This window comes from Mesorhizobium sp. LCM 4576, from assembly GCF_001854815.1.
GTDB lineage: Bacteria > Pseudomonadota > Alphaproteobacteria > Rhizobiales > Rhizobiaceae > Mesorhizobium > Mesorhizobium plurifarium.
Genome location: NZ_MDDT01000089.1, coordinates 115343 through 173013, shown reverse-complemented (window position 1 = coordinate 173013; position 57671 = coordinate 115343). Strand labels below are relative to the sequence as shown.

Here is a 57671-nt window from a genome sequence, read left to right as displayed (position 1 = left end):
ATCGCTTTCTTCGCCTGGGCGCTTCTCGGTCCGTCGCCGAGCCTGATCTTCGCCATCGTCTCGGCGGTGTCGGTGCTGATCATCGCCTGCCCCTGCGCGCTTGGTCTCGCCACGCCAATGTCGATCATGACGGCGACCGGGCGTGGCGCGCATGCCGGCGTGCTGATCAAGGAAGCGGCGGCGCTCGAACGCTTCGCCGCCGTCGACACGCTGATCGTCGATAAGACCGGCACGCTGACCGAGGGCAAGCCGCGGCTTACCGATGTCGTTGCGGCAGAGGGCATGGAGGACAACGATCTTCTGGGCCTTGCCGCCACGCTCGAAAAGGGCTCGGAGCATCCGCTGGCCGAGGCGATTGTCGAAGGCGCCGCCGCGCGCGGTCTGAAGCTGGCCGACGCCGCCGATTTCGAAGCCGTCACCGGCAAGGGCGTTTCGGGCATGGTGTCGGGCCGGAAGGTCGCGCTCGGAAACGCGGCGATGATGGCGGATCTGGGCGTCGGAACGTCGGCGGCCGGTGCCGAGGCGCTGCAGGCCGACGGCAAGACGGCCATGTTCGTGGCCGTCGACGGCGGCTTCGCCGGCATCGTCGCTGTCGCCGATCCCGTAAAGGCAACGACGGCCGAGGCGATCAGGGCGCTGCATGACACGGGCCTGAAGATCATCATGGCCACCGGCGACAATGAGCGCACGGCAAAAGCCATCGCCGGCAGGCTCGGCATCGACGATATCCGCGCCGGCCTGCTGCCGGACGGCAAGAGCGCTCTGGTGGAAGAGCTGCGCGGCAAAGGCGCTGTCGTCGCCATGGCCGGCGACGGAGTCAACGACGCGCCGGCGCTGGCCGCCGCCGATGTCGGCATCGCCATGGGCACCGGCGCCGACGTCGCCGTCGAAAGCGCCGGCATCACGCTGGTCAAGGGCGATTTGAACGRCATCGTCAGGGCGCGCACGCTTGCTCAGGCGACGATCCGCAACATCCGCCAGAACCTGTTCTTCGCCTTCCTTTACAACGTGCTCGGCGTGCCGGTCGCCGCCGGTGTGCTCTATCCGCTCACCGGCACATTGCTGTCGCCGATGATCGCCGCAGCGGCGATGAGCCTGTCCTCGGTGTCGGTCATCGCCAATGCCTTGCGGCTGAGAACATTGAAACTCTGAGCAAAGCCCCCAGATACGAAATCCAACAAAGGAGACCTTAATGACCCTGGCCAAGAAAATCGTGCTGCTTTTGATGGCGGCGGGAATGCTGCTTGCCGTCTTCCTCGAAAGCGTGCCGGCCTCGTCCGAGGAGATGAAGCACRACATGTCCAAGATGGGGATGGGCGCCCAGAGCCCGGCCACGACGGGGTATGAGGCGGCGATGAAGAAGATGCACAAGGACATGGCGATCAAATACACCGGCAATGCCGATGTCGACTTCGTCCGCGGCATGATCCCGCATCACCAGGGCGCCATCGACATGGCCAAGGTGGTGATCGCCAACGGCAAGGACCCGGAAATCCGCAAGCTCGCCGAAGGCGTGGTCACGGCCCAGGAGGCCGAAATTAAGGAAATGCAGGACTGGCTTGCCAAGCATCCGGCGAAATAGCCACTGCGGGCGGGCAGCCTCAGAAATCCAGGCAGCCACGAGCCTTCGGTCTGGATTTCCGGCCAAGGCTGTGCTGCCATCCGGCATCCTACGGAGAAAGCCATGCCCGCGTCGATCAGAACCCTCAAGCTGCCGTCCGGCGAAGCCGTTCCGGTGCTGGGCCAGGGCACCTGGAAGATGGGCGAGGACCGGCGCCGCCGCGCCGATGAGGTCGCGGCGCTGAAGCTCGGGCTCGATCTCGGCATCACGTTGATCGACACCGCCGAAATGTATGCCAGCGGGGGCGCCGAGGAAGTTGTGGCGGAAGCCATAGCCGGGCGGCGCGACGAGACCTTCCTGGTCTCCAAGGTGCTGCCCTCCAACGCTTCGCGCGCCGGCGTGAAGCGCGCCTGCGAGAGCAGCCTGAAACGGCTCGCCACCGACCGCATCGATCTCTATCTGCTGCATTGGCCGGGCAGCGTGCCACTGTCCGAAACCGTTGAAGCCTTCGAGGCCCTGAAGGCCGAAGGCAAGGTCCGCCACTGGGGCGTCAGCAATTTTGACACGGATGAGATGGAGGATCTCGTCCGTCTGCCGTCCGGCGGCAATGTCCAGACCAATCAGGTGCTCTACAACCTTTCCCGGCGCGGCCCCGAATTCGATCTGGCCCCGTGGTGCGCGGAGCGCGGCATACCGCTGATGGCCTATTCGCCGGTGGAGCAGGGCGCGCTGGCGCGCAACRCCAGGCTCGATGCAATTGCCGCCCGGCACAAGGCGACCGCCGCGCAGATCGCGCTTGCCTGGGTGATGGCGCAGCAAGGCGTCATCGCTATCCCGAAGGCCAGTCGCCAGGAGCATGTGCGCCAAAACGCCGCCGCACTCGACATCAAGCTGACGGCGCAGGATCTCGCCGATCTCGACCGCGCCTTCCCGCCGCCGACGCGCAAGCGCGGGCTGGAGATGATCTAGAGCAATTCCAGGAAAAGTGTGAGCGGTTTTCCGTCCGGAATTGCGTAAAAACAAAGGGATAGGGCGGCTCGCCGTTTCCGTGAAACGGTGAAACGCTCTAGCCGAAAACCTCGATCCGGATTTTGCGACTGAACCGGGAGCAGGCATTGGAACGAATTTCAGCCGGGCCGCATCACACGGCCTATAAGATCGGCGACTTGACCGTCACCTCGCTGCGTGACGGCTATGTCGACATGCCGGTCCGGCGGCTGCGCCAGCCGGGAGACAAGCCCTTCGACGGCGATCTCCCGTCGCAGGTACCGCTCTTCGAAGGYGCGCTCAGATTGTCGGTCAACGCCTTTGCCATCGACGACGGCGAAGACATCACGCTGATCGATACGGGGTCCTCGAACGCCTGGCACCCGACGATGGGCTTTCTGCCGCAGGCACTAAGCGAAGCGCGGATCGTCGTCGATCGGATACGCACGGTCGCCTTCACCCACACCCATCTCGACCATATCCACGGGCTCGTCCTTCCGGATGGYCGCGACGGCTTCCCGCAACTCTCCCGCTTGCTTGWGCCTCGGCCTGAACTCGACATGTTCCGGTCGGTAGCGCGGTTGAGCCGCTTCCATGATCGAGCAGAACCTTCGGACCMCGGGCAGCACCTGAGCGCGAGTATCGAGGCGGTTGCCGCTACCGGCCACGAAATCGGTCACACCGGCTTTCGTGTCACGAGCCGCAGTGAGACATTGCTGGTCTGGGGCGACCTCGTGCATGTGCCATCGCTCCAGTTCGAACGGCCGGAGGTCGCATGGGAATTCGACGCCGACCAGGAGCAGGCGCGGGCAACCCGGCTGCGCATCTTGGGGCTTGCCGCCGACAACGCCTGGTGCGTTGCCGGAGCGCATCTCGATTCGCCGGGCGTCGGCCGGGTTTTCCGAACCGAAGCAGCTTTCCGCTTCCAGCCCCTGTAGCGGCCGGCTCTACGTTTTGGCCAGCAGCCGCATGCGCAGTCGCCGCAATGCCCGTGAAAACACATCAAGGTCGTTGGCGGCGCGGGCAAGCGTGAGCGCGCCCTGGATGGCGGCGACGGCTTCCTCGGCCAGCTCGCTGGCCTCGCCCGGCCGGTGCCCGGATCGGGCAAGCGCATCGGCAAGATGCGTCACCCAGCGGCCGAAATAGTCTCTTATCTGGCCGGCGAAGAGATCGCGCGATTCATCCAGCGCGAAGGCGCCGATCAGGCAAACCCGGCGCCCCGAGCGGAAATAGCTGTCCGTCCCCGCAAGCATCTGTTCGATCCCGGCCAAAGGGTCGGCGCTGTCGCGCAGGGGCGCGAAGACATTTTCCTCGAACCAGCCGTCGATATGGGCAATGACGGCTCCCGCCATCTCCTCCTTGCCGCCGGGAAAGAAGTGGTAGAGGCTTCCCTTGCCAAGCCCCGTCGCCTCGCCGATCAAGGCCAGGCTGGCGCCCTCATAGCCATGCTCGCGGAAGACTTCCGCAATGATCCCCAGCAACTGGTCGCGATCTGGAGCGATTCTGCGCATTCGCGGGTCTTACAGTCCGAGCTCCGAGAGGCCGGGATGGTCATCCGGTCGGCGGCCGAGGGGCCAATGATATTTCCGCTCGCGCTCGGTGATCGGCAGGTCGTTGATGCTTGCCACGCGGCGGCGCATCAGGCCTGCCTCGTCGAACTCCCAGTTCTCGTTGCCGTAGGAACGGAACCAATGCCCGCTGTCATCGCGCCATTCATAGGCGAAGCGCACTGCGATGCGGTTCTCGTTCCAGGTCCAGACCTCCTTGATGAGGCGGTAATCCAACTCGCGCGCCCATTTGYGCTTGAGGAAGCCGACGATCTCGCCGCGGCCTGAGATGAACTCGGCCCGGTTCCGCCAGACGCTGTCCTCGGTATAGGCGAGCGAAACCCGTTCCGGGTCGCGGCTGTTCCAGGCGTCCTCCGCAAGGCGCGCTTTTTGCGCCGCCGTTTCGGCCGTGAAGGGCGGCAATGGCGGACGGCTCATGGAAATCTCCTGTCGGTTCCGATTGTCGATAGCCGACATTGTACCGATCGGTACAATTAGTCAACACAGCTTTTGTTCTTTGCGATGCCTCAGACGACTGGACTTATTGAATCTCGGCTTTCAGTCGTTCAAAGGCGTCCTGGACATATCCTGCCAGCGGATGCCTGGCCTGCTGCTGCTGCCATGTTTCCACGGCTAGGCGCAACGCCACGACCGCCACCAGGGAGACCAGCCGCAGACTGTTGCGTGCCTCGTCCGGCCGCAACTCGGATAAGCCGTCGAAGATGGCTTRCTCGAGCTGCAGGTAGCCCGCATGCGTGCGCGAGCGCAGCGTCTTGCTCTCCCGCATGAGTTTGGCGGTCGCCATCATTTCCGATGCATGGAAACTGCCGGCAAGATTGAGYAATGCGCCGCGGGCGATGTCGATCGCCGATCCGCTCGGCGGCTCGGCAAGGATCATGGCTTTGACCATGCTCGCGTAGTTGCTCAGAGACGCCAGCAGAACCTCGTCCTTGCTCTTGAAATAGTGGAAGAACGTCCGGCGCGAGATGCCGGCGGCTGCGGCGATCTCGTCGAGCGTGGTCGCGTCATAGCCCTTGGCCAGGAAAGCGTTCAGGCCGGCTGCTGCGATGCGGTGGGAGGTTTCTCGCCGCTTCCRCTCGCGCAAGCCTTCTGGTTTTGGCGCATCGTTCATGAGGCGCTCCTGACACGACCTTTCCTCAAATGCGACAAGAAATTTGGCGCACATTCAAGTCCCGTCATCACGCCTCGCCATAATGGCGCCATCAATATTTGCACTGAGTGCAAATATTGATGCTCCCCGACACGACCCACGGGCGCACCCAGACAGAGGCATCCATGGCAGCTTGCTTGCGTTCCCGTCGCGAGGCTCACACCGGTCGTGGTGGCCTGTTCGATCCGAGCGCGTGCCGCGCGGACCACCGCATAGTATGGCCGTTTGTGCTGGTCTTGAGCATGCTTGCGGTCGGCTGCGCGTCCGCGCCGCTTGATCAGGTAGGCTCGCTGCAATCCTATGACGAGTTGAAACCGTCGGACGGTTTGTTGACCCGCTCACTGATGCGGGTGGCCAAGGACGACGTGCTTGCGGCAAAAACCGTCCGGATCATTCCGACGGGCTTTTCGCAACCTGCCGCCGGAACATCGACATTGACACCGGCGCAGCGCGGTCTGATCACGAACGCCGTCGACAGGACCCTTTGCTCCGGCCTGAGCCGGCGCTTTCAAGTGGTCGCCCTGACCGAGCCGGCCGACCTGACCGTCCACGCGATGGTAACACATGTGGCGCCGACGAATGCGCTGGCGGTGGGCGTTTCGAAGGTCGCGTCAACGGCGGTTTCCGTCGCGCTCCCCGAAGTCCGCATTCCGGTCCCGCGCCTGCCGATCGGATTGGGCAGCCTGTCGCTTGAAGCCGAAGCGATTGGTGAAAACGGCAAGCAGGCAGCTGCCATGATCTGGGGACGTGGCGCCAACGCCCTGCTGGATTCCGGCCGGGTAGCCCGGGAGGGCGATGCCTACGACCTTGCGGCGAAATTCGGCCATGATTTCAGCAAGCTCCTTGTCACCGGCACGACGCCTTTCGGCAAGCTGCCGTCGCTTCCGACCAGGGCGGAGCTGCGCGCCATGGCCGGCGGCGGGCCGAAATACCCGGCCTGCAAGGCCTTCGGAAAGTCGCCCGGTCTCGTCGGCTTCGTCGGCGATCGGATTGGCCTGCCGCCGGCCTGGACCGACAAGGGAGCCGCGGTGCGCAACGACTGAGGCGGTGACGCAAATGCAGAAGATGCCGCTCCCCCCGACGGTTTTTCAACAGGGCAGAAGGATGCGCTTCCTTTGGCTGGCTGCGCCCGTCGTCCTGGCGCCGGCCCTGCTTGCGCAGAGTGGGTGGCCGCAAGGCAGCGCCTTTCGAGAAATGCTGGAATTTGCGGGTACCGTGCTGATCCTCATCTGTATCGGCGGCCGYTGCTGGGCGTCGCTCTACGTTGGCGGGCGCAAGAACCGTGAACTCGTCACAACCGGCCCCTACGCCTATACGCGCAACCCGCTCTATTTCTTCTCGGCCCTTGGACTGGCCGGCGTCGGGTTGACATTCGGGTCGCTGATCCTTTCGGCGGCTCTTTTTGTCTTCACCAGCCTGGTCTTTTCCTATGTCGCGATGCGCGAAGCGATGGCGCTGGATGCGATCTTTGGCGAGGCCTATTGGCGCTATCGTCGAAGCGTGCCCGCCTTCTTTCCMCGTCTGCGGCGCGATGATAACGATGTTTCGGGCCCGTCTCCCGTCACGTTCGATTCGACGGCGTTGAGGCGGACCGCCATCGACGGCTCTTACTTCCTTGCAGCGATACTGGCGGTCGAATTGCTCGGCTGGCTTCAGTCGGCAGGGCTGGTGACGCCGATGTTCCGATTGTTCTGATCACCGGCTCGACAGTCCCTTCAGCCGGTAGAGTGCCTCCAGCGCCTCGCGCGGTGTCATCTCGTCGGGATTGATCGCGCCGAGCGCGTCGCCCAGCGCGTCGCTCTTGACCGGCTTCGGCGCTTCGCGTTTCATCGCCACCGAAAACAGCGGCAAATCGTCGACCAGCCGATTGGTCTTGCCCGAAACCTCGCCCTCTTCCAGCTGATGCAGAACCTCCTTGGCGCGGGCGACGACCGCCTCGGGCAGGCCGGCCAGTCGCGCCACCTGCACGCCGTAGGAGCGGTCGGCCGCACCCTTGCCGACCTCGTGCAGGAAGACGACGTCGCCTTCCCATTCCTTGACCCGCATGGTGACGTTGTGAAGCCGCGGCAATTTGCCGGCCAGCGCCGTCATCTCGTGGAAATGCGTGGCGAAGATCGCCCGGCAGCGATTCTTCTCATGCAGATATTCGACGGCCGCYCAGGCGATCGACAGGCCGTCGAAGGTTGCGGTGCCGCGGCCGATCTCGTCGAGGATGACCAGYGCCCGCTCGCCTGCCTGATTAAGGATCGCCGCCGTCTCGACCATCTCGACCATGAAGGTCGAGCGGCCGCGCGCCAGATCATCCGAGGCGCCGACGCGCGAGAACAGCCGGTCGACGACGCCGATATGGGCGCTCTCAGCCGGCACGTAGGAGCCGGTCTGGGCAAGGATCGCGATCAGCGCATTCTGTCTGAGGAACGTCGATTTACCGCCCATATTAGGGCCGGTGAGCAGCCAGATCGCGCCGGCCTTGGTGCCGCCTTCGGGCGACAGGTCGCAATCATTGGCGACGAACGGCCCTTCGCCGGAACGCCTGAGCGCCTGTTCGACCACCGGATGACGCCCGCCGGCAATCTCGAAGGCGAGGCTCGAATCCACCAGCGGCCGGCACCAGCCCTCGCTCTCGGAAAGCAAAGCCAGCGCCGACGAAACATCCAGCGCCGCTAGTGCGTCGGCGCCAGCACGGATCCGTTCGGCCTCGCCCACCACTTCCGCCGTCAGCCGGTCGAAGGCGGCGAGCTCGATGCTCAGCGCCCGGTCGGCGGCGTTGGCGATCTTCGATTCCAGCTCCGCCAGTTCCGTCGTGGTGAAGCGCATGGCGTTGGCCATGGTCTGACGATGGATGAAGCGCGCTTTGGCGGCGTCGCTTCCGGTCATGAGCGAATGGTGGTTGGCGGTAACCTCGATGTAGTAGCCGAGCACATTGTTGTGCCGGATCTTCAGTGAGCGAATGCCGGTTTCCTCGATCAGCGAACGCTCCAGCCCTGCGATCACTTTTCGCGATTCATCGCGCAGCGCCCGCATCTCGTCGAGCTCGGCATTGTAGCCAGACCGCACGAAGCCACCGTCACGCTTGATCAGCGGCAGCTCGTCGTCGAGCGCCTCGCTGAGGTGGCGGGCGAGYGCCTCCGGCAAGGCCTTGATCGCGGCCAGTGCCGCGGCGAGCTCGGCGGGYAGGGCGGCCGCCGCGAACAGTTCGGCGATCGCGCCGGCCGCTTCGAATCCGGCGCGCAGCGCGCCCAGATCGCGCGGACCGCCGCGGTTGAGCGCCAGCCTGGACAGCGCCCGCGGCATGTCGGCGACGCTTTTGAGGCTCGTCCGCAGGCCCTGGCAAAGCCTTGTCTCGGTGCGGAAGAACGACACCGAATCCAGTCGGGCTGCAATCGCCTCTGGATCGGTCAGCGGTGCCATCAGCCGGTCGGCGAGCAAGCGCGCGCCGCCTCCGGTCACGGTGCGGTCGATTGCCTTGAACAGCGAGCCGTCGCGGCTGCCGGACAGCGTGCGCAGCAATTCCAGATTGGCGCGCGTCGCCGGGTCGATGAACAGTGTCGAGCCCTGCTCCTCGCGCTCGGGGCGCGACAGCGGCGGCCGTTCGGCCTTCTGCGTCTTCTCGACATAGGCGATGGCGCCCGAGATCGCCGACAGTTCGGCGCGCGAGAAGGTGCCGAAACTGTCCGGCGTCGCGACCTCGAAGAAGCGCGCGATCCGTCCCGTGGCCGAAGCCGAATCGAACAGCGACGGCGGCTGGGGATTGGCGACCCGGCCGAGAACGTCGAAGACCGGTCGCAAGTCCGGATCGTGGAAAACCGGTTCGGCGACGATCAGCTCGCGCGGATCGACGCGGAAGATGTCGGCAAGCAGCCGCTCGGCGCTCGTCTCGGCAACGCGGAAGGCGCCGGTCGAAATGTCGATCCAGGCCAGCGCAAAGCCGGCCTGGCTGGCCGCGGCGCCGGCCTTGACGCGGCCGAGCGCCATCAGGAAGCTAGATTCCGAGGGCGCAAGCAGCTTGTCCTCGGTGATGGTGCCCGGCGTGACCAGCCGCACCACGTCGCGCCGCACCACCGATTTGGAGCCGCGTTTCTTGGCTTCGGCCGGATCCTCGATCTGCTCGCACACGGCGACGCGAAAGCCTTGCGCTATCAGCTTTTGCAGATAATCGTCCGCGGCATGCACCGGCACGCCGCACATCGGTATGTCGTGACCCTGGTGCTTGCCGCGCTTGGTCAGAACGATGCCCAGYGCCTGGCTTGCCTTCTCCGCATCGTCGAAGAACAGCTCGTAGAAATCGCCCATGCGATAGAACAGCAGCGAATCCGGGTTTGCCGCCTTGATCTCGATGAATTGCTCCATCATCGGCGTGACGCCGCCCGCGGCGGGCGCAGGCGTCRTCGTTTCCTGGATGTCGGTGTCTGTCAGCATGTGCATGTTCATCCCCGGACGCTAGCAGAAGTAGCAGCCCGGTTTAATGCCGGCGGCGCGAAAAGCAGGGGAAGACTGGTGGCGGCCGCCGCGATGGAAACCCGGTTGCRCCGGGCCGGCCGGGCACTCTATGGTTCCCTTGGGGCAAGGCGGCGGGGTCTTTGGTGGATCGCGACAAGCAGGAGACTTTCGACGAAATGGTCGGCCCGGTCGGCTCGACCGCCGAGYGGCTCTGGCTGCTGGCGACGCGGCGCGCCCATCGAACCGCGAACAAACTGAGGGTTTCGGYGCRCAAGCGTTTTCCTTATATCCTGCCGGCGCGCGGCCCTTTGTCGGATCTCGACGGCGGCATCGAGATGTCGGCGCATATATTCAGCCGCGATCCGCTGGTGCTGTATATCCCGGTCGGCGGACCTCGTCCGCTGTATCCATTGGCCGCTATGGGCCGGCGTCTCGGCGCGCGTCGTGTCACCTTCCTGCTGATGCCGATGTGGACGATGGAGAGGCCGGCCGTCGTCGCCCAGATGGGCCGCGACCTTGCCTGGTACGCCAAGCGTTTTCCTCTTCATGAGGTCGTCTTCCTCTGCAACAACGAGGAAGAGCGTCGTCTCATCGCCGCGGTCGGCGGCAATGCCATGTTCTCCAATCACAATCTGATGATATCCGAAGACGTCTTTCGGCCCTTGCCGGACGTGCCGGTCGAGTTCGATGCCGTCTACAACGGCCGCATCTCGCCGATGAAACGCCATTATCTCGCTTTCGAGATCGACCGGCTGGTCCACGTCACCTATTCGATCGGCGAATTGACGCCGCCGGCCGCGCGCGCCTTCATTCGCCGCCTCCAGGCGCAATCGCCACGTCACCGGATCGCCAATCCGCTTGTCGACGGCCTGCCCGGCAGATTGACCTCCGCCGAGGTCAACCATGTCTACAACCAGGCCGCGGTGGGGCTGTGCCTGTCCGCCGTCGAAGGGGCGATGTATTCCAGCATGGAGTATCTGATGGCCGGGCTGCCGATCGTCAGCACGCCCAGCCTCGGCGGGCGCGACGTCTATTTCGATCCAGACTATTGCCTGATCGTCGAGCCTGAGCCTACGGCCATTCGTCGCGCCGTCGAGCGGCTTCGCGATCGCGCCATTCCGCGCGAGGAGATTCGCGGCAGGACGCTGGAAAAGGTTCGCGCGCAGCGCCTGGAACTCACGGCTTTCCTCTCGGCGCTWCTGCGCCGCAAGGGCAGCAGCGCTCCCCCGTTGGAGACATGGCCGTTCTCCGGCACGGAGGGCTTGATGCGCTGGGCCACCGTGCGGGAAATTGCCGCGCTCGTCGGCGAGCCGGACCGGGCTTGATCGCTTGGCCGTTTACAGCGCTGCCGTGTAGCCTTAATCCGAAGACGCATAAACACGCGCCTGCCTCAAGGGTGCGCGAAGGTGAGGAAATCAAAAGCATCATGGCTAGGAAAACCGAAAGCAGCGGCCCCTCCGTCAGYCCCGAGGAGGCGTTGGAGTTCCACGCCATGGGACGGCCCGGCAAGCTGGAGATCGTCGCCACCAAGCCGATGGCGACGCAACGCGATCTGAGCCTCGCCTATTCGCCCGGCGTCGCCGTTCCGGTGCGCGCCATCGCCGAGGATCCGAGCCGCGCCTTCGACTATACGGCGCGCGGCAACATGGTCGCCGTCATCTCCAACGGCACCRCCATCCTCGGCCTCGGCAATCTCGGTGCGCTGGCGTCCAAGCCGGTGATGGAGGGCAAGGYGGTGCTGTTCAAGCGCTTCGCCGATGTCGATTCCATCGACCTCGAAGTGGYGACCGAGGACGCCGACGAGTTCATCAATTGCGTGCGCTTCCTCGGGCCTTCCTTCGGCGGCATCAATCTCGAGGACATCAAGGCGCCGGAATGCTTCATCATCGAGCAGCGGCTGCGCGAGCTGATGGACATTCCCGTCTTCCACGACGATCAGCACGGCACCGCCATCATCTCGGCCGCCGGGCTGATCAACGCGCTGGAGATCACCGGCCGCGACATGAAGACCACGAAGATGGTTTGCAACGGCGCGGGCGCCGCCGGCATCGCTTGCATCGAGTTGATGAAGGCGATGGGCTTTCCGCCCGAAAACGTCATCCTGTGTGACACCAAGGGCGTGGTCTTCCAGGGCCGCACCGAAGGCATGAACCAGTGGAAGTCGGCACATGCGGTCAAGACCGATTTGCGCAGTCTCGCCGAAGCACTGGATGGCGCCGACGTCTTCCTCGGCCTTTCCGCCAAAGGCATGCTCACTCCCGCCATGGTGCAGTCCATGGCGAAGAATCCGATCATCTTCGCTATGGCCAATCCCGACCCGGAGATCACGCCGGAGGAAGTGGCCGAGATCCGCACCGATGCCATCATGGCGACCGGCCGCTCGGACTATCCCAACCAGGTCAACAATGTGCTGGGCTTCCCCTACATCTTCCGCGGCGCGCTGGATGTGCGCGCCACCACCATCAATGACGAGATGAAGATCGCGGCCGCCAGGGCGCTGGCAGAGCTGGCGCGCCAGGACGTGCCGGACGACGTCGCCGCCGCCTACCAGGGCAACCGGCCGAAATTTGGCCCCAACTACATCATCCCGGTGCCGTTCGATCCGCGCCTTATCTCGGCGATTCCGCTGGCGGTGGCGAAGGCGGCGATGGAATCCGGCGTCGCCCGCAAGCCGATCCTCGATCTCGACCGCTACGCGCAGGAACTGTCGGCGCGCCGCGATCCGATMGCCTCGACCCTGCAGCGCATCTACGACCGCGTGCGCCGCCAGCCCAAGCGCATCGTCTTCGCCGAGGGCGAGGAGGAGCAGGTGATGCGCGCCGCCGTCTCCTATGTGAACCAGAAGCTCGGCACCGCGATCCTGCTCGGCCGCGACGATGTCATCAAGGACAATGCCAGGAATGCCGGCATCGACCTGAACAAGCCGGGCCTCGAGATCATCAATGCCAGGCTGTCGCGCCGCAACGGCATCTACACCGACTATCTCTACGAGCGCATGCAGCGGAAGGGCTTCCTGTTCCGCGACTGTCAGCGCCTGATCAACAACGACCGCAACCATTTCGCCGCCTGCATGGTGGCCCTGGGCGACGCCGACGGGATCGTCACTGGCGTCACCCGCAACTATTCCACCGCGCTCGACGATGTGCGCCGTGTCATCGACGCCAAGCCCGGCCACCGCGTCATCGGCGTGTCGATCGTGCTCGCGCGCGGCAGGACGGTGCTGGTCGCCGACACCGCCGTGCACGACATGCCGAATGCGGAACAGATCGCCGACATCGCCGAGGAGGCAGCCGGGTTCGCCCGCCGCATGGGTTATGAGCCGAGGCTCGCCATGCTTGCCTATTCCACCTTCGGCCATCCGCAGGGCGAACGGTCCGAGCGTGTGCAGGAAGCGGTGCGCATCCTCGACAAGCGCCGCGTTGATTTCGAGTATGACGGCGAGATGGCGGCCGACGTGGCGCTGAACCCGCGCGCCATGGCGCAGTACCCGTTCATCCGCCTGACCGGCCCGGCCAATGTGCTGGTGATGCCGGCATTCCACTCAGCCTCGATCTCGACCAAGATGCTGCAGGAACTCGGCGGCTCGACCGTCATCGGCCCGCTGCTGGTCGGCCTCAACAAACCGGTCCAGATCGTGTCCTTGAACGCCAAGGACTCCGACATCGTCAACATGGCGGCGATCGCGGCCTACACGGCGGGGAATTGACGGACAGCAGTTCGACCGTTTCTTTTGCTTGAGCCAAAGAAAAAGGCCCGCGGCAATGCCGCGGGCCTTTCCTTTTGAGATATTTACGCTCGATCAGAAGGTGCGCTGGAAGCGGACGATGCCGCCCCAACTGTTCTTCTTGTCGGCTTTGGTGAAGTTGAAATCGTCGGCCTGGCCGAACTTGCCGTCATGGTAGTAGTCAACTTCGGTCGTGACCGTGAAGCCGGGAACGGGCGTGTAGGCTACGTTTGCCGCGACGGCGAGGTTCTTGGCGTCGTCAGCCGAGACCTGGAGGTTGAAGGCGGTCTTGGGGTCGAATTTGTAGGTGCCGCCGCCCCAGACGGCCCAGTTGCCGCCCCAGGGCTTGTAGAAGCCGCGACCCTTGGCGTGGTCGACGAAGTTGTCGTCGGTGCCGTAGCCGCCCATGATGAACAGCGACAGGTCCTTGGTGACGTTGACGTCCAGGCGGACCTTGCCGGCTACTTCCTCGTAGTTGCTGTCATAGGCCACGACGCCGGTGATAGCGCCCCAGTCGCCCTTGTACTTGAGGCCGCCGACGACATGYGGAACGTAGCTGTCGATCGTGCCGGCGATGAGGACGGCGCCGCTGCTGGTGGTGACGTCGGCACCCTCTTCGAGCGAGACCACGCCCGAGAAGCCGCTGCCGGCGTCGAAATAGTAGCTGACGACGTTGGTGACCTTGATGCCGTACGGGATGATCGTGTCCTGCACGACGTTGCCGGCATAGCCGATGAACTGGTCGTAAGGTGTCTCATCCACACCGACGCGCAGGCCGCCGAGCTGGACCCAGCCGAATTCCAGGTTCACCGCCGACGCGCCATCCTTGAAGTTGAAGCGGGTCTCGGTATAGGTCTTCAACGTGCCGAGCTCGGTCTCCTGGCCGGTCCAGGTCCTCAGTGCGAAACGAGCATTCTTTTTCCAGCTGTTCTGCGGGTCGCCGTCCATGACGTCCTTCGTCTTGCGGCCGTCGAGGGTGCCGGGATCGCCGAAGCCGGCGTCATAGCGGATGTAACCGCCGACGCGCAGGCAGGTCTCGGTGCCGGGGATGTAGAAGTAGCCGGCGCCATAAACGTCGCAGATCTTGACGTATTCGGCCGGTTCCGGCTCGGCGACGGTCACCGCGTCGGCGGCGCGCGCGCCCGAAACTGCGATCAGCGCCGCAGCGGAGCCGAGAAGAAGGCTCTTGATGTTCATTTTCTTGAATCTCCAGTCAAAGGTTCAAGACAGGCCTGACATGCCGTTCGGCTTTTGCCACCCCCGTCCCCATCGTTGAAAAAGTCGCGCACCGGCGCCGCTTCTTCGCCTTGGACATGGCTTAATCGGCCGTCACGTACAACAGAGATTGTGTCTGAAAGGCGGATTTTTGACTCTTAGAAAGGTCTTGTTGCCAAAACATCACGTTATATATTTGTAAAAATGGCACATTTTGCACAATCTATACAATCGAAACACGCGAAAAGGCATCGGAATGTGCAAAATGTGCCAATTATTACAGATTTATGACAATGAGTTTGCCGGCTAAATTTACGATCGGATAACGCGAAAATGCGGCTCCGGCAGAACGGTCAGGACAGGGCGCGTGCGGCGCCGATCACGTCCTCGACCATGTCTTCCCTCAGCATCTCGATGGGGACGCGGCCGTCGAGCTCGGGCGAGGGTCGGCTCAGCCAGAACCAGGCAAGCCTCGGATTGGCGATCGCCGAAAGCACGTCGCCGATCCCCGGAACCGGCCTGCCGTCGATGAACTGGGCCAAGGGGAAGACATGCTTGCGGCCGCCCTTGCGCAGGGCAACGACCTCGCCGCGTCTTTGCCAGCGATGCAGCGTGGAGCGTGGGATGCGCAGCTTCTCTTCCAGATAGGTCGAGCCGGCGACCTCGCCGGCCCAATCCTCGATCAGCATCGATTGAAGCTCCACGGCTCGCTCGGCAATCGGCCGGGCTGCAGGCCTTCCTGTCTCCGATTTTGGCGGTGAGCGCTCGAGGGCGCGGTCGGACATGGCCGAACCGTCGCTTGCGACCTTGTCCGTCATCGCACGAAAGAAGTYGGAGGCAAGGTCGGTCCACTCACCCTTGAAGGAGCTCATGGCAAGGCGCTGTGCTGGCGGCAGGAAGGGGAGGGCGGCAGCCACATGGCCGGCGATCCTGCTTGCTGAAGCCAGCGCCTCGGCGTCCAGCATAACGCCATGCCGCATCAGCGCCTGTTGCACGGCTTCGGCCATAAGGCCTGCCAATGCCTCTTGTGAAATCCCGTCGGACGGGTTCTGGAATCTGCTCATGAATCTGTCTTGCGGCCCGCGCTCCTCCCCAAGCGCCGGCGGTTGCTGAAAATTCTATTGCGAAAAACAGGAAACGCGACGGCATCGGGCCCCACGGCCCGGCAGCTTGCTGGCTTGCATCTTTACACCCCTGGTTTGGCGTGCCGAAATGTCAGTCGCGGAACGCCCCACACTGCCTGTATGAGCGCTCTGTGACAGGCGTGCGACAAGCAAGCTGCGGCGTCGAAGCCGTCGCTACAGCAGCCCGGCCTGCTCGGCCTCGCGGCGCAGGTTCTGGCGTGGGYGCGGGCCGATCTGCTGGATCACCAGCCCGGCGGCCAGCGAGCCGAGGTCGCCGCAATCCTTGAGGCTGCGCCCGGTCGTGTAGCCGTAGAGGAAGCCGGCGGCATAGAGGTCGCCAGCGCCGGTCGTGTCGACCAGTTCCTTGATCTTGGTCGCCTCGATGGTAACGGTTTCGTCGCCGCGCACGATCACCGAGCCTTTTTCGGAACGGGTGACGGCGGCTATCCTGCAATCCTTGCGGATGGCCGCGAGCGCCTCCTCGWAAGAGGCGGTCTGGTAGAGCRACTTGATCTCGTGGCTGTTGGCAAAGACGATGTCGACGGTGCCCGACCGCATCAGCTCGAGGAACTCGTCGCGGTAGCGGTCGACGCAGAAGGAATCCRACAGCGTCATCGACACTTCGCGCCCCGCCGCATGCGCCAGCCTGGCGGTCTGCCGGATCGCTTCCTTGGCGCGCGGCGGATCCCACAGATAGCCCTCGAAATAGGTCACCTTGGCGCCGGCGGCCTTGTCGGCCTCGACGTCTTCCGGGCCAAGCTCGACGCAGGCGCCGAGATAGGTGTTCATCGAGCGCTCGCCGTCGGGCGTGACGAAGATCATCGAGCGCGCGGTCGGCGGTTCGCCCGCGAGCGGCCTGGTGTCGAAGGCAACGCCCTGGGCGTGGATGTCATGGGTGTAGATGCCGCCCAATGCGTCGTTCGACACCTTGCCGAAGAAGGCGGCGCGCCCGCCGAGACTGGCGACCCCGGCCGCCGTGTTGCCGGCGCTGCCGCCGGAAGCCTCGATCGCCGGTCCCATGCGGCTGTAGAGCAATTCGGCGCGCCTGGYGTCGATGAGGTTCATCGCTCCCTTGATGATGCCGTTGGTCTCGAGAAAGGCTTCGTCGCACTGCGCGATGATGTCGACAATGGCATTGCCGATGCAAAGCACGTCATATTCCGGCATCAAAATCTCCGCCAAGGGCCAATCAGGCTTCCGGCCGGCTATCTGGCATGCTGGCCGGGCGCGGGTCTAGCGACTTGGCGCTGCTTTGCCTACCCCGAAAATCGCCATCGTCTTCCGTGACGCCGGCCTCGGCGCCGATTGTTCGCCGGCTGCGGCAGCGTTCGCATCGAACTGGCTCATATCAGCGGCGGCGCTGGCGACTAAGGTTCCGCCGCGATCGAAGCGTCTTTGCGGCGTGGTGAGCTACAAGCGGATCGTTTCCGCAACGGAAGGCAGAAATGTCCGAAAAGACCGAAATGTCCACCGACCTTGCGCTGCTCGGCGTCCTGGCGGTGCTGTGGGGCGCTTCCTACACTTTCATCAAGATCGGCGTCGAGACGATCCCGCCCGTGACCTTCATCGCCGCCCGGACCCTGATCGCCGGGGCCATTCTCCTCACCGTCATCCGCTGGCGCGGCCTTGCCATGCCCGCCGACCCGGCGACGTGGCGCCGGTTCGCCTTCCAGGCCTGCCTCAACAGCGTCGTGCCGTTCACGCTGATCGCCGCCGCCGAGCGCTCGGTCGATGCCGGCCTCGCCACCATCCTCAACTCGACATCGCCGATCTTCACCTTCCTGCTGACGGCATTGATCACGCGCCATGAGCCCGTAACGATGCGCAAGCTGGTCGGCGTCGGCGCCGGCATCGTCGGCATCTGCCTCATCATCGGCACGCAGGCGCTCGGCGGGCTTGGCCATCAATTGTGGGCGCAGCTTGCGATCGTCATCGCGACGGTCTCTTATGCCGGGGCGGCGATCTTCGGCCGCGGCTTCAAGGGCCTCGATCCGATGATACCCGCCGCGGGTTCGATGCTTTGCGGCGCCGTCATCCTTGTTCCGCTGAGCTTGGTCGTGGACCAGCCGTGGACGCTTGCGCCGTCGGCCGCATCGATCCTGGCCCTGCTCGGCCTGTCGGTCTTCTCGACGGCGTTGGCCTTCGTCATCTATTTCCGCCTGATCCACACGCTGGGCTCTGTCGGCACCACTTCGCAGGCCTATCTGCGCGTGCCGATCGGCGTCGGCATCGGCGCCGTCTTCCTCGGCGAAAGCCTCGGGGCCACGGCATGGGTCGGCATGGCCTTCGTCGTCGCCGGCGTCGCGGCCATGACCATTCCGGCACGGCAGGTCAAGCTTGCGCGATAACGCATGTCGCCCAAAAGCGTGACGCTGTTGGGATAACCGACATGCATCGAGACAAAAGCCGAACCGCGTCGACGCGACGCGCTTTGGTTGCCTCCGGGAAGAAGCCCGCCTATCTCGGGGATGACATTTCTCGATAAGGGCCTGGACCTGCCGTGATCCTAGACGCTGCCCGCGCCGCCGCCAGCCGGCTGTTCTCGCCTGAATTCCGCGCCGTCTTCCTGAAGACGCTGGGGCTGACGCTGCTCGCTCTGCTGGCGCTTTGGCTCGGTCTGGAGAGCCTGCTCGAATGGCTGGCCTGGCCATGGCTGCAAACGCTGCTGCCTGGTCTGCCGTCCTGGGCCGGGTGGCTGGGCGGCATCATTGCCGGCATCGTTCTGGCTGTGGGATTGGCCTTGCTCGTCGCGCCGGTGACAGCGATCGTCGCTGGCCTGTTCCTCGACGATATTGCCGAAGTGGTCGAGCGCACCGACTATCCCAACGACCTGCCCGGCCGCGCCATGCCGGCGCTGCAGTCGCTTGTGCTGGCGGTCAAATTCTTCGGCGTGGTGGTCCTCGGCAACATCGTCGCGCTGCTCTTGCTTCTGGTGCCGGGCATCAACATTGCCGCTTTCTTCATCGTCAACGGCTATCTGCTCGGCCGGGAGTTCTTCGAGTTCGCCGCCATGCGCTTCCGGCCCGAGGCCGAGGCCAAGGCGCTGCGCCGCAAACATGCCGGCACGGTGTTCCTGGCCGGACTGGTCATTGCCCTGTTCCTGGCCGTGCCGCTGCTCAACCTTCTGACGCCGCTTTTCGCGGCCGCCATGATGGTGCATCTGCACAAAGCGGTTTCGGCGCGGCTGCCGGTTTAATCGGTGTCGCCGCTGCGGAAGAGCGCCTGCAGCTTGCCGAACGGCATCGCCGCGCGGGTGAAGCCGAAAGTGCCGTCCTGCTGGATTTCGCGCGCTGCCGTCTCCAGCATGCCGTAGGCGAAGTTGGTCAGCCATGGTCCGAGCGAGATGCGCTTGACGCCGGCCATGGCAAGGTCGGCGATGGTGAAACCGGGTCGGGCCATCACATTGACCGGCCGGCTCACCGACGAGCAGATCGTGCGCACCATTTCGACGTCGCCGATGCCCGGCGCATAGAGCACATCCGCGCCGGCCTTCTCGAAGGCCTGCAGCCGCTTGATGGTGTCGTCGAGGTCGGTCTTGCCCCACAGGAAATTCTCGGCCCGCGCGGTGAAGACGAAATCGTGCTTGAGCGCCCGGGCCGCCTCGACCGCGGCCGCGACGCGTTCCACGGCGTGCGAGAAATCGTAGRTCGGGTTGGCGGGGTCGCCGGTGTGGTCCTCGATCGAGCAGCCGGCAAGACCGGCGGCTTCGGCCGCGAAGATGGTCTCGGCGGCCTGCTCGGCGCTGTCACCCTTGCCGCGCTCCAGATCGGCCGAAACCGGCAGGTCGGTCGCCGCCGTCACCTCGCGGCAATGATGGATCATGGCCTCGAAGGTCACGGCGCCGTCCGGCAGGCCGCGCGAGAAGGCGAAGCCGGCGCTGGTCGTCGCCAGCGCCTTGAAGCCGAACGAAGCGAGAAGCTTGGTCGTGCCTATGTCCCAGGGGTTGGGCATGACGAAGGTGGAGGSATGCAGATCGCGAAAAATCTTGCCCTTGTCCATGGCGGATCCTCAATCATGATCGGGGTTGTGAGGGAAATCTATCGCGGTCGCTCGAACCGGGCAAACGAATGCGTCTGGCTCAGAAGCGTTTCTCGTTCTCTGCTGACAAACGCTTGAAGGCGTCCGAGCCCGCCACGTAGCGCGACGTTTGTCTGTTCCAACGGTAGGTGACGGATATGTCTTTTGATGACGCCTTGGGTGGCGCGTCGTCGCAGCTTTCCCCRCTCGGCACCGTTGCGTCGGTAACCGTGACCTTGATGGCCGCATGGGGCTGGCCACCCCCAACGACGTGGAATGCGATATCCTGCTTGCGACTATAAGCGCATAGCCTTTCATCGAACGTGTAGATCATGTCGATCAGCTCGAACTTGTCGTTGCGCACCATGATCAGCGGCGTGATCACATAACCCTGGCTCGAATTGAAATGCGTGCTCATGGTGATCAGCACGTCGTCCCCGGGGCCGACGGGCAGTTTGTTCGGTTCGCGGAAATAGGTGCTGCGATCGACGGCGACATTGACGGCATCGAGCAGCGCCGGCTTGCCGGCCAGATCGTAGAGCGCCAGCACAGYATAGCCTTCGGCACTGTCGGGAGAGTCGCCGAGATCGAACAGCACGGCCAGCCGGTCCTTGCCGCCGGCCTTGATGGCGAGCACGGCGGCGTTGGGCAGGCTCGATGTCTCGGGCGGCGAGCCCCCGCTATCCGGACCCGCAATGTGGCGCATCTCGATCGGCAAGGTGCCGTGGTATAAGCCGTCGGCATTCGACGCCAAGTCGGGGATGACCATCCTGGCGAGATCGAGATAGGTGACGTCTTTCTGGCCCGGGATGGCGCTGCCAAGGTCCGGAAAGCTGACCTCCTCCGCGCCCGCCGAGGCCCACGGCCAGGACAGCAGCACAAGAGCAAGGGCGAGGCGAAGCAAAGTGGGTTTCACGCGTGGGCAGCTTCTTGTCCGACGCTGCAGGCTAGCACGGAAGATTTCGCCGTACAGCATTTCGCCGTACAGCCGAGTGTCCGATCAGCGGATCGGTACCAGCCCTGCCAGTTGGCGCATGTCGTCGAACAGGATGYCGCCGGCCGCCGCCAGGCCGTCGCGGTCGGAGAATGGATCGGCGTGATAGGAGAACACCCGCATGCCGGCGGCGATACCGGCCTTGGTCCCCGCGACGCTGTCCTCGATGACGATGCAGTCGGCCGGCGCGAAGCCCTGCGTCCCTGCCGCGTGGAGAAACAGGTCCGGGAACGGCTTGCCTCGGCTGACCATGGTGGACGAGAACATCGCATGCTCGAACAACGGCAGGAGCCCGRTCTGCCCGAGCGTGATGTGCATTTTCGACACCCGCGCCGAGGAGGCGACGCAATAGTCGATACCGGCCGCGCGGACTGCCTCGACGAACTCACGAACATAGGGGATCGCCTCGACGCCGTGCGAAAAAAGATCCGGCAGGCCGGCATTCCAGCGCTCGACGAAATCGGCGCCGAGCCTGGCCTCGGTCGTCTCTTCGATCTCTTTCTGCACCGAGACCATGCTGCGGCCGGAAAAATGCTTGCGGCAATATTCGAATGTGGTCRCAAAGCCGGCATCGGTCAGCCATTYGGCGAGGCGCCGATTGGCAAGGTTCTCGGTGTCGACCAGAACCCCGTCGCAGTCGAAGATGACCAGCTTGGGTATTGCCATTCAAGCGATGCCGGTCGACCCGAACCCACCGGTACCGCGCGTCGTGCCGCCGGCCAGTGCCCGCTCCTCGACCGTGATCTGGGTCACGGCGGCGAAGACGATCTGGGCGATGCGCATGCCGCGCGTCACCGAGAAATCCTCGTCGCCGAGGTTGACGAGCAGGACTTTCACCTCGCCGCGATAGTCGCTGTCGACGGTGCCGGGCGAGTTGAGGACGGTGAGCCCATGCTTGAAGGCAAGGCCCGAGCGCGGCCGCACCTGGCCTTCCACGCCTTCCGGGATTTCCAGGACAAGCCCGGTCGGCACCAGCGCGCGTTTCCCCGGCAGGATGAGCAGCGGCCGGTCTTCCGGAACGGCGGCGCGCAAATCCATACCGGCGGCGCCCGCGCTCTCATAGGCCGGCAGAGGCAGGCCCTCGCCATGCGGAAGCCTGACGAAACCGACGGTGGGGCCGATGACGGAGGAAGGATGGACAGCCGTGCGCATGAGCCCACTCGTATCGTCGCGAATGCCGATTCGGTCAACTCGGGATCAGAGCCTATCAACGCCTTTCTTTCTGGCGTGACTATGGCATCGCCGCCAATTTTGGCGAGAATGCTCATCGCTTCGTCATCCACGGGCGGTGCATGGAGCGAAGCGACGCGCGTAGACCCGACGATCCATTCCGTGACATGCGAGCRCCGCTCACGGTGCCGAATTTTGCTTCGCTRCAACCTTCGATCAAGGTCCCGGCATGGATTCCAGGGTCTCCGCGACGGAGCTTCGCTCCTGCTTCGCCCTGGAATGACGAAGTTCGTCAGCGCAGTTCCACCGGCACCACGGTCGTCTCCTTGATCTCCTCCATGACGAAGGAGGCCGAAACGTCCGACAGCRCCACCTTGGCGATCAGCCGCTGGTAGAGTCGGTCATAGGCTTTCACGTCGGCGACGCGGGCCCTCAGCACGTAATCGAGGTCGCCCGACATGCGGTAGACGCCGGTGATCTCGGTAAAGCCGGTCACCGCCGCGCGGAATTTCTGCARCCAGTCCGGGTCGTGGTTGGAGGTGCGGACCAGGATGAAGACCGAGAGACCAAGCCCCAGCTTGTCGGCATCGACCAGCGCCACGCGCCCGGTGATGACGCCGTCCTCCTCCAGCCGCTTGACGCGCCGCCAGCAGGCATTGCGCGACAGCGCCACGCGCTCCGACAGCTGGTCGACCGAAAGCGTGCCGTCGCGTTGCAGCTCGGCCAGCAATCTTCGATCGATCTCATCGATTTCCGTCGGCACATTGGGATGAATGTCTCACAAAATAGCAAAAAGCAAGGACGAATTAGGACCGATGCACCCAGCCGTATGACATGGTATCCATCATCGAGACCTAATCCGGCAGGAGGGACCACCATGACGACACGGTTTACGGCACTGTTCACGGCTCACCCGGAGAAGGTCGGCGAGACCTATTTTGGCCACATGGCCTTTGCCGCCTGGTTCTGCTCGCGCCTGTCGATGGCAGCGGCCGCCGCGCTCGTTCACGCTTTCTTGCCGTTTCTGTTCGAAACTACGGCGAGCCGAATCGTTCGTGAGCTCTATGAGCGCACRCACAACAGAGGTTCAAATGCGGTCAAGGAGCCGGCGGCTCTGATGGATCGCGCCTGATAAAGGTGGAGTGCGATGTGCCGGTGGGCGGCCTATCTGGGTGAAGCGGTCTTCCTCGAAGACATCATCACCGCGCCCTGCCACTCGTTGATCGCCCAAAGCCACTGCGCCCAGGAAGCCAAGTCGCCGACCAATGGCGACGGCTTCGGCCTTGCCTGGTATGGCGACCGGTCCGAGCCTGGGCTCTATCGCGACATCTTGCCGGYATGGTCCGACCCCAATCTGAAAAGCCTGTGCCGGCAGATCAAGTCCGGCCTGTTCCTCGCCCATGTGCGCGCTTCGACCGGCGGCGCCACCAGCCGCATGAACTGCCATCCTTTCGTCTCCGGCCGCTGGTCCTTCATGCATAACGGCCAGATCGGCGGCTTCGAAAAGATCCGCCGCGCGCTGGAAAACTCGCTTTCCGATGAAGTCTTCGATCAGCGCGAGGGCACCACCGATTCCGAGCTCTTTTTTCTCCTGATGATCGACCAGGGGTTGGCCGGCGACCCGTTGGGCGCGGTCTCGAGGGCAACCGGCCGCGTCATCGAAGCCTCGCGCCGCGCCGGCATTGAGCCGGCTTTGAAGCTCACCGCGGCCTTTTCGGATGGGCAGGCGCTTCATGCCGTGCGCTACGCCACCGACGGCCATGCGCCAACGCTCTACACCGGCGCCTTCGCGAGGCGCGCCGGTCGTTGCATCGTCTCCGAGCCCTTCGACCGGGACGGCGGCGACTGGCAGGCGATCCCGCCATCGAGCTTCGTCACCATGACAAAGGCCGGCACCGACATCCGCCCGTTCGCGCCGGCAGCGGGGAAGCTGGCAATGGTCGTCGGCTGATGAAAATTCCCGAGCTGCCGCATTCAGGTAGAGATCAGCGAAACGTAAGCGCTGCGTAAGGACGCCCAATCTCCTTCCTGTCATCTGTGACGCTCGACGGGCCGCGAATTCCTTCGCGCGCTCAAAGACGCATCGACAGAGGATCACAGGACAATGTGCAGGTGGGCAGCCTATCTCGGCGACGCGATCTTTCTGGAGGATGTCATCGCCGCACCCTCCCATTCGCTGATCGTTCAAAGCAGCCAGGCGCGGGAGGCGAAATCGCCGACAAATGCCGACGGCTTCGGCGTGGCCTGGTATGGCGACCGCCCGGAACCCGGGCTTTATCGCGATGTTCTGCCGGCCTGGTCCGACACCAATCTCAGGAGCCTTGGACGCCAGGTGAAATCCGGCCTGTTCCTGGCCCATGTGCGCGCCTCGACAGGCGGCCTCACCAGCCGCGCGAACTGCCATCCCTTCGTCTCGGGTCGCTGGTCGTTCATGCACAACGGCCAGATCGGTGGCTTCGAGAAGATCCGTCGGGTGCTGGAGAATTCGCTCTCCGATACGTTGTTCGAACAGCTCGAAGGTACCACGGATTCCGAACTCTTTTTCCGCGTGATGCTCGGCGAAGGCCTGGCGCAGGATCCGCAAGGCGCCGTGTCGCGCGCCACCGGCCGCGTGCTCGAGGCAGCGCGCCGGGCCGGCATTGAGCCGTTCCTGAAACTGACCGCCGCCTTCAGTGACGGAAGGGCGCTTCACGCGGTTCGCTACGCCACCGACGACCAGGCGCCGACGCTCTACACCGCTGCCTTCGCCCGGGGCGTCGGCCGCTGCATCGTCTCGGAACCGTTCGATCGCGACGGCCGGACTTGGCATGAGATTCCGCAGTCGAGCTTCGTGACGATGACCCGCGACACCACCAGCATCCGGCCCTTCGCGCCGGCGACGTCCCGGTGGGCGCTGGCAAGCTGAGGTCTCGGCACGGCGGCTGCCGCCRTCAGCCGGCTACTAAACGAAGCGCGACAGAGCATAAGGCGCGAGCAACGCATCACGCTCGCCGTCGAGGATTTCGCGGGTGGCGAACAGCCCCACGGCCGGCGCCAGCGTGATGCCGGAATGGGTGACGGCGATGTAGAGGCCGCCGACGCCTTCGGCGCGGCTGACGATCGGGAAACCGTCGRCCGGCGTCGGACGGTAGCCGATGGTGTGGAAGTCGAATTCCAGCCCGGCGGCGTCGCGCAGCATTGCTTTCGTCGCGGCGAACAGTTCGCGCGCGGCGGCTTCCGGATGGTCGCCCGGATCGCCGCCGCCGAAATCGGAGCCGGCGATGATGCGTCCCTCRGCCGTCTGGCGCATGTGCAGTCTGTCGGCCARCACCAGGCCGTTGAGCAGCTTCCTCGAAGGGCGCGAGTGCACGATCAGGCCCGGCGGGGTCTCGATCGGCAGCTTGATGTCGGCGGTTGCGGCGATCGCCGGCGCCCCGGCGCCAGCAGCGATCACCACGTCGTCCGCCCCGATGGTTTCGCCCGAAACGACAACGCCCGTGACCTTGCCGTTGACCAGCGCCACCCTGTCGACGGTACCCGTGACGATCCGCGCGCCACGCCGCTCCGCGTCCGCCAGCAGCGCCTTCGTGGTCGCCGCTGGCTCGGCCACGCCTTCCTGGGCAACATAAAGTGCAAAGTCGGGAAGTTCCGCCAGGTTGGGCTCGATACGCGCCGCTTGTTCGCGCCCGACCCGCTCGATGCCGTATCCCCAGGATGAGTGCTCGACCGCGTAGGCCTCGAGCCTGTCCGCGGGCAGGTCCCAGCACAGGCCGCCGCACCAGGCGAGCGGCAGCCCCGGCAGGTCGTTCGCCARCCGTTTCCATTCGGCCATCGCGCGGATGCGTAGCCGGAAATAGGTTTCCGGATTGCCCCAGCTTGCGTTGATCCAGGCAAAGGAATTCGGCGTTGCGACACCGCCGGCACCGCCTGTCGAGACGACCGTCACGCATGCGCCGGCTTTCGTCAGATGCCAGGCGATCGAGGCGCCGATGATACCGGCTCCGATGACGATGACTTGCTTTGCGCTGCTCATGCCGGACCTTTTGGGGGAGGTTTCCACCGTCATGCCATCGCACCGGCCAGACCTCAAGCGAGAAGCGGCTATTCGCCGCCCACCGTGAGCGCCTGCGCGCCGGCAATCAGGTCCTTCAGCTTTTCGCAGCGCCGCATGAGCCGGGAAGAGTCCACTTTCTTCGCGGCCGCCAGCGCTGTGCCGAGCTCTAGTTCCGCGCCGGAACGATCGCCGATCTTGATGAGAAGCGCGGCGAGCGACAGCCTGGCGTCGGCGACATTGATCGGCGAACCGACCTCGTTCCAACGGGAGCATGCGATCTGCAGTTCAYGGGCGGCCTCGGCGAAGCGCTCTTCCAGCATGAAAAGCTCCGCCTTGGCTTCCGCAGTCAGCGCCTGGACAGACGCCATCGGCCAGCGCTGCGGCTGCGTCTCCAATTCGGCAATCACCTCTTTCGCCCGCTCGCGCCGGTTGGTGCACGCCGCCACCTTGGCCAGAGTGGCAAGGACCATGCCCCGCCGCTGCAGGGTCGGCCAGCCGTTGCCCACCAAGGAACGTTCGAGAGCGCTGAAAGYGGCCTCCGCCTGTCCCTGCTCGAGCTGCAGCAGCGCTAGCCCGGGCTGCGGATCCCAGCCCGCCGCATGTGACGCGCGATAGGCCGTTTCGGCCTCCGTGAACTCCCCGGCCGCGAGGTGGATATCACCCAGCACGCGCAAGGCGTCACCGGTTGCCCAGGGCGCGTCGAGGGCGAGCTGGTCGAGTGCCGCGCGCACAAGCGCCTCCGCCTCCTTCAGCGTGCCATGAACGCCGAGCACTTCGGCGCGATGCAGCCGGCACGAGCCCGAAAGGTCTTCCAGCCCATGTCCTCTGCACCAGTCCTCGTAGCCGAGCGTCCATTGATTGGCGCGCGACCAGTCGCCGAAATTCCGGCAGGCCCACAGGATGTTGCAGTAGAGAATGCCGCCGACGATCGGGTCGACGTCGCTGGACAGGCCGAGCGCCGCGGCAAGGTCCTGATCCTCCTGCCCGGCCTTGGTTTCACCGAGACATAGTTTGAAGAAGCCGCGATAGATGAGGCCGAGCGACTCCACCACCGGATCGTCGAGGTGCCTGCCGACCGCGAAGGCCTGCTCGGCCAGCGCAAGCGCCTGTTCCGGCTCGGCTTCCGCGCCCATGATGCGCGCCCCCATCCAGCACCAGAGGCCGTGCTCCCTGCTGTCGGAAGCGGTATCGATCAGCTGCGCGGCGCGCTTGTGCCAGCCTTTGGCGACGGCAAGCTCGCCTCTCTCGAGATGGATCCTGGCAAGGGTGATTGCCGGGGAAGCCGCGCGCAGGCGCTCGCCGGCGACGCCGTAAGCCGTCACCGCGCGCGCCAGGAGCGGGATGGCTTCGGCCGGACGCCCCATGCATTCCAGCGCCAGGCCCCATTCTTCGAGGTCGGGCGTCAGCAGCTCGTCGGCGGCATCCGCTTTTGCGAAGGAAGCCGCTGCCTCGTGCCATTTTCTGCCTGCAACGGCCGCGCGTGCCGACAGGATTGATGAGCCAAGGCTGGAAGGCTTGCCGCCCGCATCGGCGGGCCTGCGTTCCGAAATCGACGGCTGATCGAGGCAAATCCGGTAGCCGAAACGGGGCAGGTTGCGCAGCGCCGCCTCCATGCCGCCCTGTCTAAGGATGCCGCGGGCAAGGCTCGCGACACGCTGCAGCGAAGCTTCGGTCACCGTCACGCCGGGCCACAACGTCTCAAGCAGCTCATCCTTGCTCATGGCCCGGTCTTGGTGCCGCAGCAGGATGGCGAGGAAATCGAAGACCAGGGGCTGCGCCTCGATCTCGCTTCCGGCGAGACGAAGGGCACGGGAATCCTCATTGAGCTCGAAGTCCCCGAAGCTATAAATTCCCATCGGCAGCAATCCCCGTAACGACAATGGGCAAAGGATCAGAAGAAGATAAGGCCGGCGTAAGGACTGTCGGCCGCCTGTTCCGTAAATCTCCGTCTGCCTGGCGGGCCAAGCGAGAGTTTACCCCAGCCGCCCCAGGGATGTCACCGGCACCGATCTGATCGAGTGCCCGGCGGCATTTGAACCTCAGATCAAGGAGATTGCAAAATGCAGAAGTACATCATTGAGCGCGAAATTCCCAAGGTCGGCACCTTCGAGCGCGAGCAACTGCGCGACGCGTCCAAGGCCTCGAACGCCGTTCTGGCCGAGCTCGGCCCGGACATCCAGTGGGTCGAATCCTTCGTGACGGACGACAAGACGTTCTGCGTCTATCTCGCCAAGGACGAGGCGATCATCCAGCGCCATGCGAAGATGAGCGGCTTCCCGGCGACAAAGATCACGCAGGTCAAGCGCCTGTTCGATCCGACGACGGCTTAYGCCGCCGCCTGAAGGGGAGGGATCGATCGTGACGCGCTTTGCGGAAATCGTCCTCGCCGTTGGCGCCTCGGCGCTGCTTTGCGGCACAGCGGTCGCGCATGACATGCCCGATCCGGTGCTCAACCGGTCCCGGGACATGGCGGCCAAATACCTCGACATCAAGGTCGCCAAGGCGGACGGCTACCAGCAGCTGTTCGAATGCACGACCATGACGAGCACGGCACGATGGGCGTCCATTTCATCCATCCCGGCCGGGCCGGYGACGGCAAGCTGGTGCTCGGCGAGCCGGACGTGCTGACCTACGAGCCGGAGGCCGATGGCTCGATGCAACTCGTCGRCATGGAATACATCGTCTTCGAAAAGGACTGGAAGGGTAAAGGCATCCCCGAATTCCTCGGCCGCACCCTGCAGCGTAAGACGACGGTGGGTGTCCACCCGGTGGATCCGTACTACGAGCTCCACGTCTGGCACTGGCGGCACAATCCGGCCGGCATGTTCGCGGACTGGAACCCTTATGTGAGCTGCGAGCACGACCGGTCCTGACAGGCGTGACGGGCAGCATCCTCGGGAGGGCCGTGGCCCTCCCGATCTCTTCGTTTGGATAAAAGGAAAATGATCATGCCAACCCTTCGCATAGAAATGAAGCCTGTCGCCGGTCAGTCCGCTGACGGGCGTTTCTCGGCAACAGCCGTCGAAATATGCCACTCTGGCCTGCGCTTCGTGGCACGGATGGTTCGCATCCGCAGGGACCGCGCCTGGCTGAACGAGTTGCCCGACTATCTGTTGCGCGACATCGGTATCAAACGTTCGGAAATCTCGTCGGTCACCTGGCACGGCCGCAACACCGGTCGCGGCGGTCTGTGGATTTGAAGGCCAGGGTCTTTTGCCGACGGCGCTTTTGTCTGTCGCGCCAGTCGATCCGATCTGCCCGAAACTGTCGACATGCCGGGCTGGCGCTGCTAGAAGCCCGCGCCACAGACAGGATTCCAAAAATTGGCAGAAGACATCGAACAGGCGGTATCGCGCCGCCGCACCTTCGCGATCATCGCCCACCCCGACGCGGGCAAGACGACGCTCACCGAAAAGCTGCTTCTGTTCGGCGGCGCCATCCAGCTCGCCGGCGAGGTCAAGGCCAAGAAGGACCGCATCCAGACCCGGTCCGACTGGATGAAGATCGAGCGCGAGCGCGGCATCTCCGTCGTCACCTCGGTGATGACCTTCGAGTATGAAGGCAACGTCTTCAACCTGCTCGACACGCCCGGCCACGAGGATTTCGCCGACGACACTTACCGCACCCTGTCGGCGGTGGACTCGGCCGTCATGGTCATCGACGCCGCCAAGGGCATCGAGCCGCGCACGCTGAAGCTGTTCGAGGTCTGCCGGCTGCGCGACATCCCGATCATCACCTTCGTCAACAAGATGGACCGCGAGAGCCGCGACCCGTTCGAGATCCTGGACGAGATCGAGCAGAAGCTGGCGCTCGACACGGCGCCCGTCACCTGGCCGATCGGCCGCGGCAGGACGTTTTCCGGCACCTATCACCTGGCGCTCAACGCCGTGCGCAAGGGCGATGAGGAAAAGGAACGCACGCCCGTCAACGGCCCGGATTCCAACCGTGTCGCAGGGCTTTTGCCGGACAATGAGCGCGAAGCCTTCATCGAGGAGCTCGAACTGGCGCGCGAGGCCTGTCGGCCTCTCGATATCGACGCCTTCCGCGAAGGCCATCTGACGCCGGTCTATTTCGGCTCGGCGCTGCGCAATTACGGCGTGCGCGATCTGATCGAGGCGCTCGGYGCCTACGGTCCGCCGCCGCGCGCCCAGGAGGCCGATACCCGCACGGTGGAGGYGACGGAGGAGAAGATGACCTCCTTCGTCTTCAAGATCCAGGCCAACATGGACCCCAACCACCGCGACCGCATCGCCTTCGTGCGCGTCTGCTCGGGCACGCTGGAGCGCGGCATGAAGGCCAAGCTGGTGCGCACTGGCAAGCCGATGTCGCTCTCGGCGCCGCAATTCTTCTTCGCCCGCACCCGCGTCACCGCCGACGAGGCTTTCGCCGGCGACGTCGTCGGCATTCCCAATCACGGCACGCTGCGCATCGGCGACACGCTGACCGAAGGCGAGGAGATACTGTTCCGCGGCGTGCCGAACTTCGCCCCGGAAATCCTGCGCCGCGTGCGCCTCGGCGACGCCATGAAGGCCAAGAAGCTGAAGGAAGCGCTGCACCAGATGGCCGAGGAAGGCGTGGTGCAGCTGTTCTCGCCGGAAGACGGCTCGCCGGCCATTGTCGGCGTCGTCGGCGCGCTCCAGCTCGACGTTCTGAAGGAGCGGCTGAACATCGAATACACGCTGCCGGTGGATTTCGAGATGTCGCGCTTCTCGGTCTGCCGCTGGATCGCGGCCGACGACAAGGCGGAGGTGCAGCGCTTCATCGAAGCGCATCGCGGCGACATCGCCCGCGACCTCGACAACGATCCGGTCTTCCTCGCCCAGCACGCCTTCTCGCTGAACTACGAAGCCGAGCGCTGGAAAGCGATCCGCTTCACTGCGGTGAAGGACTATCAGGTGCGCGACAAGGCGGCGTGATTTGGTGAATGGTGAATAGTGAATAGTGAGTAGTAGCGGGAAAGAGTGGGCTGCTAATCTTCACCATTCACCATTCCCTAATTCTCACCCCCTGGCCGCTTCCTCGATCTTRGCGATGTCGATCTTGCCCATCTGCATCATTGCCGACATCACCCGACCGGCCTTGGCCCTGTCCGGATCCATAAGCAGTCTTGGCAGCTGCTCCGGCACGACCTGCCRCGAGACGCCGAACTTGTCCTTCAGCCARCCGCATGGGCCGGGCTGGCCGCCTTCGCTGAGCCTCTCCCAGAAATGATCGACCTCTTCCTGCGTTTTGCAGTCGATCGACTGCGACATGGCTTCGGTGAAATTGAATTCCGGTCCACCATTGAGCGCCTGGAACGGCACCCCGTCGAGCTCGAACGTGGTCACCAGAACCTTGCCCTCATCCCGATGGCCCTTGGGCCAGCGCATCACGCTCAGCACCTTCGAATTCTTGAAGATGGATGTGTAATGGTTCATTGCTTCCTCGGCCTGGTCGTTGAACCATAGGCAAGTGGTGATCTTTTGCATGTCGCGCTCCTCGGGCTTCATGTTGGCTTTCCTTGTCAAACGGTTCGCCGGCGATTTCGTGCCATTTCGATGCCGTCTGCCTTAAGGACGCTGCAGCGAGACGCGATCCGACAGCGGCAGCAAAATTTTCTGAAGAGCTCAAATTTGCCGAAGCGTGCTGGTGCAGCGCAAAATTGTGGCAAGTCCGGACCATGGCCGCTATAACCGCTGCCGACTAAAATTCGAGCGCCGCCCGCCGCGCGTCGGCGCGGCCAGCCAGCAAGGACAACTCGATGCCCGCCTATCGTTCCCGCACCACCACCCATGGCCGCAACATGGCCGGCGCCCGCGGCCTGTGGCGCGCCACCGGCATGAAGGACTCGGATTTCGGCAAGCCGATCATTGCGGTGGTCAACTCCTTCACCCAGTTCGTGCCGGGCCACGTGCATCTGAAGGATCTCGGCCAGCTCGTCGCGCGCGAGATTGAGAAGGCCGGCGGCGTCGCCAAGGAGTTCAACACCATCGCAGTGGATGATGGCATCGCCATGGGTCACGACGGCATGCTCTATTCGCTGCCGTCGCGGGAGCTGATCGCCGATTCCGTCGAATACATGGTCAATGCGCATTGCGCCGACGCCATGGTCTGCATCTCCAATTGCGACAAGATCACCCCCGGCATGCTGATGGCCAGCTTACGCCTCAATATCCCGACCGTCTTCGTCTCCGGCGGGCCGATGGAGGCCGGCAAGGTGGTGCTGGCTGGCAAGGCGCAGGCGCTTGACCTGGTCGACGCCATGGTCGCCGCCGCCGACGACAAGATCTCCGACGAGGACGTCAAGGTCATCGAGCGTTCGGCCTGCCCGACCTGCGGCTCCTGCTCGGGCATGTTCACCGCCAATTCGATGAACTGCCTGACCGAGGCGCTCGGCCTGTCGCTGCCCGGCAACGGCTCGACCTTGGCCACCCATGCCGATCGCAAGCGCCTGTTCGTCGAGGCCGGCCACCTCGCCGTCGACCTCGCCCAGCGCTATTACGAGCAGGACGACGAAAGCGCACTGCCGCGCAGCATCGCCTCCAAGGGCGCTTTCGAGAACGCCATGGCGCTTGACATTGCCATGGGCGGCTCGACCAACACGGTGCTGCATATCCTTGCCGCCGCGCATGAGGGCGAGGTCGACTTCACCATGGAGGATATCGACCGGCTGTCGCGCAAGGTGCCGGTGCTCTGCAAGGTGGCGCCGGCCAAGTCCGACGTGCATATGGAAGACGTGCACCGCGCCGGCGGCATCATGGCGATCCTCGGCCAGCTCGACCAGGCTGGGCTGATCAACCGCGACCTGCCGACCGTGCATACCGCCACGCTCGGCGAAGCGCTCGACCATTGGGATATCGCCCGCACCTCGGCCGAGAATGTTCGCGAGTTCTTCCGCGCCGCCCCTGGCGGCGTGCCGACCCAGGTCGCCTTCAGCCAGGACCGCCGCTGGGACGAGCTCGACCTTGACCGCGAAAAAGGCGTCATCCGCTCGGCAAAGACGCCGTTCTCCAAGGATGGCGGCCTTGCCGTGCTGAAGGGCAATCTGGCGCTGGACGGCTGCATCGTGAAGACGGCCGGCGTCGATGAATCGATCCTGAAATTCACCGGCCCGGCCCGCGTCTTCGAGAGCCAGGATGCATCCGTCAAGGCGATCCTCGGCAACGAGATCAAGGCCGGCGACATCGTCGTCATCCGCTACGAGGGTCCGCGCGGCGGCCCCGGCATGCAGGAGATGCTCTACCCGACCAGCTATTTGAAGTCGAAGGGTCTCGGCAAAGCCTGCGCGCTGATCACCGACGGCCRCTTCTCTGGCGGCACGTCCGGCCTGTCGATCGGCCATGTCTCGCCGGAAGCCGCCGAGGGCGGCGCGATCGCCCTCGTCCAGGAAGGCGACACGATCGAGATCGACATCCCCAACCGCACCATCCGCCTCGCCATCAGCGATGCCGAGCTCGAGGCGCGCCGGGCGGCGATGAACGCCAAGGGCGCTGACGCCTGGAAGCCGGCCGAAAAGCGCAAGCGCAAGGTAACGACCGCGCTGCGCGCCTACGCCGCCTTCGCCACCAGCGCCGACAAGGGCGCTGTTAGGAAGGTGCCGGAGTAAGCTGGGCTCCCCCTTCTCCCCTTGTGGGAGAAGGTGTCGCCGAAGGCGACGGATGAGGGGTGTTCCAGCTTGGCGGCGCCGCTTATCCGGTCAGAATTCGCCAGCGTCTCACTCCGCTGGAACACCCCTCATCCGTCTCGGCGCTGCGCGCCGATCCACCTTCTCCCACAAGGGGAGAAGGAGAGGCGCCGGCGCTACGGCATCAGCTGATACTCATAAAGCTTCTGATAAAGCCCGCCCTGCTTGAGCAGCGCCTTGTGCGGGCCGCTTTCCAGCACCTTGCCCTTTTCCAGCACCACGATCGTGTCGGCCTGGTGCACCGTCGACAGCCGGTGCGCGATGACGATCGTCGTGYGCCCGGCGGTGAGCTGCTGCAGCGCGTCGCGGAACAGCGCTTCCGACTCGGCATCGAGCGCGCTGGTTGCCTCGTCGAGCAGCAGGATCTCGGCGTTGCGCAGCATGGCGCGCGCGATCGAGATGCGCTGGCGCTGGCCGCCGGAGAGCATCGAGCCGTTTTCGCCGACCTCCGTGTCGTAGCCCTTGGCCATCGCGCTGATGAACTCATGCGCGTTGGCGGCCTTGGCGGCGGCGACCACCTCCTCGTCGGTCGCGCCTTCGCGGCCGAGCCGGATGTTGTGCATGATGGTGCCGGCAAACAGGAACGTGTCCTGGCTGACATAGGCGATCTTCTGCCTGAGCGAATCCAGCGTCGCGAACGAGATGTCCTGGCCGTCGAACATCACCCTGCCGGTCTGCGGGTCGTACATGCGCATGATCAGGTTCAGGATCGTCGACTTGCCGCTGCCCGACGGCCCGACCAGCGCCGTCATCTTGCCGGCCGCGAGCGTCAGGTCGAACCCTTCGAACACCGGCGGGCTTTCCGGATAGGCGAAGCTCACATTGTCGAAGCGGATTTCGCCCGGACCTGGTTGCAGCGGCGTGGCGCCGGGTTTCTCGGCGAGCGTCAGCGGCCGGTCGGCGAGCTGGAACATCATGCGCACGCCGACGATGCCCGTCTCCAGCGAGATGCGCACGCGTGCCAGGCGCTTTGCCGGCTCATAGGCCAGCAGCAGCGCCGCGATGAAGGCCATGATGTTGCCCGGCATCTGGCCACCCTGCAGCACCAGCAGGCCGCTGACCAGCACGGCGCCGGCGATCGCCAGCCCCGCCAGCGTTTCCATGACCGGGCTTGTGGCGGCTTCCAGCGTCGCGATGTTGTTGGCGCGGGTTTCGACGTCCGACACCGCCTTGTGCATGCGCTTGCGCATCGCGGCTTCGAGATTGAAGGATTTGACGACGCGCACGCCGATCGCCGTCTCCTGCATCACATGCACGATCTGGCCGAGCGAGACGAATTCCATCGCCGCGATCTTGCGCACGCGTTTGAGGATGCGGTTGACGCCATAGATCGCCACAGGCCCGACGACAAAGCAGATCAGCGACAGCGCCGGCTGTTGCCAGACCATGACCCCGACCAGGACGATCAACGTCACCAGGTCGCGGACATAGGAGGTGACGACGAGGTCGAGCACGCTGCGCGCGGCCTGCGCGTTGTTGGTCATGCGGGCGATCAGGTCGGCCGATGAGGTCGAATGATAGAACTCGATGCCTTGCGCGAGGATGCGATCGTAGATCTTGCGCTGGCGGTCGGCGATGATGGCGTTGCCGACGCGGCTCATGAAATAGGCCTGGACGAAGCTGGCAAAACCCTTGAGCAGGAAGATCCCGGCGACCCCCGCCGCGATCAGGTTGACGCGGTCGAGCCGCTTGAAGACGACGAATTCGTTGGTGATCTCGCGCAGGATCCAGGCGCTGGCGCCGGTCATGGCGGCCACCACCAGCATCGACAGGATGGCCGCGCCATAGCCGAATTTATGCTCATGGAAGGATTCCCTCACCAGCCTGGCAATGAGGCGTTGGTTTTCCGTCGAACGGAAGAAGCGAAACAACGGCCGATCCTGTGTCTGGCTTGCAAAGAATTTCGGATTCGCCACGAGGGCGAGTGGCGGCTTATAGAGCGAGTTGCGGCGCGATGGAACCTTTCGGCTGAAGGCGAAAGAAAAGGCTGCGCCTGGCTGTCTTTCGGCCACGATGAATGCCGATTCTTGGGAAAGGATGACGACGGATGGATTTCGACCTCATCGTGCGCGGCGGCACGCTGCCGGACGGCAGGATTGCCGATATCGGCATTGCCGGCGAGACCATCCGGGCGGTCGAGCAGAAACTGCCGGGCTCCGCGCCGACCGAGATCGATGCGCGCGGCAACCTTGTCTCGCCTCCCTTCGTCGATYCGCATTTCCATATGGATGCGACGCTCTCCTACGGTATCCCGCGCATCAACGCTTCCGGAACGCTGCTCGAAGGCATCGCGCTCTGGGGTGAGTTGAAGCCGCTGCTGACGCATGAAGCCGTGCGCGAGCGCGCGCTCGCCTATTGCGACTGGGCCGTCTCGATGGGCCTGCTCGCCATCCGCACGCATGTCGATGTCTGCGACGACCGGCTGCTCGCGGTGGAAGCGCTGCTCGATGTGAAGAAGGCCGTCGCGCCCTATATCGACCTGCAGCTGGTCGCGTTTCCGCAGGACGGCCTCTACCGCTCGCCGACCGCGCGTGAAAACACCATTCGTGCGCTCGACATGGGCGTCGACATCGTCGGCGRCATCCCGCATTTCGAGCGCACCATGGCCGACGGCACGCGCTCGGTCACGGAGCTTTGCGAGATCGCGRCCAAACGCGGCCTGATGGTCGACATGCATTGTGACGAGACCGACGATCCGCTATCGCGCCATATCGAGCAACTGGCCTATGAAACGCAGCGTCTCGGCCTGCAKGGCAGGGTGGCCGGCTCGCACCTCACCTCCATGCATTCGATGGACAATTACTACGTCTCGAAGCTCCTGCCGCTGATCGCCGAGGCCGGCGTCTCGGCAATCCCCAACCCGCTGATCAACATCATGCTGCAAGGGCGCCACGACACCTTCCCGAAGCGGCGCGGCCTGACCCGGGTCAAGGAGATGCTGGCGCTCGGCATCCGCGTCGGCTGGGGCCAGGATTGCGTGCTCGACCCCTGGTATTCGCTGGGCACCGCCGACATGCTCGACGTCGCCTTCATGGGCTTGCATGTGGCACAGATGTCGAGCCCGGCCGACATGGCGCGCTGCTTCGACATGGTCACCAACGTCAACGCCGCCATCATGGGGCTCGATCATCTCGGCCTCGCCGTCGGCAAGCGCGCCAGCCTCGTCGTGCTTGATGCCGGCAATCCGATCGAGGCCGTGCGCCTGCGTCCCGAACGCCTCTGCGTCATCGCCAGGGGCAAGGTGGTGGCTGAGCGGACGAAGCAGGAAACCCGGCTGTCGATCGCCGGCCGGCCGGCGCAGGTGAATAGGCGGCATAAGACGTCGTAGGTCTCCGCACAGCGATCTGCTTGGTCTGGGGCAAAGCATCACGAACGGTTCGCGATTGGCCGGAACGCTCGTGGCGTTTCGGCCAACCCCGGTTCCCGGCGCTGGTCTTACGGATTTCCCTCGTCAAACCGGCCGCTTGCGGCTAGGGAGCGGCATGGCCCAGACCATCGCCCGCAATTTCACGATCAGGAACATGTTGCTCGCCGGCATCCTGTTGATGCTGGCCGGCGACTTCATGTTCGCGCTGAACGACGCGATGGGCAAATGGCTGGTCGCTTCCTTCTCGGTCGGACAAGTGGTGCTGATCCGCTCGATCGGCGCCTTCATCGTGCTCGGCCCGATGATCGCCAACCAGGGCACCGGCAAGCTGTTCCACATGGACCGGCCGCTTTTGCAGTTCCTGYGCGTCGTGGCCACCACCACCGACACCGGGCTCTTCTACGCCGCGGTCGTCTACCTGCCGCTGGCCGACGTGATGAGCTTCTACATGGCCGGGCCGATCTATGTCGCGGCGCTGTCGCACCTTTTGCTTGGCGAAAAGGTCGGCTGGCGGCGCTGGCTGGCGATCCTGGTCGGCTTCTGCGGCGTGCTGATCATCCTGAAGCCGTCCACCGCGGCTTYCTCCATGTCCTCCGGCTTCGCGCTGGTGGGCAGCCTCGCCTTCGGCTTCGCCATCATCCTCGGCCGCCTTCTGCGCGGCACCAGCGACACGACCTTGGTCACCTGGCAGACGATCGGCACGCTGATCGTCGGCGGCGCGCTCACCATCGGCGCCTGGCGCACGCCCTCGGCGCTCGATTTCGGCGCCATGCTGTTGCTCGGCGTCGTCTCTTGCGCCGCGCATCTGATGATCACGAGGGCGCTGAAGCTGGCGCCGGCTTCGGCGCTGGCGCCGCTGCATTACACGCTGCTCCTATGGGCTGTGGTCTTCGGCCTCGTGTTCTTCGGCGATGTCCCGGGGTCCCGCATATTGATCGGCTCGGCGATCGTCGTGCTTGCCGGCATGTTCATCTTCCACCGCCAGAAGGTAGTGGAAACCGAGGTGCCGCCCGAGAACGTGCCCAAGGGCGTGAACTAGCTTCTTAGCACAGAAATTTTGACCGGTCGGCTATGCGTGCGTTGGCATATCCATRCTTTGGCGATTGGCCGAGACGCCTATAGGGTCGTCATCCACGGGCTTCGCTCCTTGCTCCGCCCTGGAATGACGAGGTTCGGGAGCCTTCGGCTCATCGCCGGCGTTTGCGCTGACTACCCCAAACGGACGTTGATAGCCTTGCCCGACAAGCTTGCAATTCAAAATCACTGTGTTGAGAAACCACGGCAACTTCACGAAAGTTTTCTGCGGTGCAAATCGCCATCCGGATGCAATCTGTGATTGATTCCGGCAGGGCCGGCAGGATATCTATAGCCTGGAAAATTGCGCTATTTGGGGGGAAATCATGGGCAGTTTCTCGATATGGCATTGGCTTATAGTTCTGATCATTATCGGCTTGCCATTRCTGTTTGTCTTGAGGGCGCCGCCAGCCGGCGCCAATCGTTTCGGGGACACGCCTCCTTCGATGAACTTCGGTGAAGCGATTGCAAGCTTTTTCCGAAATTACGTGGACTTTTCCGGCAGGGCCAGTCGCTCGGAATTCTGGTATTCCTACCTCTTCATTATCATCGTTGCCGTTCTTATGGGTATAGTCGATATCTTTGTGKGAAACGAAGCCGTCTCGTCGCTTTGGAATCTTGCCGTCCTTCTGCCGACACTTGCCATGACCGCGCGCCGGCTGCATGACATCAACAGAAGCGGCTGGCATCAGCTGCTTGCGGGATTGTTCCCCATCGGCACCATCGCACTGCTCGTCTGGTATTGCAGAAAGTCCGACGAAACAGGGTCGTTGAACGAGATCCAGAGGGTTTTCAGGTAGAGCGCCGGCTCTAGCCCAGGCGCACTGCCGCCAGGTGGCGTGAGAATTCAGTTCTCTCCATCAGCGCCTTGCAGCGGGCGAAGCGGCCGTCGGCATAGGCGCGGAAATCGTCGGCGGGATTGTCGTTGGYGAGCTGGATCAGTCCCCACAGCGTCCAGAGCAGGTCGCACATCGCCTTGTAGATGACGACGCGGCCGCGCTCGGCCGGCCGCGCCTCGCCACCGAAATAGGCGCGCATCAATTCCTCGTCCTGAGCGGTATCGAACCTGCCCTCGACCGAGAGGTCGCCGAGGTCCCACAGCGGATCGTTCATGCCGGAATATTCCCAGTCGACGATCCACATGCGATCGCCCGTATCGAGGAAGTTCTCGCACAGCGGATCGCAATGGCAGGCGGCGAGCGGGATCGGATGGGCGGCGAGCGCGTCCCGCACGCTGTCCGCCTCGCGCACCACGTCGTGATAGCCCGAAGGCAGTGCGACATCCTTTGTCGACAGGACCTTGAGATAGTCGTCGATCATGGCAAACAGCTCGAAGCGGAAGGAAAAGGCGGCGCCCGATGAATGCAGCTTGCGGAAGGCCTGGCCCGCCCGCGCGGGGCTGCCCGGCCGCGTCTTGAATTTCTCGGGCGACATCGTCTCCGCGCCGGCGATGAGGCGCGTCGCCATCAGGCCGGATGCGGGATCAAAATAGAGCACCTCGGGGCTGACGCCGGCTTTGGCCGCCTCGCGCGCCGCTACTGCCTCGTTGGCGCGGTTGATATATTCTTCTGTACCCTTGCCGGGGATGCGCAGGCAGACCTCGCCGACCCTGTAGACACGGTTGGTAAGGCCGCCCAGCCGCTCCAGCGGACCCTCGTACCCGGCAAGCGCCGGAATGGCGGCCAGCGCCGCGCGCGCCTCGTCCATCCTCATCCCCCTTTACCATCACGCCATGTTTTATGGCGGAACGGTTCCACAGTTTTTGCCGCTTGGCTACCATGGCGGACGCGAATCGACGGCGGGAGCGGCAATGGCGGACGGCAAGCACAACGGCTCACTAAGCGCGGCCTATGCCGCGACCCGGYCGGACGAGGTCGCCGCGGTCTATGACGGTTGGGCCGAGACCTACGATGCCGACATGTCGGCCGCCGGCTATCGCCATCCGACGATCTGCCTGGCGCTGCTGGCCCGCCACCTGCCGCGCGGCGCCGAACCCTTGCTCGACGCCGGTGCCGGCACCGGCCTGATCGGCGAGTGGCTCGCCATCACCGGCTATCCAAGGGTCGAGGCGCTCGACATCTCCCAAGGCATGCTGGACAAGGCCGGCGCCAAGGGCGTCTACACGGCGCTGCACCGCCTGGCGATGGGCGATGTTCTGCCCTTCGCCGACGGCGCCTATGCCGGCATCATCTCTGCGGGCGTCTTCACCTCGGGCCATGTCGGGGTCGAGGGCCTAGACGAGTTGATCCGCATCTGCCGGCCGGGCGGCGTCATCGTGCTGACGGTGAAGAACACACTGTGGGATGCCGGTTTCGCGGAGCGGATCGCCGAGCTGGAAGCACGCGGCGCGGTAAGCCGCCTCGAGGAGACGCGACCTTATGCCTCGATGCCCGGCGAGGGCGACACCGTGCCGAGCCGTTGCCTGGCGCTGCGCGTCAGCTGACCCGCGCTGCGCGGATCAGGCCTTTGTCTTCGCGCCGGCCGGGTCGTACAGCGCCTCGAGATGGATCTTGGCCGGCGTGCGTTCCATCGCCACCACCAGCTCGTAGTCGCCAGAGGCGAGGAAGTCGTCCCTGACGCCGTCGGCATCGCGCACATAGCCGTAGCCGATGTTCTTCTCCACCGTATAGCCGTAGCCGCCGCTGGTAAGATARCCGACCGGCTCGCCATTGCGCAGGATCGTCTCGCGCCCGACCAGCACGACCTCCGGGTCGTCCACCGTGAAGCCGGCAAAGCGTTTCGTCGGCGCCTTGCCGGCCGCTTTCTCCAGCGCTCTCCGCCCGACGAAGTCGATGTTCTTGCGAAGCTTCACCGCCCAGCCGAGCCCCGCTTCCAGCGGCGTGTCGTTCGGCGTGATGTCGGAGCCCCAGGCGCGATAGCCCTTTTCCAGCCTGAGCGACTCCAGCGCCCGGTAGCCGACCGGGCGAATGCCATGCGGCTTGCCGGCCGCCATCAGCGCATCGAAAACCTCGCCGGTGGCGGCGATCGGCACATGCAGCTCCCAGCCGAGCTCGCCGACATAGGTGACGCGCAACGCCTTCACGCTATGGCCCGCAATTTCGATTTCGCGCGCATGGCCGAAGGGGAAGGCGGCGTTCGAGATGTCGGCATCCGTCACCGCCGACACCACGTCGCGGGCGCGCGGGCCCATCAGCGACAGCGTGCCGTACTCTTCCGTGACATCCTTCAGTCTGGCGTTGAGGCCGGAGCCGATATGGTCGCTGATCCAGGACAGGTCATGCGTGCGGAAGCCGGTGCCGGTGACGATGTAGAACCGGTCCTCGCCGAGCCGCGACACGGTGAGGTCGGCCTCGATGCCGCCGCGCGTGTTGAGCAACTGCGTGTAGGTGAGCCGTCCGGCCGGCTTGTTGACATCGTTGGCGCAGATCCAGTCGAGCGCCTTCAGAGCGTCGGCGCCGGTCAGCTCGTATTTGGCGAAGGAGGACTGGTCGAAGATGCCGACCTTCTCACGCACATGACGGTGTTCGTCACCGACTGGCCCGAACCAGTTCTGCCGGCCCATCGAATAGACGTCCTCGGCGGCTACGCCATCCGGCGCGAACCAGTTCGGCCGTTCCCAGCCGAGCTTGGAGCCGAACACGGCGCGATGCGTCTTCAGCCGCTCATAGAGCGGCGAGACGATGCGCGGCCGTCCCGATAGATATTCCTCATGCGGGAAGCCGATCGTGTAATGCTTGCCATAGGCTTCCAGCGTGCGGTCGCGGACCCAGTCGCGGTCGCGATGCAGGCTGGAGAAGCGCCTGATGTCGACCACCCACAGGTCGAGCGGCGCCTCGCCGTCGACCACCCATTGCGCCAGCACCCAGCCGGCGCCGCCGCCCGAGGCGATGCCGAAGGCGTTGAAGCCGGCGCCGACGAACATATTGGAACATTCGGGCGCCACGCCGAGGATGAAATTGCCGTCCGGCGTGAAGCTTTCGGGGCCGTTGATCATCTGCTTGACGCCGGCGGTCTGCAGAGCCGGAACACGCGCGATCGCCTGGCTCATATGCTGTTCGAAATGATCGTAGTCGTCGTCGAACAGGCGGAATTCCCAGTCGTTGGGAACRTCGCCGCCGGGAAGCCCGGTTGCCCAGGCCTGCGGGTTGGGCTCATAGCCGCCCATCACCAGCCCGCCGACCTCTTCCTTGAAATAGATGCGGCGGTCGGGGTCGCGGATCGTAGGCGCGTCGTTGGCGAGCCCATCGATCTTCTCGGTGATGATGTACTGATGCTTGACCGGCTGCAGCGGCACGTTGATGCCGGCCATCGCGCCGACCTGCCTTGCCCACTGCCCGGCGCAGTTCACCACCTTGTCGCAAGCGATGTCGCCTTTTGAGGTCTTCACCGCGGCGATGCGGCCGTCCTTCATCGTGAAGCCGGTGACGCGCACGTCCTCGAACAATTTAGCGCCATGCATGCGCGCGCCTTTGGCGAGCGACTGGGCGATGTCGGACGGGCTTGCCTGGCCGTCGGTCGGCAGCCACGAGGCGCCGACTAGGTCGCCGGTCTCCATCAGCGGCCACATGCGCTTCACTTCCGCCGGCGACAGAAGCTGCATGTCCATGCCGAAGCTTTTGGCCGTGGTCGCCAGCCGCTTGAACTCGGTCCAGCGGTCGGCGTTGGTTGCCAGCCGCAGGCACCCGGTCATCTTCCAGCCGGTCGCCAGGCCGGTCTCGGCCTCGAGGCCCTTGTAGAGCTCGACCGAATATTTGAGCACCCGCGTGATCGAGGCCGACGAGCGCAACTGCCCGACCAGGCCGGCGGCGTGCCAGGTCGAGCCCGAGGTCAGCTTGCCCTGCTCGAGCAGAACGACGTCGGCCTTGTGGTCGCGCGCCAGATGATAGGCGGTGGAGCAGCCGATGATGCCGCCGCCGATGACGACGATCTCGGCATGGCTGGGCAAGGTCATGGCTTGGTCCCGTATTTCGTCCGGTAGTTCTCCAGCGCCGCGTCGAGCCGGACGAGGTTTTCCTCGGTATAGGCGACATAGTCGATGCCGGGCGCGTCGAGATAAAGCTCGGAGACCATGCTCCACATCGCTTCGCGCAGCAGCGAGGCGCATTGCATGGCGGCATGCGAGCGGCGGATTTCGCTATCCGGCTCCTTCATGAAATAGGCGGTCAGGAAGGCGAAGGATTCGTCATCGCTCAGGCCGGCATTGGAGGCGGCGCCGGCAAGATCGAACATCGCCGTGTTGAAGCCGGCATATTCGAAATCGATCAGCCACAGCCGCCTGCCATCGTCGAGGATATTGGCCGGCAAAAGATCGTTGTGGCCGAAGACGATCGGCAACAGCTTCTGTGCCCGCTCGAGCTCGTCGGCGAGCGAAAGATAGCGCGGCAACTGATCCTTCTTGCGGCTGCCGCCTTCGTCCAGCGTGCGCGCATAGTCGCGGATGACGTGGAACACCCAGAACATGAAGCCGGCGCCGGAGACGTGGTTCGGCATCTCGCGATGGAACGCGCGCAGCAGCCCGGCGACACGGTCGAGATTAGCTCGCACGTCTTCGGCGAGGAAGGTCTTGGCGCCGAGGAATTCCGTCACCAGGATGCCGGGCTCGGCATAGTGCACGGCCGGCGCGAAGCCCGCCGCATGCGCCGCCCGCRCCGTCATCACCTCGCGCTCGCGAAAGACGTGGTGGAACGGGAAGTCCTGGCCGAAGCGCACGACATGCCGCCCGGCCGCATCGGTGACGACAAAATTGGCGTTGCTGAGGCCACCCGGCAGCGGCTCGATCTCGATGCTGCCGTTCCAGCACGGCAGGGCGCGGATGCGGTCTTCGGCACTCACGGCTTCGCTCCGGCCTCAGCCGGTCCCGCGGAAAATGACGATGGGACAAAACAAAAAAGCCTCGTCGGTGCGAGACGCCAGGATCGGTATCCCGCACCGCACCGACGAGCCCCTTGGCCAGGCATGGTATCCCGGCATCCGCCCCCGCGGATTCGATAAAAGCTCGCGCCCGGCTGGTTCCAGGCGATCTGGTCACTAGGCTGCGGCTCTGCCATCACCCTCCCGTGGYAGTTCCGAACCTGTCACGGGGGCAGTGTCATGCCGGCGTGRCAGAGCTGTCAATCAAAAGCTGTGACCTTTTTTGGGTGTTTTGCCCGAAAATATAAGCGACTCCTTTCAAAGCGTTGCCAAAACCTTAAATTCGGTCAAAATTTCCGGACATCCATATGATCCATTCGAAACGGCATGGCGAAATCCTGCGGCTTCTCAGCGAGGAGGGCACGATCAGCATTGCCAGCCTCGCCGAACGTCTCGGCGTCTCGCTGGAAACGGTGCGGCGCGACGTCAGGCCGCTCGCCGATGACGGGTCGGTGCTGAAGATGCATGGCGCCGTCGGCCTTGCCTCGATGGTGGGCGAGGCGCCGTTCGAGCGGCGCATGCGCGAGAATGCGGAAGCCAAGCGGCTGATCGCCAGGATGGTCGCGGCCACGATCCGTGACGGCGAGGCGATCATGCTCGATACCGGCACGACCACATCCTTCCTGGCGCGAGAGCTGCTCGGCCATCGCCGGCTGACGGTGGTCACCAATTCCTCCGACATTGCCCGCACGCTGGCGACGGTGAACGGCAACAAGGTCTATATGGCGGGAGGCGAGCTGCGCAGCGATTCGGGTGCTGCTTTCGGCATTTCGGCGATCGAGTTCGTCAGCCGCTTTTCGGTCGATCATGCGGTGATCTCGATCGGCGCGGTCGATGCCGCTGCCGGCCTGACCGACTACGAGCTGGAGGAGGCGGAGTTCGCCCGCATGGTGCTGTCGCGTGGCCAGCGCTCGCTGGTCGTCACCGACCATACCAAGTTCGGCCGTCAGGGGCTGGTCAGGGTCTGYGGCTTCRACGGCTTTTCCGAGCTCGCCACCGACCAGCYGCCGCCGCCCGACATCGCCGCCGCGCTGACCCATGCCGGGGCGCGCCTGACCATTGCGGCGGCCTGACGTCAGCCAAGGAAATAAGGCTAACCGAACACCAGCGACTGATGTGCCGCAACTCCGGCCATCGCGCCACCGGACACCGCGAAGGCGATGTTGTGCATCATCCGCGCCGCGTCTCCGGCCGCGAACACGCCGGGCACCGATGTCTGCTGCTTGTCGTCCACGACGATCGCCCGGCCAAGCGGGCCTTCGTTGAAGGCGCAGCCCAGCTGCTCGGCCAGCGGACTTGCCATTTCGTTGCGCGGCGCGGTGAACAGCGCCCGCACGCTTGCGCTGCGGTTTCCATCGAGCCTGACGACCAGGCCGCCGGAGCCGTCGTCCCGCACCTCGCTCACCTTCTCCGGCTCGAAGCGGATGTTGCGCTTCTCCAAGACCCGCGCCTGGTCCGCGTCCGGCTCGAACAAGCCGTCGGCGAACAGCGTGACGTCGCCCCAGTCGGAGATCAGCTCGGCCTGGTGCAGCGACATCGGTCCGGTGGCCAGCACGCCGAGCGGCCCGCCGGCCACCTCGTAACCGTGGCAATAGGGGCAATGCAGYACCGTCTTGCCCCACTGCCCGGCAAGTCCGGGAACGTCCGGCAGGATGTCCCGGACGCCGGTGGCGAGCACCAGCCGCGTCGCGCCGAAACCCTCGCCATTGTCCATCTCGACCTCGAAGCCGGTACCGGCGATGGCGGCCCGCCTGGCGCGGCCCTCGATCATCGTGACAGCCGGATAGGCAAGCAGCTGTGCCCTGGCCTCGCCMAGTATGTCCGCCGGCGCCCGTCCGTCCTGGCCGAAGAAGCCATGCGAGTGCTCGGCAAAGCGATTTCGCGGCTGGCCGGCGTCGATCACCAGCACCTTGCGTCGGCCCCGCGCCRCATACATGGCGGCGGAGAGCCCGGCAAAGCTGCCGCCCACGACGATGACATCATAATGCATGGCTGGATACTCCAATCAGGTCATAACGGCGGCGGAAATCGGCCGTCAGGTCGGCCAGCGTGATATGGCTGAGCCGCTCGGCGAGCAGCCTTTCCGCCTCGAGGCGGAAATCGTCGAGCACGGCGATCACCGCCTGCTCGACCAGGCATCCGGGGCTTTCCGGTTCGGTGCTGAACGGCAACAGCGTCWCGCCAAGCGCGGCGCTGATCTCGGCCAGCGAAATYCTGTCCGGCGCGCGGCCGAGCTGCCAGCCGCCGCCATGGCCGCGCGACGAAGTGACGATGCCCGCCTCCCGCAGCCCGGCGATGGTGCGGCGCACCACTACCGGATTGGTGTGGATGAAGCCGGCTAGCTCTTCGGACGTCAGCGCCCGGTCAGGCGCCTCGGCCATATGGACGAGAATGTGCAGGGTCGAGGACAGTCGGCTATTGCGTTTCATGTAACTTAGTTAGTTACGAATCATGCCGATGTCAAACCGGCCGGACTGCTGCGACGGCAAGCCTGTGCATCAGCTCGGGAAAATCATCCGGAAGCAGGCTCCGCCCTGCTTGCCGTCGAGCACCTCGACCTTGCCGCCATGCAGTTGCATCAGGTCGCGGACGAGGTTGAGGYCGAGGCCGGCGCCATGATCCTGCGGGTGCAGGCGGTAGAAGGGCTCGAATATCCGCTCGCGTTCGGATGCCGGCACGCCGTCGCCTTCGTCCTGCACCTCGATCACCGCGGGCGGGCGGACGCTGATGGTGATGCGACCGGCCTTGCCGCCATGGTCGATCGCGTTCTGGATGAGATTGGTCACGGCGCGCTCGATCGCCGTGCGGTCGCCGCGCACGACAAGCTTTTCCTTGGCCGGCTCGAACGCCATCTCGTAGCCGACGGCGAAGGCCAACGGCGCCAGGTCGACCACGACGTTTCGGGCAAGAAGGACCAGGTCGACCGGCCCGAAATGCTCGGCCTGGCGATCGAGCCGCTGCAGGTCGAGCAACTGGTCGGCGAGTGTCGACAGCCGCGCTGCGTCCTGCAGGAGCCTGGCGCGCTCGGGTGTCGCCGGCAGCGCGGCGAGCCGCGTGTTGAGGATGGCGACCGGCGTTCTGAGCTCATGCGYGGCGTCGGTCAGGAAGCGCTTGTGCCGCGCATAACCGGCATCGAGGCGCGATAGGGCGGCGTTGACCGCGTCGACCAGCGGCGTGACTTCCTTCGGCACGCCGTCCAGCGGCAGTTGCACGCCGCGCTTGTCGATCTCGATCTGCTCCGCCGCGCGCGCCGCGTTGCCGAGGCCGGAAAGCGCGCCGCGCACCACCCAGGGCGTCGCGAACAGCGTCRCCAGCGCCATCAGCCCGGCCAGCGGCAAAATCCCTTGCAGGAAGAGTTCCGGCGCCTGCCCGAGAACGCGCAGCAACGAAAGCTCGCCCTTGGTGCCGCTCATGATCTGGATATTGCCGGCCGCCGTGTCGGTCCAGCGGATCTTGCCGCCCGGCGGCGCCGCTTCGCCGATGGCAAGGTCGATGCGGGCATCGCTGATGTTGTCCAGCAATCCGACGAACGGCTGGTAGGCAACCGGCACGGTGCCTTCTTGAAGCCGGTGCCCGTCCTTGTCGCGTATGATGAACCAGAGGTCCGGGACATCCGACCGCAACTTGGTCAGATCGGAATTTTCCTTCAGCACCAGCGCCCCGTTGGCGTCGCGGACCACCGCATCCGCCAGYACGTCCATCGTGCCGTCCTCATAATCGTGCGGAATGATGCCGGTGGCGAGCATTGCGCCGATGATGCCGGCGATGATGAGCGTCAGCATCACGCATTGCAGGATGGYGATGCGCAGCACCAGGCTCCATTTCAGCGAACGCGGCCGGCGAAGGTTCATGTGGTCTCGCGCAGCAGGTAGCCGACACCGCGTATGCCGTTGATGACGACCCCGCCATCGGCTTCGCTGAGCTTGCGGCGCAGCCGCGAGACATGGGTATCGAGCGCGTTGGACTGGATCTCGTCGTCCAGCCCGAACACGGCCTCCATCAGGGCCTCGCGCTGCACCATGCGCCCCGTTCGCCGCATCAGCGCTTCCAGCACCAGCAGTTCGCGGCGCGGCAAGGCGAGGGGCTCGCCGCGGATCGAGGCCTCGCGGTGGCCGACATCGAGCGAAAGATGGCCGGCGCGGATCGTTTGCGTCTCGATCGCCGCCGGGCGCCTCAGCAATGCCCTCAGCCGGGCCAGCAACTCCTCGAAGGCGAAAGGCTTGGCCAGATAGTCGTCGGCGCCCATGTCGAGCCCGTCGACCTTGTCGGCGGTGTCGCCCCGGGCCGTCAGCATCAGCACCGGCGTCGTGTTTCTGGCGGCGCGAAGCTTCGGCACCAGCGTCAGCCCGTCGCCGTCCGGCAACTGCCGGTCGAGCAGGATCGCGTCATAGCCGTCGACGGCGACGAACCCTTCCGCTTCCAGCAGCGAGCCGGCATGGTCGACCACCATGTCGTGCCGCCTCAGCGCCGCCCGCAGCGCCGAAACCATTTCCGGCTCGTCCTCGACCAGCAGGATACGCATTCAAAGACCTCTTGCAGTCCCATCTCTTACAATTCTTGCCTGGCCGGCTACCGCGCCAAGATTGCATAAACATGGCGCCAGTTCTTGCCGCCGGTGGCGAACTTTTTCTTTCGCGAAGCCACGCCGTTCGCAATGTCCATGCAATCCGTGACCTCCAAACAGCGCCTCGTCCGTGCCGGGCAACTCGAATCGCCCGCGTAAGCAATGAGGTCAACATGCCTGCAAATGACGCTTTGTCCTTCCTGAAGGCCTGGACGCTGGCGCCCTTCCGTATGGGCTCGGTCACGCCCTCCAGTCCGAGCCTGGCGGCGCTGATGACGCGCGAGATCGGCCCCGACACGGGTCCGGTGCTGGAGCTCGGGCCGGGCACCGGTCCTTTCACCCGCGCCCTGCTGCGGCGCGGCGTGCRCGAAAACGACCTGACGCTGGTCGAGTCCGATCCGGATTTTGYCGCTCTGCTCGCGCGCCGCTTCCCTTCGGYGCGCATTGTCGAGATGGACGCGGTCGGCCTGCGCCATCTGYCGCTGTTCGATGGCCCTGTCGTCGGCGCGGTGGTCAGCGGATTGCCCTTTCGGCTGATATCGCCGCGCAAATCATCCGCGATCCTGGAAGGCGTCTTTGCCAGTCTGCGGCCAGGCGCGGCTCTCTATCAGTTCACTTATGGCCRCCGCTGCCCCTTCGACCAGGCCGCTCTCGACAGGCTCGACCTCGAGGCGGTCCGCATCGGCGGCACCTTGCGCAACTTCCCGCCGGCGACGGTCTATCGCGTCTCCAGGATCAAGGGTCTCGACACCTATGACTGGCGTTTCGCATGAGCGAACTTCACCGGCATAAACAACGGGGCTGCGCCGGCTTTCCTTCCCGCGCGCGCCGGTGTTTAGTCCGGCCATGGCCTTCACCATCCGCCAATTGCAGTTCTTCGTCGCCGTCGCCGAGCAGGGCACCGTCTCGGGCGCCGCGCAGAACCTGTCGATTTCGCAATCCTCGGTCACCGAGGCGATCAAGGAATTGGAGAGTGACCTCGGCGTCGAGCTGTTTGAACGCCATCCGCGCGGCTTGAACATCACGCACAAGGGCCACCAGTTCCTGCGCCACGCGACCAAGATCCTGGCCGATGTCTCCGATGCGCGCCGTTCCTTCTCCAGCGAGCAGGCCGCCGCCGGCGGCCGCCTGCAGCTCGGCGTCACTTCGCTGGTCGCCGGCTACGTCCTGTCCGACCTGCTTGCCCGCTACCGCCGCGCCTATCCCGGYGTCGAGGTCTCGGCGATCGAGGACAATGGCGACTATCTCGAGCACCTTCTGGTCGGCGGCAAGCTCGACATCGCCGTCATGGTGACGTCCAACCTGCGCGACCGCACGGCGCTGCAGTCGGAAATCCTGGAGGTCTCGGCCTACCGGCTGTGGATCCCGCTCAGCCACAGGCTCGCCAGCGCCGACATCATCTCGATCGGCGACATCGCGTCCGAGCCGCTGATCATGCTCACCGTCGACGAGATCGAGGAAAACACCGGCAAATTGCTGTCGGCGATCGGCGCGAGACCCCATGTCGCCTTCCGCACGCGATCGGTGGAAGCGGTGCGCAGCCTTGTCGCCACGGGCGCCGGCGTGGCGCTCTTGCCCGACCTCGTCTATCGGCCCTGGTCGCTGGAAGGCGACCGCATCGAGTCGCGTGATGTTTCCGGGTCACTGCCGGTGGTCCAGGTCGGCACGGTCTGGCGCCGCGGCTCCGGCCTGCCGCAGGCTGCGCGCGACTTCATCGGCCTCGCGCAGTCGCAGCGAATGGCGCGGCAGCGGCTGTGATCAGAGCAATTCCAGGAAAAGTGTGAAGCGGTTTTCCGTTCGGAATTGCGTCCAATATAACTATCGGAAAAATCGATATCGGCTTTCTGATAAATGAATTTGCGAAACCGGATTTTTCACCGCACCTTTCGCCCAGGGAACAAAGCCGCGCCCTGAGAGCGCTGCCCCTAGCAATGGGAGATCGACGATGAATGCATTCCTGAAGTCGTGCACGGCGCTGACTGTCGCGCTGACTTTTTCCGGTCAGGCCATGGCCCAGGTCAAGGAACTCGGCAAGGGCGAGGGGCAGGTCAACATCGTTGCCTGGCCGGGCTACATCGAGCGCGGCGAGACCGATAAGAACTATGACTGGGTGACGGCTTTCGAGAAGGAAAGCGGCTGCAAGGTCAACGTCAAGACCGCCAACACGTCGGACGAGATGGTCTCGCTGATGAACGAGGGCGGTTTCGACCTCGTCACCGCTTCGGGCGATGCATCCCTGCGCCTCGTCGCCGGCAAGCGCGTGCAGCCGATCAACACCGATCTGATCCCGAGCTGGAAAACGGTCGACGACCGCCTGAAGGACGCGCCCTGGTTCACCGTCGACAAGGTGCATTACGGCGTTCCCTATCAGTGGGGCCCGAACATCCTGATGTACAACACCGACGTCTTCAAGGAAGCGCCCAAGAGCTGGAACGTCGTCTTCGAGGAAATGAAGCTGCCCGACGGCAAGTCGAACAAGGGCCGCGTCCAGGCTTATGACGGTCCGATCCACATCGCGGATGCCGCCAATTACCTGATGTTCCACAAGCCGGAACTCGGCATCAAGGATCCTTACGAGCTGAACGAAGACCAGTACAAGGCGGCGCTCGATCTCCTGCGCACCCAGCGAACGCTGGTCGGCCGCTACTGGCATGATGCCGCGATCCAGGTCGACGATTTCCAGAACGAAGGCGTGGTCGCTTCCGGCTCCTGGCCCTATCAGGTCAACACGCTGGTCGCCGCCAAGAAGCCGGTCGCCTCGACCGTGCCGGAGGAAGGCGTCACCGGTTGGGCTGACACCACCATGATGGAAGCCGACGCCGCTCATCCGAACTGCGCCTATATGTGGCTCGAGCACTCGTTGTCGCCGAAGGTCCAGGGCGACGTCTCGGCCTGGTTCGGCTCGCTGCCCGTCGTGCCCGCCGCCWGCAAGGGCAACGAGCTTTTGACCGACGAAGGCTGCAAGACCAACGGCTACGACAATTTCGACAAGATCAAGTTCTGGAAGACCCCGGTGTCGAAATGCGCCAGCCAGAACGACCAGTGCGTGCCCTACTATCGCTGGGTGTCGGATTATATCGGCGTCATYGGCGGGCGGTGAGTTGCCTAGCCTTTAGACGTTTGGCGCTGCCCCTCACCCTTACCCTCTCCCCGTGAAGAACGGGGAGAGGGGGATCGCCGGCGTAGCCGCTAATCCCTTCTCCCCGTCCTTCATGGGGAGAAGGCGCTGGCAGGCGGATGAGGGCAGCGCATACGCTCAAATTTGAGAGCCCTGAAACTTCAGGACAGTCCATGACCTCCGCTGTTTCCTTCAAACAAGTCTCGCGCCATTTCGGCAGCGTTCGCGCCGTCGACGCGGTGGATCTGGAGATCGCGCCGGGTGAGTTCTTCGCCATGCTTGGGCCGTCCGGTTCCGGCAAGACGACCTGCCTGCGCCTGATCGCTGGCTTTGAGCAGCCGACGGCGGGCTCGATTTCCATCTTCGGCGAGCGCGCCGAAGGCGTTCCGCCCTATCGCCGCAACGTCAACACCGTCTTCCAGGACTATGCGCTGTTCCCGCATCTCAACGTGCTCGACAACGTCGCCTACGGCCTGATGGTCAAGGGTGTCGGCAAGGCCGAGCGCTTGAAGGCGGCGGACGAGGCGCTGTCGCTGGTGCGCCTGCCGGGTTATGGCGCGCGCCGTCCCGGCCAGCTCTCCGGCGGCCAGCGCCAGCGCGTCGCGCTCGCCCGCGCGCTGGTCAACCAGCCCAAGGTGTTGCTGCTCGACGAGCCGCTCGGCGCGCTCGACCTCAAGCTGCGCGAGAACATGCAGGAGGAATTGAAGTCGCTGCAGAAGGTGCTCGGCATCACCTTCGTCTTCGTCACCCACGACCAGGGCGAGGCGCTGTCGATGGCCGACCGCGTCGCCGTCTTCAACGATGGCAGGATCATGCAGGTCGGCACGCCGGAGGATATCTACCAGCGCCCGAACACGCGCTTCGTCGCTGATTTCGTCGGCTCGTCCAACGTGCTGCCGCCGGATTTCGTCCAGCGTTATTCCGGCCAACGCCGCTGGGGAAGCCTGYGGCCGGAGTCCATCCGCGTCGCCAGYGCGGCCAGCGGCGACGGCGTCGCGGCGCGCCTGGTCGGCACCAACTATCTCGGCGCCACCACAAGGCTGGCGCTCGATGCCGATGGGTTGAGACTGCATGCGGTCGTGCCGGCGGGCACGGCGCTGCCGGCGGAAGGCGAGGCGGTGATGCTCACCTTCAACCGCGATAGCCTGCATCTGATGGAYGAGCCGGCATGAGCCTCGACGCCGTCGTCTCTCGCGCGCCCACCCCCGCCATCCTGCCCGGCAGCGGCGGACTGCGCGGCGGGCTCTCCGACCTCTTCTGGCGCCGGCCGAAATTCCTGCTCACGCTGWTGCTCGCCCCGCCGCTCCTGTGGCTCGGCATCGTCTATATCGGCTCGCTCTTTGCCCTGCTGGCACAGAGCTTCTTCTCGATCGACGAGTTCTCCGGCCTCATCAACCGCGAGTTCACGCTGAAGACCTATGGCGACCTGTTCCAGGCCGCCAATCTCGACATCATCCTGCGCACGGTGACGATGGCGGCGCTCGTCACGCTCGCCTCCGCGGTCATCGCCTTCCCCATCGCCTATTACGCGGCGCGCTATGCGCGCGGCCGCTGGAAGGCGCTGTTCTATCTCGGCGTCATGCTGCCGCTCTGGTCGAGCTACCTTGTCAAGATCTACGCCTGGAAGCTGATCCTMGCCAAGGAAGGCATCCTCACCTGGCTGCTCGCCAAGCTGAACCTGCTCTGGCTGCTCGATGCGTGGCTGTCGCTGCCGATCGTCGGCGGCAACTCGCTGTCGGTCTCCTTCACCGGCACCTTCATCGTCTTCGTCTATGTCTGGCTGCCCTTCATGATCCTGYCGGTTCAGGCCGCACTTGAGCGCGTGCCCGGCAATCTGGTCGAGGCCTCATCCGATCTCGGCGCCTCGCCGGGACAGACCTTCCGCAACGTGCTGTTCCCGCTGGCGCTGCCGGGCATCGTCGCCGGTTCGATCTTCACCTTCTCGCTGACRCTCGGCGACTACATCATCCCGCAGATCATCGGCACCTCGCGCCTCTTCATCGGCCAGGCCGTCTATTCGCAGCAGGGCACCGCCRGCAACATTCCCTTGGCCGCCGCCTTCACCGTGGTGCCCATCGTCATCATGGGCTTCTACCTCTGGGGCGCCAAGCGCATGGGGGCTTTCGATGCGCTCTGACCGTGGTCAACGTGCTCCGCTCGGCCTGAAGATCGCCGCCGCCTGCGGCCTGCTCTTCCTGCACCTGCCGATCCTCCTGATCTTCGTCTACGCCTTCACGACGGAGGAGAAGAGTTTTGTCTGGCCGCCGCCGGGGCTCACCACGCAGTGGTTCGCCGTCACCTGGAACCGGCCGGACGTGTGGGATGCGCTGTCGCTGTCGGTGCGCGTCGCCGCCATCTCGACGGCGATCGCGCTGGTGCTCGGCACGCTTTGCGCAGCAGCCGTCTCGCAAACGCGCTTCTTCGGCCGTGAGGCCATCTCGCTGCTGGTCATCCTGCCGATCGCGCTGCCCGGCATCATCACAGGCATCGCGCTGCGCTCGGCCTTCGCGCTGGCCGACATCCCCTTCTCGTTCTGGACGATCGTGCTCGGCCACGCCACCTTCTGCGTGGTCGTCGTCTACAACAACGCCGTCGCCCGTTTCCGCCGCACCTCCGGCTCGATGATCGAGGCCTCGATGGACCTCGGCGCCGACGGTTTCCAAACCTTCCGGCATGTCGTGCTGCCCAACATCGCCACCGCATTGCTTGCCGGCGGCATGCTGGCCTTCGCGCTCTCCTTCGACGAAGTGATCGTCACCACCTTCACYGCCGGCCAGCAGCAGACCGTGCCGATCTGGATGCTTGAGGAACTGATCCGCCCGCGCCAGCGCCCGGTCACCAATGTCGTGGCCATGGTCGTCGTGCTGGTGACGCTGCTGCCCATCCTCTTTGCCTATTACCTGACCCGCGACGGCGACCAGATCGCGGGGAGTGGAAAATGAAAACAGCGGATAGGGAGTAGCGAATAGCGAATAGGGAAGATCGGCGGTCAACCCTATTCGCTATTCACTATTCGCTACTCGCTCCTGTTCAGGGAGAACGTTTATGGACACCCAGATGCTGATCGGCTCGACCTTCGAGAAGGGCACCGAAACCGAGGAGCCGATCCTCAATCCGAAGACCGGCGCGACGATCCTCAACCTGCCGGAAGCGAGCCCGGCGCAGATCGAGGCGGCGGTTCTGGCCGCCGAGAAGGCCTTCGCCAGTTGGTCGCGCACCACGCCGGCGCAGCGTTCGGGCTATCTCCTGAAGATCGCTGACCGCATCGAGGCGGAGGCAAAGGAATTCGCCGCGCTCGAGGCGCTGAATTGCGGCAAGCCGATCAACGCCGTGCTCAATGACGAGATCCCGGCGATCGTCGACTGCTACCGCTTCTTCGCCGGCGCGGTCCGGTCGATGCCCGGACAGGTGGCCGGCGAATATATTGCTGGCCACACCTCGATGGTGCGGCGTGATCCGGTCGGTATCGTCGCTTCCATCGCGCCCTGGAACTATCCGCTGATGATGATGGCCTGGAAACTGGCGCCGGCGATCGGCGGCGGCAACACGGTCGTCTTCAAGCCGTCGGAACAGACGCCGCTGACCACGCTGAAGTTGGCGAAGATCCTTGCCGAGGTGCTTCCAGAAGGCGTCGTCAATGTCGTGCTCGGCCGCGGCGACAGCGTCGGCAACACGCTGATCAACCACCCCAAGGTCAACATGATCTCGATCACCGGCGACGTCGCCACCGGCAAGAAGGTGCTGCAGGCGGCCGCCAAGTCGGTCAAGCGCACGCATCTGGAGCTCGGCGGCAAGGCGCCGGTGATCGTCTTCGACGACGCCGACCTTGGCGCGGTGGTGAGTGGCCTGCGTGCCTTCGGCTATTACAATGCCGGCCAGGACTGTACCGCCGCCTGCCGCATCTATGCCGGCAAGAAGATCTACGACAAGCTCGTCGCCGATCTCTCTTCCGCCGTCTCCACCATCAAATACAACCAGCCGGACGACACCGAGAACGAGATCGGCCCGCTGATCTCGCGCCGCCAGCGCGACCGCGTGTCGAGCTTCGTCGAGCGCGCCTCGGAGCTGAAGCACATCGAGATCACCACCGGCGGCAAGCCGGGCGAGGGCTCCGGCTTCTACTATCAGCCGACGGTCGTCGCCGGCGCGCTGCAGGAGGACGAGATCGTGCGCCGCGAAGTCTTCGGCCCGGTCGTCTCGGTTACCCGTTTCTCGGATGTCGACGAAGCGGTGACCTGGGCGAACGACAGCGACTACGGCCTCGCCTCGTCGGTGTGGACCAAGGATGTCTCGCGCGCCATGGCGACCGCCGCCCGCCTGCAATATGGCTGCACCTGGATCAACACCCACTTCATGCTGACCAACGAGATGCCGCATGGCGGCCTCAAGCAATCCGGCTACGGCAAGGACATGTCGCTCTACGCGCTGGAAGACTACACCGCCGTCCGCCACGTGATGGTGGCGCACGGGTAAACCGGGCTCCCCCTTCTCCCCCTAGGGGGAGAAGGTGGATCGGCGCGTAGCGCCGAGACGGATGAGGGGTGTTCCAGCTTGGCACCGGCTTACCCCTCCACCCGGATTGCCAGCCGAATTGCGAAGAGCAATTCGGGGCAATCCGACCTCTCCACAAGGGGAGAGGTAGAGGTGCTACTCGATGATCCGGAAGATCTGCCAGAGGCTGGTGCCCGACACCACATAAGGCTCAAGCTCCTTGCCCCATTTGGCGTGCGCTTCGATCTTGGCGATCTTGGCGAAGAACTCTTCCAGTTGGGCGAGGCTCTTGACCTGGTGGTGGGATTCGATCGTCGCTTCCCGCGCACCGATAGAGCCGGTCATGATCTGGAATCCCAGATCGGCGATGCCGACTTGCGAACCGATCTCGCGTTCCCATTTTCGCATCAGCTCGAGTGCCGTCTGCTTGTGCCCGAACTTCGCGTCTATCTGCCATCTGGCGCTGAACATCTTCCTTCTCCTCCAAATTTGCGGCCGAGGCCGCTGTTGATCTGCCCGCTACTCGTCCCAGGCCTGCACGACGGTCTGCCGCGCGATGCGGCCACCCTTCAGCTCCAGCATCGCCGCGCAGAACACCTTCGTGCCGTCCGGGTAGGCGCAGGCCTGGGTGAAGGCGAGGCTGTCGCCCTCGGCGATCGTGGTGTCGACCTTGTGGGTCATGGCCCGGCTGCAGATGTCGTCCCAGAAAGTGCTGATCGCCGCGCGGCCGCGGATCTCGCGCGGCTTGCTCGGCGGATTGTTGCGGTCGATCACCCGCACCAGCGCGTCGTCGGTGTAGAAGCTCGACAAGAGCTTGCCGTCCCGGCCTTCGATCGCCTTCTTGATCGCCGCGCCGTCTACGTTTCCTGTCTTGGTCAGCATGTCATCCTCCATATGCCCGTCTTCGATCGGGCGGTTGACGTGGGAGCTGCCCGGCATTCGCCGGGCAGGATTTCGTTCACTGCGACTTGGCTTTGACTGCCGCGAACAGGTCGTCGGTCTGCTTCTTGAAGGTGGCGAGATCGACCTGGCTGCCGTTGAGCATCGTCGACCAGTGGCGCACGATCGCCGCCATCGCCACGGCCTCCTTGATCTCCTCGTCGCTGGCGCCGTTGGCCTTGGCCGCCAGCGTGTGGAAATAGATGCAGTACTGGCAGGGGATCTGCGAGGCGACCGCCAGACCCATCAGCTCCTTGGTCTTGCCGTTGAGCGCGGTGTTGGGGTTGAGCTGGACGCCCTTGATCTCGGCCCAGGCGCCGGCAACGGCGACGTCGGGAAGCGTCTTGAACATGTCGGGCACCGAGCCGAGCGTGGCCTGGATGTCCTTGTAGGCGGCAGTGGCCGACGCGTCTTCGGCATGCGCCGAACTTACGGCCAGCAATGCGCCCGCGGCAAATGCCAGCAATCCGATCTTGCGACTGAGTTTCAGCATTTCATCCTCCATTCGCAGTGCCGTCACGGCGACATCGCCCGGCCTGCATGGGAAGAATTCGTACTGCTTGYGGCGCTCCGGGCGCTTCCCCCGAAAGCGCCATGGCTT

General features: G+C 64.6%; 57 protein-coding genes (1 of these 57 cut by a window edge). 31 read left to right on the top strand and 26 right to left on the bottom strand.

Translation table 11 applies throughout. The features are described from left to right. The 4 genes from LCM4576_RS32515 to LCM4576_RS32500 all read left to right on the top strand — a co-directional run. Positions 1 to 1152: the 3' portion of a heavy metal translocating P-type ATPase gene (locus LCM4576_RS32515; RefSeq protein ID WP_071036401.1), read on the top strand. Its footprint begins 1353 nt before the window's first position; the window shows 1152 of its 2505 coding nt (coding positions 1354-2505); the start codon falls outside the window, past its left edge; its stop codon occupies positions 1150 to 1152. Positions 1153 to 1192: 40 nt separating this feature from the next. After that, positions 1193 to 1582: a DUF305 domain-containing protein gene (locus LCM4576_RS32510; protein ID WP_071036400.1), complete on the top strand. Its 390-nt coding sequence runs from the start codon at positions 1193 to 1195 to the stop codon at positions 1580 to 1582. 102 nt (positions 1583 to 1684) lie between these two features. After that, positions 1685 to 2530: an aldo/keto reductase gene (locus LCM4576_RS32505; RefSeq protein WP_071036399.1), complete on the top strand. Its 846-nt coding sequence runs from the start codon at positions 1685 to 1687 to the stop codon at positions 2528 to 2530. A gap of 146 nt (positions 2531 to 2676) precedes the next feature. After that, a complete protein-coding gene (locus LCM4576_RS32500) occupies positions 2677 to 3486 on the top strand; it encodes an MBL fold metallo-hydrolase (protein WP_071036398.1) in 810 nt (269 codons plus the stop codon). A 9-nt stretch (positions 3487 to 3495) separates the two neighbouring features. Here LCM4576_RS32500 and LCM4576_RS32495 read toward each other — a convergent pair whose 3' ends face one another. From LCM4576_RS32495 to LCM4576_RS32485, 3 genes are all read right to left on the bottom strand, one after another. Further along, on the bottom strand, positions 3496 to 4059 hold the full coding sequence (locus LCM4576_RS32495; protein WP_071036397.1) for a TetR/AcrR family transcriptional regulator: 564 nt from the start codon (positions 4057 to 4059) through the stop codon (positions 3496 to 3498). Positions 4060 to 4068: 9 nt separating this feature from the next. Beyond that, positions 4069 to 4533, bottom strand: a complete 465-nt coding sequence (locus tag LCM4576_RS32490) for a nuclear transport factor 2 family protein (protein WP_071036396.1) — start codon at positions 4531 to 4533, stop codon at positions 4069 to 4071. Positions 4534 to 4636: 103 nt separating this feature from the next. Further along, a complete protein-coding gene (locus LCM4576_RS32485) occupies positions 4637 to 5227 on the bottom strand; it encodes a TetR/AcrR family transcriptional regulator (RefSeq protein ID WP_071036395.1) in 591 nt (196 codons plus the stop codon). A 281-nt stretch (positions 5228 to 5508) separates the two neighbouring features. Here LCM4576_RS32485 and LCM4576_RS32480 point away from each other — a divergent pair, with 281 nt between their 5' ends. Both LCM4576_RS32480 and LCM4576_RS32475 read left to right on the top strand, forming a co-directional pair. After that, positions 5509 to 6309: a DUF3313 domain-containing protein gene (locus tag LCM4576_RS32480; protein WP_244508206.1), complete on the top strand. Its 801-nt coding sequence runs from the start codon at positions 5509 to 5511 to the stop codon at positions 6307 to 6309. 13 nt (positions 6310 to 6322) lie between these two features. Beyond that, positions 6323 to 6961, top strand: a complete 639-nt coding sequence (locus tag LCM4576_RS32475) for an isoprenylcysteine carboxylmethyltransferase family protein (RefSeq protein ID WP_071036394.1) — start codon at positions 6323 to 6325, stop codon at positions 6959 to 6961. Here the strand turns inward: LCM4576_RS32475 and mutS are convergent, their stop codons facing one another. Further along, on the bottom strand, positions 6962 to 9697 hold the full coding sequence (gene mutS / locus LCM4576_RS32470) for a DNA mismatch repair protein MutS (RefSeq protein ID WP_071036393.1): 2736 nt from the start codon (positions 9695 to 9697) through the stop codon (positions 6962 to 6964). Positions 9698 to 9849: 152 nt separating this feature from the next. Here mutS and LCM4576_RS32465 point away from each other — a divergent pair, with 152 nt between their 5' ends. After that, positions 9850 to 11031, top strand: coding sequence for a glycosyltransferase (locus LCM4576_RS32465; RefSeq protein ID WP_071036763.1), 1182 nt, complete (start codon positions 9850 to 9852; stop codon positions 11029 to 11031). A gap of 101 nt (positions 11032 to 11132) precedes the next feature. Beyond that, complete coding sequence (locus LCM4576_RS32460) at positions 11133 to 13412, top strand: NADP-dependent malic enzyme (protein ID WP_071036392.1); 2280 nt, start codon at positions 11133 to 11135, stop codon at positions 13410 to 13412. Between the two features lie 93 nt (positions 13413 to 13505). Here the strand turns inward: LCM4576_RS32460 and LCM4576_RS32455 are convergent, their stop codons facing one another. The 3 genes from LCM4576_RS32455 to LCM4576_RS32445 all read right to left on the bottom strand — a co-directional run bounded on the left by LCM4576_RS32455 (position 13506) and on the right by LCM4576_RS32445 (position 16936). Beyond that, positions 13506 to 14627, bottom strand: coding sequence for a porin (locus tag LCM4576_RS32455; RefSeq protein ID WP_041001293.1), 1122 nt, complete (start codon positions 14625 to 14627; stop codon positions 13506 to 13508). Between the two features lie 371 nt (positions 14628 to 14998). Further along, positions 14999 to 15709, bottom strand: coding sequence for an antitoxin Xre/MbcA/ParS toxin-binding domain-containing protein (locus LCM4576_RS32450; protein WP_071036391.1), 711 nt, complete (start codon positions 15707 to 15709; stop codon positions 14999 to 15001). Positions 15710 to 15943: 234 nt separating this feature from the next. Continuing rightward, entirely contained in the window at positions 15944 to 16936 is a 993-nt protein-coding gene (locus LCM4576_RS32445; RefSeq protein ID WP_071036390.1) for an adenosine kinase, read from the bottom strand. Positions 16937 to 17214: 278 nt separating this feature from the next. Here LCM4576_RS32445 and LCM4576_RS32440 point away from each other — a divergent pair, with 278 nt between their 5' ends. Both LCM4576_RS32440 and LCM4576_RS32435 read left to right on the top strand, forming a co-directional pair. Continuing rightward, positions 17215 to 18117, top strand: coding sequence for a DMT family transporter (locus tag LCM4576_RS32440; RefSeq protein ID WP_040988614.1), 903 nt, complete (start codon positions 17215 to 17217; stop codon positions 18115 to 18117). Between the two features lie 152 nt (positions 18118 to 18269). Next, positions 18270 to 18965 carry a sulfate transporter family protein gene (locus LCM4576_RS32435; RefSeq protein ID WP_041001300.1) on the top strand — a complete coding sequence of 232 codons (696 nt, stop codon included), beginning with the start codon at positions 18270 to 18272 and terminating at the stop codon, positions 18963 to 18965. On the opposite strand, the gene LCM4576_RS32430 is transcribed toward LCM4576_RS32435, so the two are convergent. The 5 genes from LCM4576_RS32430 to LCM4576_RS32410 form a co-directional block, all read right to left on the bottom strand. Beyond that, on the bottom strand, positions 18962 to 19768 hold the full coding sequence (locus LCM4576_RS32430) for an isocitrate lyase/phosphoenolpyruvate mutase family protein (protein WP_071036389.1): 807 nt from the start codon (positions 19766 to 19768) through the stop codon (positions 18962 to 18964). The two genes, LCM4576_RS32435 and LCM4576_RS32430, sit on opposite strands and share 4 nt — an antisense overlap. Positions 19769 to 19847: 79 nt before the next feature. Further along, positions 19848 to 20702 (bottom strand): hypothetical protein, encoded by an 855-nt coding sequence (locus tag LCM4576_RS32425; protein WP_071036388.1) that lies wholly within the window; start codon positions 20700 to 20702, stop codon positions 19848 to 19850. An 84-nt stretch (positions 20703 to 20786) separates the two neighbouring features. After that, entirely contained in the window at positions 20787 to 21446 is a 660-nt protein-coding gene (locus tag LCM4576_RS32420; RefSeq protein ID WP_071036387.1) for an HAD family phosphatase, read from the bottom strand. Then, complete coding sequence (gene dut, locus LCM4576_RS32415) at positions 21447 to 21932, bottom strand: dUTP diphosphatase (RefSeq protein ID WP_071036386.1); 486 nt, start codon at positions 21930 to 21932, stop codon at positions 21447 to 21449. Between the two features lie 310 nt (positions 21933 to 22242). Next, positions 22243 to 22713, bottom strand: a complete 471-nt coding sequence (locus LCM4576_RS32410; RefSeq protein WP_071036385.1) for an Lrp/AsnC family transcriptional regulator — start codon at positions 22711 to 22713, stop codon at positions 22243 to 22245. Between the two features lie 114 nt (positions 22714 to 22827). On the opposite strand from LCM4576_RS32410, the gene LCM4576_RS32405 reads away from it, so the two are divergent. The 3 genes from LCM4576_RS32405 to LCM4576_RS32395 all read left to right on the top strand — a co-directional run bounded on the left by LCM4576_RS32405 (position 22828) and on the right by LCM4576_RS32395 (position 24855). After that, complete coding sequence (locus LCM4576_RS32405) at positions 22828 to 23082, top strand: DUF6356 family protein (protein WP_071036384.1); 255 nt, start codon at positions 22828 to 22830, stop codon at positions 23080 to 23082. A gap of 15 nt (positions 23083 to 23097) precedes the next feature. Next, positions 23098 to 23901: a class II glutamine amidotransferase gene (locus LCM4576_RS32400; protein ID WP_071036383.1), complete on the top strand. Its 804-nt coding sequence runs from the start codon at positions 23098 to 23100 to the stop codon at positions 23899 to 23901. 153 nt (positions 23902 to 24054) lie between these two features. Beyond that, on the top strand, positions 24055 to 24855 hold the full coding sequence (locus tag LCM4576_RS32395; RefSeq protein ID WP_040988600.1) for a class II glutamine amidotransferase: 801 nt from the start codon (positions 24055 to 24057) through the stop codon (positions 24853 to 24855). Positions 24856 to 24891: 36 nt separating this feature from the next. On the opposite strand, the gene LCM4576_RS32390 is transcribed toward LCM4576_RS32395, so the two are convergent. Both LCM4576_RS32390 and LCM4576_RS32385 read right to left on the bottom strand, forming a co-directional pair. Beyond that, positions 24892 to 25962, bottom strand: coding sequence for an FAD-binding oxidoreductase (locus LCM4576_RS32390; protein ID WP_071036382.1), 1071 nt, complete (start codon positions 25960 to 25962; stop codon positions 24892 to 24894). 68 nt (positions 25963 to 26030) lie between these two features. After that, positions 26031 to 27839, bottom strand: coding sequence for a winged helix-turn-helix domain-containing protein (locus tag LCM4576_RS32385; RefSeq protein WP_071036381.1), 1809 nt, complete (start codon positions 27837 to 27839; stop codon positions 26031 to 26033). A gap of 204 nt (positions 27840 to 28043) precedes the next feature. On the opposite strand from LCM4576_RS32385, the gene LCM4576_RS32380 reads away from it, so the two are divergent. The 5 genes from LCM4576_RS32380 (at position 28044) to LCM4576_RS32365 (ending at position 30899) form a co-directional block, all read left to right on the top strand. Next, complete coding sequence (locus tag LCM4576_RS32380; RefSeq protein ID WP_040988593.1) at positions 28044 to 28325, top strand: DUF4242 domain-containing protein; 282 nt, start codon at positions 28044 to 28046, stop codon at positions 28323 to 28325. Positions 28326 to 28341: 16 nt separating this feature from the next. After that, entirely contained in the window at positions 28342 to 28611 is a 270-nt protein-coding gene (locus LCM4576_RS36995; RefSeq protein ID WP_071036380.1) for a hypothetical protein, read from the top strand. Beyond that, a complete protein-coding gene (locus LCM4576_RS32370) occupies positions 28512 to 28856 on the top strand; it encodes a hypothetical protein (protein WP_131803339.1) in 345 nt (114 codons plus the stop codon). The genes LCM4576_RS36995 and LCM4576_RS32370 overlap by 100 nt, the downstream gene beginning before the upstream one ends. Before the next feature lie 69 nt (positions 28857 to 28925). Further along, the gene (locus LCM4576_RS35495; RefSeq protein ID WP_083354622.1) at positions 28926 to 29183 is read left to right on the top strand and encodes a DUF1127 domain-containing protein; all 258 of its coding nucleotides are present in this window, start codon (positions 28926 to 28928) and stop codon (positions 29181 to 29183) included. Between the two features lie 123 nt (positions 29184 to 29306). Further along, positions 29307 to 30899, top strand: coding sequence for a peptide chain release factor 3 (locus tag LCM4576_RS32365; RefSeq protein WP_071036378.1), 1593 nt, complete (start codon positions 29307 to 29309; stop codon positions 30897 to 30899). A gap of 84 nt (positions 30900 to 30983) precedes the next feature. Here LCM4576_RS32365 and LCM4576_RS32360 read toward each other — a convergent pair whose 3' ends face one another. Further along, positions 30984 to 31451, bottom strand: a complete 468-nt coding sequence (locus LCM4576_RS32360; protein WP_071036761.1) for a VOC family protein — start codon at positions 31449 to 31451, stop codon at positions 30984 to 30986. 272 nt (positions 31452 to 31723) lie between these two features. Between LCM4576_RS32360 and ilvD the strand changes: the two genes are divergently transcribed. Then, positions 31724 to 33568, top strand: a complete 1845-nt coding sequence (gene ilvD / locus LCM4576_RS32355) for a dihydroxy-acid dehydratase (protein WP_071036377.1) — start codon at positions 31724 to 31726, stop codon at positions 33566 to 33568. A gap of 194 nt (positions 33569 to 33762) precedes the next feature. Here the strand turns inward: ilvD and LCM4576_RS32350 are convergent, their stop codons facing one another. After that, positions 33763 to 35517 (bottom strand): ABC transporter ATP-binding protein, encoded by a 1755-nt coding sequence (locus LCM4576_RS32350; RefSeq protein WP_071036759.1) that lies wholly within the window; start codon positions 35515 to 35517, stop codon positions 33763 to 33765. Positions 35518 to 35693: 176 nt separating this feature from the next. Between LCM4576_RS32350 and LCM4576_RS32345 the strand changes: the two genes are divergently transcribed. From LCM4576_RS32345 to LCM4576_RS32335, 3 genes are all read left to right on the top strand, one after another. After that, the gene (locus LCM4576_RS32345; protein WP_071036376.1) at positions 35694 to 36974 is read left to right on the top strand and encodes an amidohydrolase family protein; all 1281 of its coding nucleotides are present in this window, start codon (positions 35694 to 35696) and stop codon (positions 36972 to 36974) included. Between the two features lie 154 nt (positions 36975 to 37128). Continuing rightward, positions 37129 to 38052: a DMT family transporter gene (locus LCM4576_RS32340; RefSeq protein ID WP_071036375.1), complete on the top strand. Its 924-nt coding sequence runs from the start codon at positions 37129 to 37131 to the stop codon at positions 38050 to 38052. 361 nt (positions 38053 to 38413) lie between these two features. Continuing rightward, positions 38414 to 38887 (top strand): DUF805 domain-containing protein, encoded by a 474-nt coding sequence (locus LCM4576_RS32335; RefSeq protein ID WP_071036374.1) that lies wholly within the window; start codon positions 38414 to 38416, stop codon positions 38885 to 38887. A 10-nt stretch (positions 38888 to 38897) separates the two neighbouring features. Here LCM4576_RS32335 and LCM4576_RS32330 read toward each other — a convergent pair whose 3' ends face one another. After that, positions 38898 to 39800, bottom strand: a complete 903-nt coding sequence (locus tag LCM4576_RS32330; RefSeq protein ID WP_071036373.1) for a phosphotransferase family protein — start codon at positions 39798 to 39800, stop codon at positions 38898 to 38900. Between the two features lie 97 nt (positions 39801 to 39897). Here LCM4576_RS32330 and LCM4576_RS32325 point away from each other — a divergent pair, with 97 nt between their 5' ends. Beyond that, positions 39898 to 40530 carry a class I SAM-dependent methyltransferase gene (locus LCM4576_RS32325; protein ID WP_071036755.1) on the top strand — a complete coding sequence of 211 codons (633 nt, stop codon included), beginning with the start codon at positions 39898 to 39900 and terminating at the stop codon, positions 40528 to 40530. A gap of 15 nt (positions 40531 to 40545) precedes the next feature. Here the strand turns inward: LCM4576_RS32325 and LCM4576_RS32320 are convergent, their stop codons facing one another. Together LCM4576_RS32320 and LCM4576_RS32315 are read right to left on the bottom strand one after the other, a co-directional pair. Beyond that, a complete protein-coding gene (locus tag LCM4576_RS32320) occupies positions 40546 to 42999 on the bottom strand; it encodes an FAD-dependent oxidoreductase (protein ID WP_071036372.1) in 2454 nt (817 codons plus the stop codon). Then, positions 42996 to 43880, bottom strand: coding sequence for a phosphotransferase family protein (locus LCM4576_RS32315; protein WP_071036371.1), 885 nt, complete (start codon positions 43878 to 43880; stop codon positions 42996 to 42998). Before LCM4576_RS32315 ends, LCM4576_RS32320 begins: the two co-directional genes overlap by 4 nt. Before the next feature lie 386 nt (positions 43881 to 44266). On the opposite strand from LCM4576_RS32315, the gene LCM4576_RS32310 reads away from it, so the two are divergent. Further along, the gene (locus LCM4576_RS32310; RefSeq protein WP_071036370.1) at positions 44267 to 45031 is read left to right on the top strand and encodes a DeoR/GlpR family DNA-binding transcription regulator; all 765 of its coding nucleotides are present in this window, start codon (positions 44267 to 44269) and stop codon (positions 45029 to 45031) included. Between the two features lie 20 nt (positions 45032 to 45051). Here LCM4576_RS32310 and LCM4576_RS32305 read toward each other — a convergent pair whose 3' ends face one another. The 4 genes from LCM4576_RS32305 to LCM4576_RS32290 form a co-directional block, all read right to left on the bottom strand. Further along, the gene (locus tag LCM4576_RS32305) at positions 45052 to 45948 is read right to left on the bottom strand and encodes an NAD(P)/FAD-dependent oxidoreductase (protein ID WP_071036369.1); all 897 of its coding nucleotides are present in this window, start codon (positions 45946 to 45948) and stop codon (positions 45052 to 45054) included. Beyond that, complete coding sequence (locus tag LCM4576_RS32300; protein ID WP_071036368.1) at positions 45938 to 46387, bottom strand: Rrf2 family transcriptional regulator; 450 nt, start codon at positions 46385 to 46387, stop codon at positions 45938 to 45940. The genes LCM4576_RS32305 and LCM4576_RS32300 overlap by 11 nt, the downstream gene beginning before the upstream one ends. A gap of 69 nt (positions 46388 to 46456) precedes the next feature. After that, positions 46457 to 47809: a HAMP domain-containing sensor histidine kinase gene (locus LCM4576_RS32295; protein WP_071036367.1), complete on the bottom strand. Its 1353-nt coding sequence runs from the start codon at positions 47807 to 47809 to the stop codon at positions 46457 to 46459. Further along, the gene (locus LCM4576_RS32290; RefSeq protein WP_041008202.1) at positions 47806 to 48480 is read right to left on the bottom strand and encodes a response regulator transcription factor; all 675 of its coding nucleotides are present in this window, start codon (positions 48478 to 48480) and stop codon (positions 47806 to 47808) included. The genes LCM4576_RS32295 and LCM4576_RS32290 overlap by 4 nt, the downstream gene beginning before the upstream one ends. A gap of 215 nt (positions 48481 to 48695) precedes the next feature. Here LCM4576_RS32290 and LCM4576_RS32285 point away from each other — a divergent pair, with 215 nt between their 5' ends. From LCM4576_RS32285 to LCM4576_RS32255, 7 genes are all read left to right on the top strand, one after another. Continuing rightward, positions 48696 to 49295 carry a class I SAM-dependent methyltransferase gene (locus LCM4576_RS32285; protein WP_071036366.1) on the top strand — a complete coding sequence of 200 codons (600 nt, stop codon included), beginning with the start codon at positions 48696 to 48698 and terminating at the stop codon, positions 49293 to 49295. Between the two features lie 73 nt (positions 49296 to 49368). Further along, complete coding sequence (locus LCM4576_RS32280; protein ID WP_071036365.1) at positions 49369 to 50280, top strand: LysR substrate-binding domain-containing protein; 912 nt, start codon at positions 49369 to 49371, stop codon at positions 50278 to 50280. Positions 50281 to 50467: 187 nt separating this feature from the next. After that, positions 50468 to 51622: an ABC transporter substrate-binding protein gene (locus tag LCM4576_RS32275; RefSeq protein WP_071036364.1), complete on the top strand. Its 1155-nt coding sequence runs from the start codon at positions 50468 to 50470 to the stop codon at positions 51620 to 51622. A gap of 191 nt (positions 51623 to 51813) precedes the next feature. Then, on the top strand, positions 51814 to 52812 hold the full coding sequence (locus LCM4576_RS32270; protein ID WP_071036363.1) for an ABC transporter ATP-binding protein: 999 nt from the start codon (positions 51814 to 51816) through the stop codon (positions 52810 to 52812). Next, positions 52809 to 53777, top strand: coding sequence for an ABC transporter permease (locus LCM4576_RS32265; protein ID WP_071036362.1), 969 nt, complete (start codon positions 52809 to 52811; stop codon positions 53775 to 53777). Before LCM4576_RS32270 ends, LCM4576_RS32265 begins: the two co-directional genes overlap by 4 nt. Then, positions 53767 to 54582: an ABC transporter permease gene (locus tag LCM4576_RS32260; RefSeq protein ID WP_040986084.1), complete on the top strand. Its 816-nt coding sequence runs from the start codon at positions 53767 to 53769 to the stop codon at positions 54580 to 54582. Before LCM4576_RS32265 ends, LCM4576_RS32260 begins: the two co-directional genes overlap by 11 nt. A gap of 103 nt (positions 54583 to 54685) precedes the next feature. Further along, complete coding sequence (locus tag LCM4576_RS32255; RefSeq protein WP_041001431.1) at positions 54686 to 56113, top strand: gamma-aminobutyraldehyde dehydrogenase; 1428 nt, start codon at positions 54686 to 54688, stop codon at positions 56111 to 56113. A 174-nt stretch (positions 56114 to 56287) separates the two neighbouring features. On the opposite strand, the gene LCM4576_RS32250 is transcribed toward LCM4576_RS32255, so the two are convergent. From LCM4576_RS32250 to LCM4576_RS32240, 3 genes are all read right to left on the bottom strand, one after another. Further along, positions 56288 to 56602 (bottom strand): hypothetical protein, encoded by a 315-nt coding sequence (locus LCM4576_RS32250; protein WP_071036361.1) that lies wholly within the window; start codon positions 56600 to 56602, stop codon positions 56288 to 56290. Between the two features lie 48 nt (positions 56603 to 56650). Continuing rightward, positions 56651 to 57013: a nuclear transport factor 2 family protein gene (locus LCM4576_RS32245; protein WP_040986271.1), complete on the bottom strand. Its 363-nt coding sequence runs from the start codon at positions 57011 to 57013 to the stop codon at positions 56651 to 56653. A 76-nt stretch (positions 57014 to 57089) separates the two neighbouring features. After that, positions 57090 to 57563 carry a carboxymuconolactone decarboxylase family protein gene (locus LCM4576_RS32240; protein WP_071036754.1) on the bottom strand — a complete coding sequence of 158 codons (474 nt, stop codon included), beginning with the start codon at positions 57561 to 57563 and terminating at the stop codon, positions 57090 to 57092. Positions 57564 to 57671: the final 108 nt, after the last annotated feature.

What these genes read in the sequence shown, in the direction of transcription:
- LCM4576_RS32495 (WP_071036397.1), bottom strand. Translation starts at nt 4,059, where the DNA reads ATGCGCAGAATCGCTCCAGATCGCGACCAGTTGCTGGGGATCATTGCG.
- LCM4576_RS32480 (WP_244508206.1), top strand. Translation starts at nt 5,509, where the DNA reads ATGCTTGCGGTCGGCTGCGCGTCCGCGCCGCTTGATCAGGTAGGCTCG.
- LCM4576_RS32440 (WP_040988614.1), top strand. Translation starts at nt 17,215, where the DNA reads ATGTCCGAAAAGACCGAAATGTCCACCGACCTTGCGCTGCTCGGCGTC.
- dut (WP_071036386.1), bottom strand. Translation starts at nt 21,932, where the DNA reads ATGCGCACGGCTGTCCATCCTTCCTCCGTCATCGGCCCCACCGTCGGT.
- LCM4576_RS32395 (WP_040988600.1), top strand. Translation starts at nt 24,055, where the DNA reads ATGTGCAGGTGGGCAGCCTATCTCGGCGACGCGATCTTTCTGGAGGAT.
- LCM4576_RS35495 (WP_083354622.1), top strand. Translation starts at nt 28,926, where the DNA reads ATGATCATGCCAACCCTTCGCATAGAAATGAAGCCTGTCGCCGGTCAG.
- LCM4576_RS32290 (WP_041008202.1), bottom strand. Translation starts at nt 48,480, where the DNA reads ATGCGTATCCTGCTGGTCGAGGACGAGCCGGAAATGGTTTCGGCGCTG.
- LCM4576_RS32255 (WP_041001431.1), top strand. Translation starts at nt 54,686, where the DNA reads ATGGACACCCAGATGCTGATCGGCTCGACCTTCGAGAAGGGCACCGAA.
- LCM4576_RS32250 (WP_071036361.1), bottom strand. Translation starts at nt 56,602, where the DNA reads ATGTTCAGCGCCAGATGGCAGATAGACGCGAAGTTCGGGCACAAGCAG.
- LCM4576_RS32245 (WP_040986271.1), bottom strand. Translation starts at nt 57,013, where the DNA reads ATGCTGACCAAGACAGGAAACGTAGACGGCGCGGCGATCAAGAAGGCG.
- LCM4576_RS32240 (WP_071036754.1), bottom strand. Translation starts at nt 57,563, where the DNA reads ATGCTGAAACTCAGTCGCAAGATCGGATTGCTGGCATTTGCCGCGGGC.